Source organism: Streptomyces sp. SM10 (assembly GCF_002910915.1).
Classification (GTDB): Bacteria; Actinomycetota; Actinomycetes; order Streptomycetales; family Streptomycetaceae; genus Streptomyces.
Window position 1 is genome coordinate 57,672 of the sequence record NZ_NEUF01000160.1, and the last position, 56,886, is coordinate 114,557.

Sequence of the window (56,886 nt, forward strand, 5' to 3'; positions counted from 1 at the left end):
ACCAGCCGATCACCACCAGCGAATGGCTCGACCGGCTGGTGCCCAAGGCCACCGCGGTGGTCGCCGTGGGGACCTGTGCCACCTACGGCGGCATCCACGCCATGGCGGGCAACCCGACCGGCGCCATGGGTGTACCGGACTACCTGGGCTGGGACTGGAAGTCGAAGGCCGGGATCCCGATCGTCTGCGTCCCGGGTTGTCCGATCCAGCCGGACAACCTCTCCGAGACCCTCACCTACCTGCTCTACATGGCGACGGACCAGGCCCCGATGATCCCGCTGGACGACGCGCTGCGGCCGACCTGGCTGTTCGGCCAGACGGTGCACGAGGGCTGCGACCGCGCCGGCTACTACGAGCAGGCGGACTTCGCGACGGAGTACGGCTCACCGAAGTGCATCGTGAAGCTGGGCTGCTGGGGTCCGACGGTGAAGTGCAACGTGCCCAAGCGTGGCTGGATGAACGGCATCGGCGGTTGCCCGAACGTCGGCGGCATCTGCATCGGCTGCACGATGCCGGGCTTCCCCGACAAGTTCATGCCCTTCATGGACGAGCCGCCCGGCGGAAAGCTCTCCACGAACGCGGTCGGGCCCTACGGCTCGACGATGCGCCGTCTGCGCCGGCTCACCACGCACACCCTCGACCGGGAGCCCAAGTGGCGCAAGCCCGGGCCGGAGCTGACCACGGGAGCCACCCGCACCTGGTGACGCACCGTGCCCCCACCACCGATCGCGACGAACAGAAGGACGAGACGGCGCTATGACGGCGACGCAGCACAAGGGCGGAAGCGGTAGGTCAGGCAAGGACGAACTCGTGGAGATGGCATGGGACCCCATCACCCGCATCGTCGGCAGTCTGGGCATCTACACGAAGATCGACTTCAAGCAGCGGGTGGTGGCCGAGTGCCACAGCACGAGTTCGATCTTCCGCGGCTATTCGGTCTTCATGAAGGGCAAGGACCCGCGGGACGCACATTTCATCACCAGCCGCATCTGCGGAATCTGCGGAGACAACCACGCCACGTGTTCCTGCTACGCACAGAACATGGCCTACGGCGTCAAGCCGCCGCACATCGGTGAATGGATCGTGAATCTCGGCGAGGCAGCCGAGTACATGTTCGACCACAATATCTTCCAGGAGAATCTGGTCGGGGTCGACTACTGCGAGAAAATGGTCGCGGAGACCAATCCCGGTGTGCTGGAACAGGCGAACAGGACTCCGTCCCCGCACGGCGAGGATCACGGGTACAAGACCATCGGCGACATCATGCGGTCGCTCAATCCGTTCACCGGCGAGTTCTACCGCGAGGCACTCCAGGTGAGCCGGATGACCCGCGAGATGTTCTGTCTCATGGAGGGCCGCCACGTCCATCCCTCCACGCTCTACCCCGGCGGCGTGGGCACGGTGGCGACCATCCAGCTGATGACGGACTACATCACACGTCTGCAGCGGTACGTCGAGTTCATGAAGAAGGTCGTGCCGATGCACGACGATCTCTTCGACTTCTTCTACGAGGCGCTGCCCGGCTACGAACAGGTCGGCAACCGCCGCATTCTCCTGGGCTGCTGGGGTTCCTTCCAGGACCCCGAGCACTGCAACTTCAAGTACCAGGACATGACCGAGTGGGGCCGGAAGATGTACGTCACCCCGGGTGTCGTCGTCGACGGGAAGCTGGTCACCACCGACCTGGTCAAGATCAATCTGGGCATCCGCATCCTGCTCGGCTCGTCGTACTACGGCGACTGGGAGGACCAGGAGATGTTCGTGACCCACGACCCGCTGGGCAACCCGGTCGACCGCCGCCACCCGTGGAACCAGCACACCAACCCGCAGCCGCAGAAGCGGGACCTGGACGACAAGTACAGCTGGGTGATGTCGCCGCGCTGGTTCGACGGCAAGGACTACCTCGCCCTCGACACGGGCGGCGGCCCCCTGGCACGGCTGTGGACCACGGCGCTGGCCGGGCTGGTCGACATCGGCTACGTCCAGGCCACCGGCAGGAGCGTGAAGATCAACCTGCCGAAGACCGCGCTCAAGGGCCCGGTGGAGCTGGAGTGGCACGTCCCCCGGTGGAGCAACACCATCGAGCGCAACCGGGCGCGCACCTACTTCCAGGCGTACGCGGCAGCCTGTGCCCTGCACTTCGCGGAGAAGGCCCTCGTGGAGATCAGGGCCGGGCGGACCAAGACCTGGGAGAAGTTCGAGGTTCCGGAGGAGGGCATCGGCTGCGGCTTCACCGAGGCCGTGCGCGGGGTGCTCTCGCACCACATGGTGATCAAGGACGGCAAGATCGCCAACTACCACCCCTATCCGCCGACGCCGTGGAACGCGAGCCCTCGCGACACGTACGGCACACCGGGCCCCTACGAGGACGCGGTGCAGGGCCAGCCGATCTTCGAGGAGAACGACCGGGAGAACTTCAAGGGCATCGACATCATGCGCACGGTGCGCAGCTTCGACCCGTGTCTCCCCTGCGGGGTCCACATGTACCTCGGTGAGGGCAAGAAGCTGGAAGTGCTGCACTCTCCGACCCAGTCCGCGGGGGCCTGACGTGGCCGACCACGCCGGACAGGGACCGAACGACACGGCGGCACCGCAGTGGCGCGCCACCGGTGAACGCATCGACACCCTGATCGCCGCCAGTTCGTCGGGCGGGGCCGTCGCCCGCGAGCGCAGTGAGGAACTGGTCCGCCTGGTGACGGACTTCTACGGGGCCGGGCTGGAGCGGCTGCTGGAGGTCCTGCACGAGCGCGACCGGCTGGACGACGGCGTGCTGGCCGCGCTGGCCGCGGACGACCTGGTGGCCAGTGTCCTGCTGGTGCACGGTCTCCACCCGTACAGCGTGGAGACCAGGACCGAGCGGGCTCTGGAGAGCGTACGGCCGTACCTGGGCTCGCACGGAGGGGACGTGGAACTGCTCGGCGTGTCCGGCGAGGGTGTCGTCCGGCTCCGGCTGCTGGGCTCCTGCGACGGCTGTCCGTCGTCGTCGGCCACCCTCAGGCTGGCCGTCCAAGGCGCCGTCGAGGCGGCGGCACCCGAGATCACCTCGATCGAGGTCGAGACGGAGGACCGGGCCGAGGGCTCCGGGCCGGTGGTCCCCGTCGACGCTCTCTTCGCGCGGCTGCACGAAGGGGCGCCGGGCGAAGGCGACTCCGGGCAGTCCGACGGGTCGGGTGCCTCCTGGCATGCGGTGCCGGAGCTGGCCGCCCTGGAGTCGGGCACCGTGCTGTGCCGCGACGTCGCGGGGGTTCCGGTGCTGGCCTGCCGGGTCGGGGCCGACCTCTTCGCCTTCCTCGACCGCTGCGCCCGGTGCGACAGGACGATGACGGACTCGGTCCTCGCCCGTCGCCTGGGCGGCGGTTCCGGCGACGCGGTGCTCCGGTGTCACAACTGCCGTACGCATTACGACGTGCGGCGGGCGGGCGCCTGCGTCGACGCCGAGGAGGACCTGCACCTGGACCCGCTGCCACTGCTGGCGGACGGCACGGGTGTCTCGGTGGCGGTGCCCACGGCGGTGGCGACGTGATCCTCCAGGGACGGCCCTCCTCCCCCGCAGCCTCACTGCTGCGCATCAGCCGGCGGCGGCCGGCGCCGGTCGCGGGAGAGCGCTGCGAGATGTGCGCCGAGCCCGTCGGACACGAGCACGCGCACGTGGTGAACCTGGACGGCAGGGCCTTGATGTGCACCTGTCGGCCTTGCTACCTGTTGTTCGGCGAGGAGGGGGCTCGGCAGAACTACCGCGCCGTTCCCGAGCGTTATCTCTCCTTCGAGGGCACCGCCCTGGACGAGCGCACCTGGGACGAGCTCCAGATCCCGGTCGGCCTCGCCTTCCTCTTCCGCAACTCCGTCCAGGACCGCACCATCGCCTTCTACCCGGGACCCGCGGGTGCCACCGAGTCCGAACTCCCGCTGGACGCCTGGGACACCATCGTCGGGTCCCACCCCGGGCTGGCCGTGCTGCGCCCGGACGTGGAGGCGCTGCTCGTGCGGCGTACACAGGACGGGCAGGACTGCCACCTGGTGCCCATCGACGCCTGCTACCACCTGGTCGGCCGACTGCGCACGGTATGGCGCGGTTTCGACGGCGGACGGGAAGCACACGAGGCGATGAACGCCTTCTTCTCGGACGTACAGCGGCGCAGCCGGCCCGCCGACATGGCGGGTGCGCCATGAACGGGCTGGGATTCTCCGTGCTCGACGTGGTGGCGGAGCCCTACACCGTCGTACCTCAGCTGACGGCGCGGCTGCGGATCACCGACGGATCCGGCGATCCGGTCCACGCGGTCGTGCTGCACTGCCAGGTCCGGATCGAACCGCAGCGCAGGCACTACGACGAGGCGGAACGCGAAGGGCTGCGCGGTCTGTTCGGTGAGCAGGACCGGTGGAGCGACACCCTGCGGCCCTTCAAGTGGATGCAGTGCGACACCACCGTGCAGGGATTCACCGGCACGACCGACGTCGACCTCGCGCTGCCGTGCACCTACGACTTCGACGTCGTCGGGTCCCGCTATCTGCACGCGCTCGCCGACGGGACGGTCCCGCTGAGCCTGCTGTTCTCCGGGACGGTCTTCTCCAAGGGCCGTTCGGGCTTCGGCGTGCGCCAGGTGCCGTGGGACTGCGAGGCCAGGTACGCGATGCCGGTCTCCGTGTGGCGGCGCATGATCGCGTCGCACTACCCCAACTCCGGCTGGATCCGACTGGGTCAGGACTCGCTCGACGCTCTGGCCGGCTTCCGTGCCCGGCGCGGGCTGATCAGCTGGGACGAGACGCTGAGCACGCTGCTGGCCGGGACCGACGAGGTGGTGGCATGACATCGGCACACGCCTCGGCGTCCTTCGGGCCGGTGGATCTCGATCAGGTCCGCACGGTGGCGGACGCGGTGCTCTACGAGGGCTATCTGCTCTACCCGTACCGTGCCAGCTCGCACAAGAACCGGTCACGCTGGCAGTTCGGGGTCCTCGGACCTCCTTCGGCCGCGCCGGCCAGCTTCGGCGAGGATCCGGGCCTGGCCGTGCAGTGCCTGCTCACCGCGCCCGGGACCGCGCCCGCGACGGTCGTGGTCCATCTGCGCTTCCTCCAGTTGCAGGTCCGGGAGGTGCAGCGGTACGCCGACGACGGCAGCCCCGCACCCGTCGCCTCCTTCCGCGTGGGCGGCGAGTCGGTGCTGACCTGGGACGAGGCGGTCGAGCGCGAGATCACGCTTCCCGTGGGCGCGTTGACGCAGTCCTACGACGAGCGGCACACCGTCCCCGGCGGCGAGGACATCGAGGAGCTCAGGGACGCCGAAGGCACGCGAATCGGCCGTATCGTGCGGCGTCGTGAAGAGTTGACGGTGCGCATCCGGACCTTCGCGGAGGCCGACGACGGCTTCGTCCGGCTGTCGGTGGCGGTCGGCAACGAGCATCCGCACACGGCTGCCGACAAGGACGCCGCGATCCGGGCCTCGCTGATCGGCACGCATGTCATCGTCCAGGCACGGGGCTCCACGTTCGTCTCGCTGCTCGACCCGCCCGCCGACGCGGCCGCCGCTGCCGCCCGCTGCCGGCAGAGGCGCTGCTGGCCGGTGCTGGCAGGCGCGAAGGGGAGCGCCGACACCGTGCTCGGCGCTCCGATCATCCTGTACGACCACCCGGAGATCGCCGAGCAGAGTCCCGGGGCCCTCTTCGACGCCACGGAGATCGACGAGATTCTCACACTGCGGGTCATGACCATGACTGATCAGGAGAAGGCCGAGGCCCGGGCCACCGATCCGCGGGCCAGGGAGATCGTCGACCGCTGCGACGCGATGTCGGCCGCGGACCTCCAGCGACTGCACGGCCTGCTGCGCGACCCGCACGCGCCGGGCGGCGTCCCCTGCCCCGTACCCCCGCCGCCCGGACCCGACGTCCGGGACGCGGAGCCCGCGGCCTTCGACACCGGCGGCGCGCCGTGGTGGGACCCCGCCGCGGACGCGTCGGTCAGCCCGGACGAGGACACGGTGGTCATCGGCTCGGTGTCCGTCGGCAAGGGCAGCCTCGTGCGGGTGCATCCCTCGCGGCGGGCCGACGCCCAGGACATCTTCTTCGCGGACCAGGTGGCGCGGGTCACCGCGGTCCTCTCGGACGTCGACGGCGGGACCCATGTCGCGGTGGTGCTGGTCGACGACCCGGCGGCGGACATGCACGACTGGTACGGCCGTTACTTCTACTTCGCCCCCGACGAACTCGAACCACTGCCGGCGGACAGCGCCGCGCACCACCGAGAGGAGAGCCCCTCATGAGGACCCTGGGCAGGATCACCGCAGGGCTGGCAGCCGCCACCGCGGTGGCGGGACTCGTCGTCGGAGTCCTGTCGATCCCCGACGTCCGCCGCTACCTGCGCATGCGCGCGATGTGACCGGCGTGTCCGGGGGCGTGCTCGTGGCGGGCATCGGCAATCTCTTTCTCGGCGACGACGGCTTCGGGCCCGAGGTGGTGAGGCGGTTCGCCGGGTGCGGCACCGTGCCGCCGCACGTACGCGCGGTCGACTACGGCATTCGCGGCATGCATCTGGCCTACGACCTCCTCGACGGCTACGACACGCTGATCCTGGTCGACGCCTGCGCCGCACAGGAACCGCCCGGCACGGTGACCGTGCTGGAGGTCGGTGCCGACGACCTCGGCACCGGCGAGTTCGACGCGCACGGGATGGATCCGGTGGCGGTGCTGGGCAACCTGGACGCACTGGGCGGCACGCTGCCCCTCACCTACGTCGTCGGCTGTGTGCCGGCCGACCTGAACGAGGGCATCGGGCTCTCCGGACCGGTGGCGGCCGCAGTGCCGGAGGCCATCGCCGCCGTGCACGCGCTGCTCGGCTCCGCGGTACCCGAGACCATGAAGACCCGGAGGGCGTGACATGTGTCTGGGCATTCCCGGACAGGTCGTCGAGATCGTGGACGGCTACGCCGGTCAGCTGGCGCTGGTCGATGTCGAGGGGGCACGTCGGCGGGTCAACATCGGCATGCTGGAGACGGCTCCGGACAGCGGCGACTGGGTGCTGCTGCACATGGGCTTCGCTCTGGAGGTCATCGACCGGACCGAGGCCAGGAAGGCCCTGTCCGGCCTGGAGATGATGGGGCGCGGCGGCGGGCCGGTCCGGCGGCGCTTCGAAGTGCGGGGTGTCGTCCAGGGCGTCGGATTCCGGCCCTTCGTCTACGCGACCGCGGCCGAGCTGTCGCTCTCCGGTTCCGTCGCGAACGACGCGGTCGGGGTGATCGCCGAGGTCGAGGGGGACGCCGAGGCGGTGGAGGAGTTCGGGCGGCGGCTGCGGTCGGAGCCGCCACCACTGGCGCTGGTGGAGTCCGTGACGGCCTCCGAGCAGGACCCGCAGGGCGGCACCGGGTTCACCATCGACCGGTCCGGCGGCCACGCGGCCGGAGGGGCACGCACGCTGGTCTCCCCCGATGTCGCCACATGCCGGGCGTGTCTGGACGAGATGACCGACCCCGCGGACCGGCGCTACCGCCACCCCTTCATCACCTGCACCCACTGCGGGCCACGCTTCACCATCGTCACCGGCACGCCGTACGACCGGGCCGCGACGACGATGGCGGACTTCCCGCTGTGCGAGGAGTGCCGGGCGGAGTACGAGGACCCGGGCGACCGCCGCTTCCACGCACAGCCCATCGCCTGCCGCGTGTGCGGGCCCCGGCTCGAACTGGCCACCAAGGGCGGCCCGGCGCACCTCACGGACGAGGACGCGCTGCGCGCCGCGCGCGTGCTGCTCGCCGACGGACGCATCCTGGCGGTCAAGGGGCTCGGCGGCTACCACCTCGTGTGTGACGCGGGTGACGCGGACGCGGTCGCCGAACTGCGCCAGCGCAAGGGGCGCGGCAGCAAGCCGTTCGCGGTGATGGCGCGCGATCTCGATGTGGCCCGGCGCATGGCCGCGGTCTCCGAGGACGAGGAAGACCTGCTCACCGGCGTCCGCCGCCCGATCGTCCTCCTCGCGCGCCGGGCGGCGCAGGGGGAATCGGAGGTGTGCGACGCCGTCGCACCCGGCAGCCCCGACCTCGGCGTCATGCTGCCGTACACCCCGCTGCACGTCCTGCTGTTCGGGATCGGCGACGACACGCCGGGGCCCGATGTGCTGGTCATGACGTCGGGCAATCGGTCCGGCGAGCCGATCGTCACGGACGACGCCCGCGCCGTGAAGGAGCTGGCTCCGCTGGTCGACGGGTGGCTGCGGCACGACCGGCGTATCCATGTGCCGTGCGACGACTCGGTCAGCCGCTTCGTGGCGGGTGCCGAGCTGCCGCTGCGCCGGTCGCGGGGTTACGCGCCACTGCCGTTGGCACTGCCCTTCGACGTGCCGCCGGTGCTCGCGGCCGGCGCCGACCTCAAGAACACCTGTGCACTGGCGCAGGGGCGCTACGCCTGGGTCAGCCAGCATGTGGGAGACATGGACGACCTGGCCACCGTGGACGCGCTGAGCGGGACCGTGGCCCATCTGGAGGCGCTCACCGGTGTGGAGCCGGGTCTGCTCGCTGCCGACCGGCACCCCGGCTACCGGTCGGGCGACTGGGCGCGCGCCCGAGCGGCGGGCCGCCCGGTGCGAACGGTCCAGCACCACCACGCCCATGTGGCTTCGGTGATGGGGGAACACGGAGTCGGCCCGGCCGAGGAGGTGATCGGGGTCGCCTTCGACGGTACGGGGTACGGGACCGACGGCGCGGCGTGGGGCGGCGAGATGCTGCTCGCCGGGTACGCCTCGTTCCGCCGGGCCGCGCACCTGGCGTACGTGCCGCTGGCCGGCGGTGACGCGAGCGTGCTGCGGCCCTACCGGATGGCGCTCGCCCATCTGCATGCCGCCGGTGTCGCCCTCGACGAGGACCTGCCCCCCGTGCGGGCCTGCCGCGAGGGTGAACAGGCCGTCCTTCAGCACCAGTTCACGACCGGCTTCGGCTGCGTGCCCACCTCCAGCATGGGCCGGCTCTTCGACGCGGTCGCCTCGTTGGTCGGAGTCCGCCAGGAGGTCGACTACGAGGCCGAGGCCGCCGTCGGTCTCGAAGGCCTGGCCAGAGCCGCCGGACCGCCGCCCGCCGGACTTCCCGACCGCTACGCCTTCGCCGTCCGGCCCGCCGCGGGCCCGTCCGGAACGGAGCCCGCCGTCGCCGACGCGGCGCCGGTGATCCGTGCGGTGGTGGCCGATCTGCGGGCGCACGTACCACCGGAGGAGATCGCCGCACACTTCCATGCCTGCGTGGCCACGCTCGTCGCCGACCTCGCGGACCTCTGCCGGCAGCGGTCCGGACTGGAGAGAGTCGCGCTGGGGGGCGGGGTGTTCCAGAACGCCGTGCTGCTCGAAGCGGTCCAGCACGTCCTCACCGAACGGCGGTTCACCGTACTGCGGCCCCGGCTGCTGCCGCCCAACGACGGGGGTATCGCCCTCGGCCAGCTCCTGATCGCCGCGTCGGACTGAACGGGCGCGTCGGCGGAACCACGCAGGATCAGCACCACAAGAGGAAGAAGAGCAGCATGTGTCTGGCAGTTCCCGGGCGCGTCCTCGGCACCACCGAGGTGGACGGCACGGTCATGGCCGACGTCGACTTCGGCGGGGTGCGCAAAGAGGTGTGCCTTCAGTACATCCCCGACGCCGCAGTGGGTGAATACGTGGTCGTCCACGTCGGATTCGCCATTCAGCGTCTCGACGAGGAGTCGGCCCTGCGGACGCTGGCCGATTTCGACAGGCTCGGAATCCTGGCCGAGGAGTTCGGCGACGGACTCGCACGCGCCGCCGAGGACGCCGACGCGCAGCACACACCCGGGCCCGCCCGGGAAGGAGCAGGATCATGAAGTACCTCGAGGAGTTCAGCGACCCCGCACTGGCCGGGAAGCTGCTCGACCAGATCCACGCCACGGCCACCAGGCCCTGGGCGATGATGGAGGTCTGTGGCGGTCAGACGCACTCGATCATCCGGCACGGCATCGACCAACTCCTGCCCGACGGGATCGAGATGATCCACGGGCCTGGATGCCCCGTGTGCGTGACGCCGCTGGAGATCATCGACCGCGCGCTGGCGATCGCGGCGCGCCCCGGAGTCGTCTTCTGCTCCTTCGGGGACATGCTGCGGGTGCCGGGCAGCAGCCAGGACCTGTTCTCCGTGAAGAGCGCGGGGGGCGACGTGCGCGTGGTCTACTCGCCGCTCGACGCCCTGAACCTGGCCCGGGAGAATCCGGACAGGGAGGTCGTGTTCTTCGGCATCGGATTCGAAACCACCGCCCCGGCCAATGCCATGACGGTGTATCAGGCGAAACGCCTGGGGGTGCGGAACTTCTCGCTGCTGATCTCGCACGTCCTCGTGCCGCCCGCGATCGCAGCGATCATGGAGTCTCCCACCTGTCGGGTCCAGGCGTTCCTCGCCGCCGGTCACGTGTGCAGCGTGATGGGTACCTCCGAGTACCCGCCCCTGGCCGAGAAGTACCGGGTCCCCGTCGTGGTGACCGGCTTCGAGCCGCTGGACATCCTGGAGGGGATCCGCCGGACCGTCCTTCAGCTCGAGCAGGGAAGACACGAGTTGGAGAACGCCTATCCGCGCGCCGTACGCGACGAGGGCAACCTCCCCGCGATGGAGATGTTGCGGGACGTCTTCGAGGTGACCGACCGGACGTGGCGTGGGATCGGGATGATCCCGCGCAGTGGCTGGCGGCTGAGCGAGGCGTACGCCGACTTCGACGCCGAGCGGCGCTTCGAGGTCACCGGCATCCGGACCGCGGAGTCGTCGCTGTGCCGGTCCGGCGAGGTGCTCCAGGGGCTGATCAAGCCGCACGAGTGCGCCGCCTTCGGCAAGGAGTGCACCCCGCGCAGTCCGCTCGGCGCCACGATGGTGTCCTCCGAGGGTGCCTGCGCCGCCTATCACGCGTACCGCCGACTTGAACTGGTCGATGCGAAGTGACTGACGCGATGCAGTACGAAGTGGCACGCCGCACGGCGGAACCGGGCTTCGCGGAACTCGACTTCGAGGGCTGGACATGTCCCGTGCCGCTGCGGGAGACGCCGAGCATCGTCATGGGCCACGGCGGTGGCGGGGCGATGTCGGGCGAGCTGGTCGAGCACCTCTTCCTGCCCGCCTACGCCGACGCGGCGACGCCGGACCTCGGTGACTCGGCCGTGCTCGCGGTCGGCGGGGCGCGGCTGGCCTTCTCCACCGATTCCTACGTGGTGAAGCCGATGTTCTTCCCCGGCGGCTCGATCGGTGACCTCGCGGTGAACGGCACGGTCAACGACCTGGCGATGTCCGGGGCGACCCCGCTGTTCCTGTCGACCGCCTTCATCCTCCAGGAGGGCACCTCGCTGAGCGGCCTGGGTCGGATCGCGCGGGCGATGGGAGCGGCGGCCCGTGCGGCGGGCGTGAAGCTGGTGACCGGTGACACCAAGGTCGTCGAGCGGGCGAGCGGGGACGGCGTCTACATCAACACCTCCGGCATCGGAGTGATCCCGGACGGGGTCGACATCGGGCCGCGCCGCGCCCGGCCCGGCGACGCTGTCATCGTCAGCGGTGACATCGGGGTGCACGGGATCGCCGTGATGAGCTGCCGGGAGGGCCTGGAGTTCGGCACCGCCGTCGAGAGTGACAGCGCGCCGCTGCACGGCCTCGTCGCCGACATGATCGCGACGGGCGCCGATCTGCATGTGCTGCGCGACCCGACCCGGGGCGGCGTCGCGGCGTCGCTGAACGAGATCGCGCAGGCGTCGTCGGTCGGGATCGACCTGATGGAGCGGGAGTTGCCGATCCCGGGGAACGTGGCCGACGCGTGCAGTCTGCTCGGCCTCGACCCCCTCCAGGTCGCCAACGAGGGCAAGCTGCTGGCGATCGTGCCCGCCGATTCCGCCGATCAGGTCCTGGCGGCCGTACGCGCCCATCCGCTGGGCAGGGGTGCCCGCAGGATCGGCACCTGTGTGCCGGAGCATCCGGGGATGGTGGTGGCCAGAACCGGTCTGGGCGCCAACCGTGTGGTGGGGCTCCCGGTCGGCGAGCAGCTTCCGAGGATCTGCTGAATGAGCACGGAGGGCGCGCGTCTCTTCGCGCGGTACGCCTATCCGCCCAACGCGCTGGGCTACTGCGGCCCCGAGGATGCCTCGGCCCTGCTGCGGACCGAGGTGGCCGGCGGTATCGAGCGGCGGGCCCGGGAGTTCGAGGGTGCCTGGTGCTACCTGGAGTTCCTGGCCGAGTCCGCGGGCATCGCCGATCCGCTCGACGAGAAGGTGGTCGAGGCGTACTGGATCGGCAACGACCTGCTGGAGCGCGCGAGTCCGGCGGCGCTGCTCGACCGGATGCGCGACCGCTTCCGCACCCAGGCGGGCGGCACCTGGCGGGACGCGGGGGACGGGGCACTGGCCCACCACAGTTTCCAGGTGTTCGACGTCTACCCCTGGGCCGGGCTGTTGCGGACCACGGGCAACCCGACCGCGCTCGACGTGCTCGACCGGTGCAGGATCAGGACCGGTGTGGTGCGGGACGTCGACGGCGAGCGGGTGGTGGTGGAATCCGCGCCGCTGCTCTGGGACGGAGCCTCGATCGTGACGGGGACGCCGCACCCGGAGTCCGTCCGCTGGTCCACCGGTGGACGGGCCCTCATCGACCGTCCCTCCCCGGGCGACGTCGTGGCCCTGCACTGGGACTGGGTATGTGACGTGGTCACCGAGGAACAGGCTGCCCGCATCCGGTTCCTCGAAGCGCGAAGGCGGCACGCACACACCGGGGCGGGCCTGCCCTGACGTTCCGTTCGCGGGACGAGGACGGCTCGTCGGCGGGGCAGGCGCGGGCGGGTGACCCGCACGTCGCCGGGTGCGGCGGGCACGGAGCCCGCCGCACCCGGCGGCCCTCAGTCCTTGTAGTCGGGGGCGATCCTCTCGACGAGGCGCAGCAGGGCCCCCCAGGCCAGGTCGTAGGCGATGTCGTCCTGGAAGTCGGCCGTGGCCTCGCCCGCGAGCTGCCGGGCGGTGTACTCGCGGACCTGCTCCGGCGGGAGCACCAGCGGGGCGCCGGCCGCCTGGGCGGTGACCTGGATCTCGCAGGCCTTCTCCAGGTAGAACATGCGCAGGAACGCCTGGGCGGCGCTGTCGCCGACCGTGAGCAGGCCGTGGTTGCGCAGGATGAGCGCCGGATGGCCCCCGAGGTCGGCGACCAGGCGCTCCTGCTCGTCGAGGTTGAGGGCCACGCCCTCGTAGTCGTGGTAGCCGACGCGGTTGTGGAACTCCATCGACATCTGGTTGACGGGGAGCAGCCCGCCCTCCTGGGCGGCGACGGCGCAGCCCGCCCTGGTGTGCGTGTGCAGCACGCAGTGGGCGTCGGTGCGGGCCTTGTGGATCGCGCTGTGGATCACGAAGCCGGCCGGGTTGACGGGGTGCGGGGTCGGCTCGACCGGATTGCCGTCCAGGTCGATCCTGACGAGGTTCGAGGCGGTGATCTCCTCGAACATCAGCCCGTACGGGTTGATCAGGAAGTGGTGGTCCGGGCCGGGCAGCCGCTGCGAGATGTGGGTGAAGATCAGGTCCGTCATACGGAAGTGCGCGACCAGGCGGTAGACGGCGGCCAGTTCGCGCCGCAGGCGCAGTTCCCCGGCGGCCAGGTCCTCGGCGGTGGCGGGGGTGGTGAGTGTCTCGGTCACGCTGCTGCTCCTTGCCGGAGGGGGGCGGGCTGGGGGCCGGCGGCCTGCGCGGACGGGTCGACGAGGGGGGTGTTCGGGCGTCCGGTGGCCCACCAGGCCAGGACGTTCCGGGCGGGTTCGAGGATGTAGGCGCGCAGGGACAGGTCGCTCAGGAACGCGCTGTGCGGGGACAGTTGCAGCCTGGGGTGGGTGCGCAGCCGGTCGTCCGGGGCAGGAGGCTCCACCGGGAAGACGTCGAGGGCCGCGCCTGCCAGGTGACCGCTGTCGAGCGCGGCGAGGAGCGCCTCCGGGTCGACCAGATCGCCGCGGGAGACGTTGACCAGCAGGCTGCCGGGGCGCATGCGGGCGAGCAGCGCCGCGTCGACCATGCCGCGGGTCGCCGGGGTGGACGGGGTGTGCAGCGACAGGATGTCGGCGCGCGCGACGAGGTCGTCCAGAGCGAGCCGTTCGACGCCGTCGGGCCAGTCGGAGTCGGCCGCGTGCGGGTCGTACGCCGCGATCCGGCCGAAGACGGGGGCGGCGAGGCGGGCGAGGGCGCGTGCGATGCGGCCGAAGCCGACCAGGCCGAGCGTCGTATCGCTCGCGCGGCGCGGCACCTCGGTGAAGTCCTCGTTCCAGCCACCGGCCCTGACGACGGCGTCGGCCTGCGGCAGCCGGCGGGTCAGGGAGAGCGCCGAGGCGAGGGCGTGCACGGCGACGTCCTCGGTGGCCGCGTGCGGCAGGTTCGCGACCCAGAGTCCGCGGCGGGCCGCCTCGGCGGTGTCGACCATGTCGTGGCCGGCGGACATGGTGGCGACGATCCGCACCCGGGGCAGGCGGTCCAGGAGGGCCGCGTCGACCCGCGCGTAGCCGACGATCAGCGCGTCGGCGTCATGAGCGGCGGCGGCGATCGTCTCCGGATCACGGCTGCCCACCACGCGGACCTCGAAGCCGCCCTCGGTGAGCAGCTGGACACCGGGTCCGGGATCCAGTTCCTCCGTGTCGGTGATGACGGCGACAGGTCGCGCCACATCCGCCTCCCTAGATGATTCGATCGTGAGTTCACGTTGAAACTTACGTTTCCGCCGTACTGTTTGTCTACGTCAAACGAGATGATTGACCTCACGACCGCCGGCCGTCGGGTACTCCGCCGCCGGGGCGACCGGACGGCTGACCGACAATGAGCGGGCGCCCGGCCGCGGTACGGCGGGCGGAACCGACCGCGGAGGGGATCACCACATGGAGCTCGACGAGACGGACCTGTCGATCGTGCGGGAGCTGCAGACGGACGGGCGGCTCACGTACGAGACGCTGGCCCAGCGGGTGGGCCTCTCACGCCCGGCGACCCGCATGCGTGTCCAGCGCCTGCAGGAGTCGGGCGCCGTACGGGTGGTGGCGATCGTGCACCCGGCGGTGCGCGGCCTGTCCGCCTCCGCGCACCTCTCCATCAGCACCGAGGGCGCCGCGGCCGAGGTGGCGCGGGCGATCGCCGCGCTCCCCCAGGCACCGTTCGTGACGCTGACGAGCGGCCGCTGGGCGATCATGACCGAGCTGCGGACCGCGGGGTTCGGCGAGCTGGAGCGTGCCGTCGAGCGCATCCGCGCGACTCCGGGCGTGCGGACCGTGGACCCCCTGGTGGCGACCCGGCACGTCAAGGACCCGTACCTCCTGACGGAGGAGCCGACCGTCACGGTCCAGGACACCCTCGACGAGCGGATCCTCGCCGCCCTGGAGGACGACGGCCGGCTCCCCTTCGCCGAGCTCGCCCAGCGCGTGGGGCTTTCCGCCGGCGCCACCCGGTCGCGGACGCTCCGCCTCCTCGACGGCGGCGTCGCCAAGGTGGTCGCCCTGGTACGCCCGGACGTCCTGGGGATGGGGTTCCTGTGCGGCTTCAGCCTGCGGGTGGCCGGGGAGGCGTCCGCGGTGGCGGAACAGGTCGAGCGCCTCACCCGGGTGACCTTCCTGTCGACATGCCTGGGCAGGGCCGAACTGGTCGGCACGATCACGGCGGAGTCGATCGGCGCGGTCCGCACGACCCTCGAGGAGATGCGGGCCCTGCCCGCGGTGCGCGAGGTGGAGAGCTGGTTCCACCTGGAGCTGGTCAAGGAGCGCTACGACATCGGCCCACGGCCCGCCTGACACCGAGGCGACCGTCACACCGAGCCCCCCGAGCGCACCCCGCTCGTCACGGGTGCCGCCGTCGCCGTCGCGGGCACCTCGGTCCGCGCCGAAGCCCTGGCGGTACGCGGCGACCGCGACGACGCAGCCTGCGCCTGCGCGTCTCGGCGTACCTGACGTCCGCGCGAGCGCATCACCTCCGGGACCGGCCGGGTTCGGGCGGGCGGGGCCAACCGTGGCCGACGCGCCGCCGAAGTCAGGCGGCGGGGCGGGCGTGCACGCTGACGGCGTAGCCGCCTCCGTCGTGGTAGGGGTCGCCGCTCCAGGTGGCGTACCGGTGTCGCAGCGTCAGCCCGGCCCGCCCGCACCAGTGGTCCATCTCCGTCAGGGTCACCGTCGCTTCCGGCAGCGGCAGGTGCGCCGCGTCCAGCCCCATGCCCGTGACCAGCAGGCCGCCGGGGCGCAGTGCGGCGGCGAGGTGCCGGATGACGTCGGGCTCGGTGCCGGGGGCCAGCAGGGGGATGACGTTCCCGGCGGCGAGCACCAGGTCGTAGCCCGGCTCCAGGCCGAGCGCGTCCAGCCGGGCCAGGTCGCCGAGGAGCCACTGCTGCGCGGGGGCCTCGCGGCGGGCGACGTCCAGCATGGAGGGGTCGACGTCCACGCCGGTGCAGTGGTGGCCCAGTTCGGCGAGGCGGATCGCGATCCGGCCGGTGCCGCAGCCGGCGTCCAGGACCCGGGCGGCGGGCCTCAGCAGTGCGGCGCAGAAGGACGCCTCGCCGTGGATGTCGTGGCCCGACTCGGCAAGCCGCGCGAAGCGCTGGGCGTACTCCTCTCCGGCCTGCCCGCCGGTCAGTTCCGCCCAACGGTCCTGGTGCCCAGTCATGTACAGCGCGCCTTCCGGTCGGCCCCGCCCCCGCAGGGACGAGGACAGTGTCTTCGCACTCCTGCGGGGGACCGGCCGATCCCGTGCTCCACGGTGAAGGGCGCGGGGCCGCCGGCGAGCCGGAGCAGGTCCACTGTCGCACTGTCCGGACGTCGCCCCGGTCACCGCACCCCCGCCCCTGTGGGGCGGAAGGTGATGGCGCGACGGTGGGGTGGCGACGACGCTGGAGGCATGTCGTCCGATCTTGGAATACCGTCTCGGCCCGTGGCCGGTCCCGAGGGCCCTGCGCCGAGCCACCCCTCCGGCACCGACCCCCGCCCCGAACCCGGGCTGTGCTCCCGTTTCACCGATCCGCAGGAGGATCTGCGCCGGGCCGAGGCCTCCCTGACCCGGCTGCTCGGCGCGTGGGCGTCCGGCCCCGGCGAGGCTATGAACTCCCTGCGGGCTACTGCATGTTCGACGGCGCCTCGATGGCCTCACCGCAGGCCGCCGGAGCCGTCGCGCTGCTGCTGTCCGCGGCGTCGCAGTCCGGCGTGAAGGCCTCTCCGGCCGCGCTGCGCACGGCCCTGACCAGCTCGGCCGGATTCCTCGACGATCAGCCGGCCTACGCACAGGGCGCCGGTCTGATCTCCGTCCCGGCGGCCTGGAAGCTGCTGAGGAAGAACGCCGAGCCGACCACGTACGCCGTGAAGGCCCCGGTCTGCGGGGGCTCGCCGGTCTCCTGGCCACCGAGAAGTCCGGCGCCGGTGTCTACAACCGCTGTGCACCGGGCGAGGGCGGGCAGGAGACGAACCGCTCCAGGACCTACCCGCTGGAGCTCACCCGCACCGGTTCCGGCAGTCGTACGGCCGAGCTGTCGTGGCTGGGCAACGACGGGACGTTCAGCGCCCCGCGCACGGTGAAGCCCTCCTACGCGGTGTCCGGCACGGGCGCGCTCGCCCACCTGACGGACGACCGCTCCCTGACCGGACCGCTCGCCCTCAACAGCACCGGGGTGGTCGTCGGCCACTCGTCCAAGGACGGCAGGCGGCCCTTCCCCCGAGGCCGAAGCGGGCCGGGACGTTTTCATCGCGTGAAATTCTTCGCCCGGTACGGAGCCATCACCGCAGCTCGTCGATCGCACCACTGGTCTGGACCATAGAGGGAACCTGAAAACCCTTTACTTCACAGGTCCGTTCATGGGTCACTCATGACGCGTCCACATCAACGTCACACGACGGTGACGCACACGCACCAGCCTGAACACCCGCCTGTCCTCACCCTTGCCACCTCGACCGCCCCGTCGTCCCGAAGCGCCGGGCACCGGTCCACGACAGCCCACCGGCTACGCGGGTAGACCCGCGGCCGGCGGGCACACCCCCGCACTGGTCTTCCGCACCCCCCGACGCGCCTGGAGGCATCCGTGTTGTTCCGAGTCCGCACCCCCCGGTCCGCCCGCCGGACCGTCCTGGCCGCCGTGGCGATCGCCATGAGCGTGGCCGTCGCCCCGGCGGTGTCGGCAGGCCCGGCCGCCGCGCAGCCCGCACCCTCGAGCAGCACGATCCCCCTCGGCGCCGGGTACATGGGCATCGGTTACACCGAGGACGGCACGGCCTTCGTGCCGGACACCAGACAGCTCAGGCCGGAGGCGGAAGGCGCCTCGGCAGCACTGGCCACGCAGTTGCCCGGGATCGACGTCTCCCATTACCAGGGGACGATCAACTGGGCATCGGTCAAGTCCGCGGGCATCAAGTTCGCCTACATCAAGGCGACCGAGTCGACCACCTACACGGACCCCCGGTTCGGCGCCAACTACGGGAACGCCCACGCCCGGAACGTGATCCGGGGCGCCTACCACTTCGCCCGCCCGAACCTCTCGGGCGGCGCGGCCCAGGCCAACTACTTCGTCGCCCACGGCGGAGCATGGTCCAGGGACAACCTGACGCTCCCGGGGATGCTGGACCTCGAAGGAGGCTGCTACAGCAAGTCGACGTCCGCGATGCGGACCTGGATCCTCGACTTCTACAACACCTACAAGGCGAAGACGGGCCGCGACGTCGTCATCTACACCAGCCCGAGCTGGTGGAACACCTGCACCGGCAGCTGGGGAGGCATGTCCGCCAAGAGCCCTCTCTTCGTGGCCCATTGGACCAGCGCGGCCAGCCCCTCGATCCCGGCGGGCTTCCCCTACTGGACCTTCTGGCAGTACAGCTCCACCGGCTCGGTGAGCGGCATCAGCGGCGCCGTGGACCGCGACCGCTTCAGCGGCACGGAGGCGCGGCTGCTGGCCCTGGCCAACAACACCGCCTGACGGACATCGGACGGCCGGGCACGGCAGGCCGCCGGCCGACCGGACGCGAGGCGCTCCCACCGGGGTTCCCGGCGGGAGCGCCTCGCGCACCTCTCATGCCAGGTCGGTCAGTTCGTCCGCGAACACCTGCGAGAGCGGCTGCGGGCCGACGTACTGACGGCAGTTGCACTGCGCGGCCTCGTACCGCAGGGGCTTCTTGTTCTCGTCCCAGGCGGTGGGTACCTCGACCCGCTCATGGCACCGGCCGCGCTTCTCGTGCTTGGCGAGGTGGTGCGTGCATCCGCACACCGGCTCCGGCATCCTGTTCGCCGCCTCGACGGCCAGACGCTCCTGCTTCGCCTCCCGCATCAGCTCCAGCCTGCGCTCGTGCCGGTTGCGCAGCGCGGTGCGGACGTTGTCCGCCACCCATGCGAACCCCCCGGTCCAGAACAGGATGAGAAGCACCCAGAACCAGTTCATCACTCGCCCTCCCCCGGCATCGTGCTGTACCGACAGGATAGGCCGTCCCCCCGGGTTCCGGTCGGACGGAGACGGCACCGGTGGTCCCGGGCGGGCACCGGTGGCGGTCAGGGGGCGCCCAGGGAGACGGCGTCGACGGTCCAGTACCAGTTGTTCCCACCGGTGTAGCGGAAGCGGATCTGCGCGGTGGAGACGCCCGCGGGCACCTGGAGCGTGATCGCCTCGGCCCTCGACGCGACGTCGCCGGTGTACGTCCTCACGGTGACCGGAGCCCCGCCGTCGTACGAGACGAGGACCTCACCCTTCTGCGGAGCCTCCTGGCGGTAGTACGTGGTGTAGCGCAGGACAGCGGTGGAACCGCCCCGGACCTGCCATGCGGGGCTGATCAGAGTGGAGTCGAAGGTGCCGCTGCGGCCCTTGTCGACCCATTCGTCGCCGTCGGCGACCGCGAAGACGTTGCGGGCGCGGATGTTGTTCTCCCGCCCCTGCCCCCGCTCCGACGCCGTCCAGAACTCGTCGGTGGTGAAGGCCCAGCCGCGCCACTCGGTGACGCCCCCGGTACCCATGGCGCTGTTGTCGACGGTCCAGCCCGTGGGGGGCGTGTGGGTGAATCCGACGACCGAGGCTCCGGTTCCGGTCTCGTCGACGCGGGTCCCGAGCTTCGGGCGCAGGGCGTCGAAGGCGTCCGGCGCGGGCTGCTGGAGGGGCCGCCCGTCGAGGCCCCAGGAGGGGTCGACAGGAATGCCGAGGTGCACGAGGGCGGAGACGGCGACGTCGGGCATCTTGATGTCGTGGCGGATGGAGCCCGGGGTGATGCCACCGCCGGCGGCGATGAGGAAGGTCTGCCGCTCCGACGCGCTCGCGCCTCCGTGACCGCCCGCGTCGGTGTGGCCGTGGTCGGCGGTGATCATGATCAGCCAGTCCTCCGAGGCGTACGAGGGCCTGGCCCTGACCGCCGCGACCATCCGGCCGACCTGCGCGTCGGCGTCGTGCACCGCGGTGAGGTACTGACTGCTCGCCGCGCCGTGGCTGTGGCCCGCGTGGTCGATGTTGTCCAGGTGGACGAGGACGGCGTCCCGGTCGCCGTCACGCAGTTCGGCCACCGCGCGGGTGGTGGTGCCGGTGTCGTACTCGGCGGACGGCGTGGAGATCCGGGTGTCGACCTTCGGGGAGAGGATCGTGGTGGTGACGGGTGCCCAGGAGGCGACCGCGTCCGTTATCCTTCCGCTACGAAACACCGGCGGTCCAGGACGCTCCGGTGAACCGCCAGGCAACGGTCAGCTTCCGGTGGCCGACTTCCATGCGTCCACGTAGCTGTCCAGGTTGGTGCCGATGTCGGACCAGTCGGGCTCGAAGACCTCCACGCCCTTCATCAGAGCGGCCAGTTCGGTGGCGTTGGCGTCGGTGGCCTTCACGTCCTGGCGGGCCGCGAAGCCGCCTCCGACCGCGCTGACGTCCTTCTGGGCATCGGCGGACAGCATGAAGTCCAGGAGCTTCTTGCCGTTCGCCGAGTGGGGTGCCCGGTCGACCAGGCCCGCCGCGTACGGGAGGGCGAAGGTGGTGGACGCGCCGCCCTTCTTCGCGGGGAACCAGATGCCGAGGTTGGGCATGTCCTTGGACTGGGCGAAGTTCATCTGGACGTCACCGTTGGCGACGAGGAGTTCGCCCTTGTCCACCTTGGGTGCGAGCTTTCCGGTGGACGCGGACGGCCCCACGTTGTTGGCCTGGAGCTTCTTGAGGTACTCCATCGCCGGCTCCTTGCCGCCGAAGTCGTGCATCGCCTTGATGAGCACCGCGGTCCCGTCGCCCGCGACGCCCGGGGTGGAGTACTGGACCTTCTCCTTGAACGAGCCGTCGAGCAGGTCCTCCCAGTTCCTGGGCGCGGTGGCCAGCTCCTTCTTGTTGTGGACGAAGCCGAAGTAGTTGTTGACGACCGAGGTCCAGGTGGAGTCGGGCGCCTTGTCCGCGGCGTCGACCTGGTCGGAGCCGGCCGGGGCGTAGGCGCTCAGCAGCTTCTCGGAGGCAGCCCGCTGGATGAAGGGAGGGAGGGTGACGAGGACGTCCGCCTGCGTGTTGGACTTCTCGCGCAGCGTCCGCTGCACCACCTCCCCCGAACCTCCCTCCACGTACTTGACCTTGATGCCGGTCCTCTTCTCGAAGTCCTCGAAGACCCTGTCGTACCAGCCGTCGCCGTTCTCGCCCTTGAGGCCGTCGGCGCTGTAGACGGTGACGACCTTCTCGTCGGAGGCGGCGGAGGAGCCGCCGCAGGCGGAGAGGGGACCGGCGAGGGCCAGGCAGCCGGTCACGGCGGCCAAGGGCTTGAGGAGGTTCGTGCGCATGGGTGTCGTATCTCCAGGATGTCGTTCGGTTACGGGGATGCCGGCGGATCAGCGGTAGGAGGCCCTGGTCCGGATGCGGGAGACGCCCAGCAGGACGAGGAGCGTCGTCGCCATGAGGACCACGGCGACCGCCGCACCGGTGAAGAGCGAACCGCGGTCGGTGGCGGCGAAGATCTGCACCGGCAGCGGGGTCCAGTCGGGCGGGTAGAGCATCATCGTGGCGCTCAGCTCGCCCATGGACAGGGCGAAGCAGAGCCCTGCCGCCGCGGTGAGCGACGGCAGCAGCAGCGGCAGCCTGATCCGCCACAGGACATACGCGGGGCGGGCGCCGAGCCCGGCCGCCGCCTGTTCGTACACGGGGTCCAGTCGTACGATCGCGGCCGAGACCGACTGGTAGGCGAACGCGGTGACGAGAACGGTGTGCGCGAGGATGACGATCCAGCGCGTCCCGTTCAGCAGGACCGGCGGCCGGCTGAAGGCGACCAGCACCGACAGACCGACGACGACGGACGGCACGGCGACCGGGAGCACGAAGAGGGCGTCCATGAACCGCCTCCCGCGCCTCCGTAGGGAAGCGGCGGCGAGGGCGGCCCAGCTCCCTGCCGTGAGGGCGATCAGGCTGGCCGCCAGAGCGGTCATCAGGCTGGTTCCCAGTGCCTGGAGGGAGTCGGCGTCGGTGGCCGCGGCGTAGTGCGCGCCGGTGGGACCCGACGGGAAGGCGCCGGACCAGTTCGTGGCGAAGGACGCGGCGCCGACGACCGCCAGCGGCACCGCGAAGAGTGGGACGAAGAGCACGAGGAAGAGGGCGCCCACGGCCCACCTCCCGGCACGGCTATGCACCAGCACGACGGCTCACCACCCGGTAGAGGCCGTAGAGGCCGACGGAGATGACGATGTTGACGACGGCGACGACGCAGGCCGCCGGGTAGTCCGACTCCAGGATCGCCTTGCTGTAGACGAGCATCGGCAGCGTGGTGACGCCCTTCGCGCCGGTGAACAGCACGATCCCGAACTCGTTCAGGCACATCACCAGGACCAGGCTGCCGCCCGCCGCGAGCGCCGGCAGCGCCTCGGGCAGGATCACCCGGCGCACGATGCGGGCCGGCCGGGCGCCGAGCGAGGACGCCACCTCCAGCTGCGCGGTGTCGAGCTGGGAGAAGGCGGCGAGCAGGGGGCGCATGACGAACGGGGTGAAGTAGGTGATCTCGGCGAGCAGGACGCCCCAGGGCGTGGTGAGGAAGTGGAAGGGGCCGTCGGACGCTCCGGTGACGCCCGTCCAGACGCCGTTGGCCATGCCGACGGTGCCGTAGACGAACAGCAGGGCGAGCGTGATCAGGAAGGACGGGAAGGAGAGGAAGACGTCGATGAACCGGGCCACCGCCCGGGCGCCCGGAAAGGGCACGAAGGCGATGACCAGGGCCAGGACGAATCCGAGGACGAGACAGCCCGTGGTGGAGCCCAGCGCGAGCCAGACGGTCGTGGTGAGCGCCGACCGGAAGGACTCGGAGGCGAAGACCTCGGTGTACGGGGCGAGGGAGGTGCCGCCCTCGTCCGGGGTGAAGGACTGCTGGACGACGAGGGCCAGCGGGTAGAGGAAGGCCAGCGCCAGGGCGGCGACGGGCGGCACGGCCCAGAGGGACACCGGGACGCGCCGGGGGCCCCGCGGGGCGGGGCCCTGCGGTGGTGTCCCCGCGCATCCGGGGACGGCTATCGCGGGCGGACCGGGCTGGCTGCGTATCGCGGAGGCTTTAGGCACCGGAGCCCACCGAGGAGGGGGCGGAGGCGGCGCGGACGGGCGGCGCCCAGCCTGCCCCCGCCGGGATGAGGACGGCGTCCTCCGCCGCGAAGTGCAGGGTGACCTCGCCACCGAGGGCCGGCACCTCGCGCAGTTCCGGCACGTCCGCCTTGACGCGGTGGCCGCCCGTGTCGACGTGCAGCCGGTGGGTCGAGCCACGCCACTGGACCTCGGCGAGGGTGCCGGTGACCGCGTTGGGCCCGGGGCCGAGTCCGACCAGGTGCGGCCGGACGCAGAGGGTCGCCGCGGCGCCGGCAGCCGCCTCACCGGGGGTGACGGAGAGCGGGTGCCCGGCGAAGTCGGCGCTGCCGGGCAGGGCTCCGACCGTGACCGGCAGCAGGTTGGCGTTGCCCACGAAGGAGGCTGTGAGTTCCGTGCGCGGGCGGCGGTACAACTCCTGCGGGGTGTCGCAGTCCTGGAGCCGCGCGCGGTCCATGACGGCGATCCGGTCGGCCAGGGTCAGGGCCTCGACCTGGTCGTGGGTGACGTAGAGGATGGAGACGTCCGGCAGTTCGCGGTGCAGGCGGGCGAGTTCGGCGAGCATCCCGGAGCGCAGCTGGGCATCCAGCGCGGAGAGCGGCTCGTCGAGCAGCAGCACCCCGGGGCGGATGGCGAGCGCGCGGGCGATGGCGACGCGCTGCTGCTGGCCTCCGGAGAGCTCGCGGGGGTGGCGGTCGGCGTAGGCGGCCATGCCGACGAGTTCGAGGGCCTCGGCGACCCGGTCCGCGATCTCGGCCCTGGCGGCCTTGCGTGCCTTGAGACCGAAGGCGACGTTCTCCCGGACCCGCATGTGTGGGAAGAGCGCGTACTGCTGGACGACCATGCCGATGCCCCGGCGGTGCGGGGGCAGAGCGGTCACGTCGCGGTCGCCGAGGAACACCCGCCCGGAGTCGGGCGTCACGAATCCGGCGACGGCGCGCAGGGCGGTGGTCTTCCCGGAGCCCGAGGGGCCGAGGAGTGCCATGACCTCGCCGGGCTCGACGGTCAGGTCGAGCCCGTCCAGGACGACGGTGCGGCCGTAGGCGACCGTGACCTGGTCGAAGCGGATGCCGGAGGCCGTCGCGCCGCTCACGCTTCGGCCCGGGCGACGAGATCCGCAAGTTCCGCGACCGAACCGAGGAGGTGCGTGGCCCCGTTCCGGGCCAGCTGGTCCTTGTCGTGCGCTCCGGTGAGGACGCCCGCGACGATTCCGGCCCCGGAGCGTACGCCGCTGACCATGTCGTAGGAGGTGTCCCCCGCCACGACGATCCGCCGGACGTCGTCCACGGCGCCCGTACGCAGGAACGCCGCGAGGACCATGTCCGGGTACGGTCGGCCCCTGCCGCCCGCGTCGGCCGGGCAGAGCGTCAGCGGGACGAGGTCCTGCCAGCCCAGGGCGGCCAGGATGGCGTCCTGGGTGGTGCGGGCGAAGCCGGTGGTCAGGACGACGGTGCGGCCCTCGGCCGTGAGCCGCTCCACGGTCTCGCGCGCCCCGGGCAGCGGAGCGATACGGCCGCCGTCGACCAGGGCCCCGTACGCCTCCTCGAAGGCGGTGTTGGCACGGCGGGCCGTCTCCTCGTCTCCGAACAGGTGCCGGAAGACGGATATCTTGGACTCGCCCATGGTGGCGCGTACGTGGTCGAGCTGGGCCGCGTGCTCCGTCGATCCGGGGCGTACGCCGAGGTGTTCGGCGGCGGCGGAGAAGGCTTCCTCCACGAGTCCGCCGTCGGCGACCGTCGTGCCGGCCATGTCCAGGACGACGAGGTCCAGCCTGTTGTTCTGCGTCGTTGTCATGCGTGTCACCAGCCCAGTTCGTCTGCGGTCGCTTCGGCGATGGCGGGCGAGCACGTCATACCGCGCCCGCCGGGCCCGGTGACCAGCCAGACGCCGTCGCGCACCTGCCGGCGGTGGACGACGCGGCTGGTGTCGGTGCACTGGGCGTAGACCCCGGCCCACCGGCGGCGGATGCGCGGCAGGGGGCGGCCGAGGTAGGACTCGACGACACCGGTGAGGTGCTCGTACGGCTCCTCCAGGGTGTCGAAGGCGAAGGGGTGCTCGTACTCGTGCGTGTCCCCGATGGTCAGACCTTCTCTGGGGGAGCGACTGTGGCGTGGGGCCAGCCAATGGGGCTTCATGCAGCTCAGCGTCGGTTTCATTGACGCTAGCAGGTGCAACAGGTGTGGTGGTATCGCCAGTTCAGGTGAAGCCCCGCGACGGTCAGACCGCAGCCGCCGAGGCGTCCGCTCGGTCAGCCACATAGCTCGGGTGATTACAGCACCCGGCGGAAGCCGGGAAGTCGGCGCAGTCCGGCTGCCAGCGGGAAGGTCAGTGCCAGGGCGAGCACGCTGGTCGTCACCCAGGCGCCGGCCGCGGTCAATCCGTGGTCCGTCAGGCAGTACTGCGTGGCCACCACCAGGGGTACGTGAAGGATGTACACACCGTAGGAGTCCGCTGCGAGTTCCGCGGACAGTCGGCTTCTGGGGGTGACTGCCTCCCGGAACACCGTCAGCAGCCCGACGCACAGCGAAACACACAGCGCGCTGTCGTACGCCGCCCACGCCAGGGCGGGCCCGTTGAAACCGCCAGGCGCGAAACAGGCCGCGTCCGCTCCGATGACGAACAGCACGGCGGTTCCGGCCAGGCCACCGCCCAACCACACCCAGCCGACACGGGCGTCGAACCCCTCCAGCCAGGCGCAGCGATACGCCAGCACACCGAGGATGAAGAAGGTCGCGTACTGCGGCACCCGGGCGGGCTCAACCTGCAGGAAATCCAGCACTGGGACCCACTCGTCCAGCGGGTACCACAGCCGGACGAGGAAGGTGGCGGCCGCAATCGCAGCGGTCAGCCCAGCCAATGCCCGGTGCCCGGGCGCCGACCGCGCACCACGCACGCGTCCGCCACGGTTGTAGCGCTGTAGCAGGCGGCCAACACGGCTGCAGACCATGTACAACACGGTGTAGGCCAGCAGGTTCTGGATGAACCACAGGTGCCCGAACTGCAGGTCCGGCCAGGACGGTCCCGTCCAGTCCGTGGGTTTCTCCCCCAGCCCGAGGTAGACATCGAGGAAGTATCGAGGGAAGGAGATCGGAGGGTAGCCGCGATAGTGAACGTAGTACGCGTACATCAGACCGGGAACGATCGTCAGTGCACCGACCACCACGGGGATACCCAGCCGGACCAGACGGCCTTTCAGGAACCGCCAGAAGCCCCGCCGCCGGCAGGAGCTGGGCACGAAGACCGCGGAGACGAAGAAGAACAGGCTCATGAAGAACGAGCCGTCGACTGCGGACAGCGTGGCCAGGGCCGGCGTGCGCGGCTGTCCCTCCGCGTACCACCAGTCCTCTGGCCCGTAGGGCTGAGCTGCGTGGTGAATGACGACGAGGACCGTCAGGGCGATCCGTAAGTTGTCCAGCCAGTTCAGACGGCGGACCTGACGCGGTACCGGAGCAGGTGTACCGGAATCGGGTGTGTTCATGTGTTCAGCATGCTCAACACTTGTACACACCCGCATTGGGGCTATCCCCCTGTTCCGTCCCCCAGCGAGCCGTAAAAGCCCTGCAAGAGCAGGTGTTGGTTGGCCGCACTGCGGCGCGCCAGCGCCTGTGGAGCGAACAGCGGCCCGTCGTGATGGGGCTGCATCACCCGCTCCAGCAGCAGGGGCCCCAGGATCAGGCACAGAACCTGAAACGGGGCCCATTCATCGTCCGGTGCCTGCTGGTCATACGCCGATGACAACCGCTCCACCTCCATCCGGGCGCCGCTCAGAAGCCGCCCGAACAAGTCGGCGCTCGCCACACTGTCTTCCAACAGCACATGCCGCAGGTAGCCGCGCAGCACTGGATCCGCCCCGAACAGCCGGGCGGACACCTTGCCGAGCGAGTCCATCAGACCGGCATTCGGGCCCACCTCCGCCAACTCCCTGCCGATTCGGTCCAGTACGTACTCGTCGACAGCGGCTCTCAGCCCCTCCTTCGATCCGAAGTGCCGGGTCACAAGCGCCGGCGACAGCCCCGCAGCCGCTGCGACCGATCGCGTCGAAGTTGCCTCGAACCCTCGCTCCGCGAACAGCTCCAGCGCTGCCTCCCGCAACCGCGCCCGCCCGGTCAGATCACTTTTCTCCACCGCCGTCATGCCCCGCAGCGTAATCACCAGCCCAGAAAACTCGAAGCCGCCGGAGTAGGCGCAGACCCCGCTGACGTGCAAAGGCCGCCGCGGTGGACGACGGCCTGCCGCTGCTGCCCATCGACCTGAGCTACCCCTCCGCGGCTCCCTTCTGGTTCAGGGCCCGGGTGAGCTCGCGGTTGGCTGCGCGGGCAGCCTCCAACTCCGCGTCCCTCTCCTCCAGCCGCGCCGACAGTTCGGTGTTCGCCTGCTCCAGGTGGGAGACCTGACGTTGCAGCACCTCTTGGTCGGCGGGGGCACCGAGTCCTGATTCCCGCCACGCCTGCTCGCCCATGAGCTCCGAGAGCCGACGTTCCAGACGCCGGGTCTGGGTGACGAGCCGGGTGTTGCGCGCGTGCGCGTTGGCGAGGTCGGCCTGGAGCGAGGCCAGGCCGACCGGGGGCCCGGCCGAGGGGTCCGTCTCGGGCGGCTGGAGCTCGGCGGCGTGGATGAGGGCGAGCAGGTCGCGGTGACGGTAGAGGAAGGTACGGTCGACGCCGGCTTGGCGGGCGATGCCACTCACACTGATCGCAGTGCCGTCCTGTGCGGCGTGCTGGATGGCGCTCTTCACGCGCTGGCGACGGCGTTCACCATCCGCGCGGCGGCCGTCTGCCATGGCTGTGCTCATGCGGTCCTCGTGGTGTGGACGTCGGGCAAGGGCTGGCCGATGCGGGGCATGCCGAGCATCACGCTCCGACTGCGGCGTACGACGGCGACGGCCTCGCCGATCTGGGCCTGCTCCTCGGCAGTGAGATCATCGAGATCGGCTTTGACCCGCTCGATCAGCCGGCGTACCCGGCGGATCTCCTCCTGGGAGGGCATCGCCTCGCTGCGGGCCCAGTCGTCGGCGGCGAACGCCGACATCAGCCGCTCCCGGCTGCGCAGCAGGTCAGACAGGTACGCCTGGAGGTCGGGCAGGTAGGACACGTCAGTGCGGAAGTGGTCACAGCCCACACAGCGGAACCGGACGGGGCAGCTCTGTCCGCCGGCCGCGACGTTCGACGGCTCCTGGCAGACACCGTAGGGAACGCTGACTTCTCCGATCGCCCGCCGCACGTGTTCGGAGTCCAGAAGCGACTGGGCCTTGCGCCACACGCGGGTGCCGTTACGGTCGAACTGCAGGGCCACCACCCGGTCCACGGCGTCGCGCCGCCGATCCTGGCTGACCCGTAATGGTGGAGTCGGGTATCGGAACCCCCGGAATGCCTCGGTCTGAAGGGGCATGGGCCCCAAAGGGCAGGGGTGGATCGGGCGCCTCGCGGCCTACGATGCGGCCCATGACGATCACGTATGAGTGGCGCGGTGATGTCGATAATGCCGCCGTCAACGCGCTCCACGCGGAGGCGTTCGGTCACGTTCAGGGGAACATCGATTGGCAGACACGAGTGCAGCGTCACAGCCTCGGCTGGGTCTGTGCCCGAAACGACGGCAGGCTCGTAGGGTTTGTCAACGTCGCCTGGGACGGTGGCGTCCATGCCTTCGTTCTCGACACGATGGTCGCCCAGGACATGCGCAAGACCGGTGTCGGGACCGGACTCGTGACGGCCGCGGCCCAAGGCGCCCGTGCAGCGGACTGCGAATGGCTCCACGTTGACTTTGAAGGGCATCTGCGTCCTTTCTACTTCGACGCGTGCGGCTTCAGACCGACCGAAGCAGGGCTCCTCGCTCTGCGCTAGATCACGTTTGCTCGGCAGTCGTCCGGCGGCTGACTTCGGCCGCGTAGGCGCCCCAGTCTCCGGCGGCGGCTCGCTGCCATTTGACGGCGACGGTGATGTCGATGCCGAGGGTTCTGGCGAGGACTGCGGCGGGCAGTTCGGTGGCGAGCTGGAACAGCGCGGTCGAGCGGCTCTCCGCGAGCCGGATGCCGAGTTTGCGGAGCCGTTCGCCCATGGCCCAGGCACTGATCGGGCGGCCGGGCTGGCCTCCGGGGAAGAGCCAGGGCGAGTCTGTCCGGCCGAGGACGGCATGGCTGCGGCGAAACTCGACCTGCTGGAGGGCCAGTTCAGCAACGGGCGCGGGCAGGTCCACCGGAACGGCGCCGAGGCGGATGCGGACCACTCCGTCCGTCTCCTCGATATGGTCGACGGTGAGCCGGGAGATCGCCGCGGGCCACTGCGCATAGAGGAGCAACAGCAGGCCGGCGAGGCGGTCTTCGGACTTGAGGGTGTCGTCGTCCAGCAGGCGACGAGCGGTGTCCCAGCGAGCCTCGACGTCCATCGCCTGGGATGGGCCGTTCCATCTCACGGCCGGAATGCTGAGATCGCGGGCGATCTTCTGGGAAAGCGCCCAGCGCACGAAGTGGCCCGCCTCCAGGCGAAGACGGACGTCGTCGCTGGTCATCCAGCGCTCAAGGTCGGTCTGGCGACAGGTGGCAAGGGTCAGGTTCCGGCCCGCGAGCCAGTTCAGGAGATAGACGGCCGCCCGCAGATGTTGCCGTGCGACCTGGAGCTGGTAGTGCGTGATCTCCTTGCCACGGCTGCGACGGCGAAGCCGGCGCAGAAGGTGCCAAGTCGCGTACCGGTGCAGGATTTTCCGTCCCTCGACGGTCGCATGGGAGGCAACGAGGTCCTTCACGTGCCGTTCGAGACGGACCATCTGCTCATCCCGCTTGGGCAGGGCCCCGGTGGCGACGAGAACGCTGCGGATGTGCTCGACGACCTTGCCTTCGGGGAGTTCGTCCAGGGCCTCGTGGCTGAGGGGCCGGCGACCGGAGCCGAGGTCGGACAGAACGGTAGCGACGATGCCCTTGGAGAGCCAGCTCATCGCGGTGCCGGCCCGTTCGGTACTGGCCAGGTCGTCATGGAGGGGTCGCAGCTTCGGGGATACGGAGCCGGTGTCATCGGCGAGGATCTCGTGGAGCCGCTGCTTGAGGGTGCAGCGGGGGCACGGGCCAGGAGCGTGCAGCCGTTCGGCTTGTCCGCAGGTGGGGCATGGGCGCCAGAGCCCGGCATCCGGTGTGGTGCAGGGGCCGCAGACGGGGGCGTCGGCGGTGCCGGAGTGGATACCACGCAGTCGGCCGCAGACAGTGCAGTGAGCCGGGCGTCGGTCACAGCCGCCGCAGCGGGGCAGGCCGGTGAGCTTCGAGAGTGTGCAGGGACCGGTGCGGCCACAGATCGAGCAGAGCAGTATGGGCAAGGGGCGGCAGTTCGGGCAGATCGGCCCCTCGGCGGTGCGGCAGCTGACCATGCGTGACTCGCCGCAGACGGTGCACGTCTCCCGGTTGGCCGGTTCCCTGATCAGGCAGTTCGGACACAGCGGTCGCCCCTGGGCGTCACGGGTGGCCGGTTCGCGCCGAGCACCACAGCGTACGCATTCTTCGATGCGGGACTTGGCGATGCAGTTGCGGCAGACCCGCTGCCCCTCCAGCGGCTTGTCAATACGGACAACCCGGTGGCAGCGAGGGCAGGCGGGCCGGACGATCCCGGCGACGCCTGCCTCGTGCAGCAGGTCGATGAACCGCAGGATGGCGCGATGCGGCGCCAGATAGCCCTCTCCGGTCAGTAGACAGGGGTTCTCCTCCAGAGCCCAGACCACTCTTTGCCGATAGGTGGGACGCTGGGGTGCCGTCCGGCGGAGGGCTTCGGCGATCACGTCGCGGTCGGCGTCCGGGGCGATCGCGGTGATCACCTCGTGGACGACCGTGACCGGATCGCGGTTGTCGTTGTCGGGACACATCTTGCAGCGCGGCAGGCCCTTGCGGTCCCGGAAGCCGATGCGTCGGACGTTGCCGCAGGCGGTGCACTCGGTGGTTTCCTGCCCGCAGACCGAGCAGTACCAGTCCTGGCCCTGCCGCTGGAAGGTTCGCAGCTTCTTGCCGCACTCGGCGCAGACCGGCGGTGAGATCGCCGAGGCGCCGACCCTGCGGAGCCCGGTGAGCAGATCGCCGATGGCCCGGGGGGCCGGGGAACGGCCGTCGGTCAGGACGGCGGGCCGCATCGCCAGGGCCTCCGCCAGGCGCCGCGACTTCGCGCGACGGCCCGCGACCGCGGTGACCACAGCCCGGATGGCCTCGGCGTCGAGTCCCTTCTCGACGTCTGAGCTTGACTCTGTCGGGGATCTTGGAGCTGTCGAGGTCAGATGCCCAGAGTTCGCCAGGATTTCGGTCGGGGTAGCTCGCGCTGGTCAAGGTAGTTCTGGAAGGCTGTCGGTCGGCGGGGTGCCGGTGCTTCCTCAGCCGGTGACAGTCCGCTGAGGCGCTCGATGTTGACGGCGATGGCTGTCAGGACGTGCTGGATGTGAGCTTTTCCCTGGCCGCGGTAGCGGCAGCGTCGTATGCCGTGGCCGTGGGCGAACTCGTTGACCGTGCCTTCCACTCCGGAGCGGGCCGCGTAGCGGGCTTTCCACTCGGGCGTCTGCTGCTCGGTGCGGACGCGGAGTTGCAGGTCGCGGAGTTCTCGCGGGGGAAAGCCCACGGTGCGGGCGCTGTCGGCGGTGGTGGTGCACTGAGTGCGGGCCGGGCAGGGGCGGCACTGGCTCTTGGTAAACCTGGCCACGATCAGCGGGGCGGCAGTGGGCGAGGAGGTCGGGTAGGGGCCGTGCCAGCCCGCGCTGACCTGTCCCTGAGGGCAGGTGACCTGCTGGCGGTCGTAGTCGATGTTGAAGTCGTCCCGGGCGAAGCCCTCATTCTGGCGGTGCTGCCGGGTGGGGTTGCTGTTCAGCGGCCCGGAGACGGTGACCTGGTGTTCACGGGCGGCTTGTTCCAGGTGGGGCAGGGAGGTGTAGCCGCCGTCGACCAGGTGCTCGGCGGGCAGGAGTTCGCGTCGGGCCAGGCGGGTGTGGATGCCGGGCAGGACCTTACTGTCGTGGGTGGTGGCCGCGGTGGTGGCCACGTCCGTGATCACGTTGGGGCCGTCGGGAGCACAGGTCTCGGTCAGGTGAGCGGAGAACCCCTTCCAGCTGATGATGTGTCCATGCCGTGCGTAGCGGGCCGAGGTGTCGTAGGGAGAGACGACTGCACGGGACGAGGGCGGCAGCCCCGGCCCGCCTTCCTTCTCGGCGGTGCGCCAGCCCAGCTTTCCCGCGGCGTCATGGTGGTAGTTCTGCACCAAGATCTGGCGCAGGGCCTGGATACGAGGGCCCGACGTGCGGCCTGTCCCCTGCTGGTAGAGGTGCTCCAGGAGCCGGACGGCATCTTGTCCCGTGGCAAGGATCCTGGTCTTGGGCTTGGTGGGATTCTTGCCCAGGCGGACCGGCCGGCCGTAGCGGCGTCCCCAATCCTCGTCGACCAGCTCGTCCAGCAGGTGCGGGGAGCTGCCGGCGACTTCTTCCAGGGCGGCGCGGACCGCCTCGGTGATCAGCTCCAGACGGGTGAGGTCCCGCACCGCGGCCAGGACATGGGTGGAGTCGGTGCGTTGGGTGGTGCGCTCGCGTACCAGGCCGGCCTCTTTGAGACGGGCCAGTGCAAGGTCAAGGAGACGGTCGGCACGGTCGTCTTCAGCGAGACGGTCGCGGAAATCAGTCAGCACGCTGTGGTGGAAGCCGGGGTCGTCCAGCTCCATGGCCATCGCGTACTTGAAGTCGATGCGGCAGCGGACCGCCTCGGCGGCCTGCCGGTCCGAGAGGCCGAGCAGGAACTGCAGCACGCAGACGGTAGCCAGTTGAGCTGGCGAGAGACCCGGACGCCCGTCACGCGGGTACCAGTCGGCGAAGTCCTCGTCACACCACAGCCCATCGAGACGGTCACGCACCCATATCGCCGTCGTGCCAACCGGGTTGCTCGCGCGTGCGACCTGCGCAGTCAGGGGCGGGACTTGCTCACCGGAACGGGGGCGAAGGGACAACGGGCACCTCGACAGCTGCATCGGTCGGCGGAACTACCCGAGCATGCCCGTTCACCGCGCTGCCGCACCGGGAAACTCCAAGATCCCCGACAGAGTCAAGCTGAGACGAGGTCAGTGATCAGGCCGATCGGGTCCGCGACGGCGCGTTCGAGATGGTCAGCGGTGGTCATGACCGGTCAACACCCCTGATCCTGGCACGCTTGGGCCGCAGTCCACCAAGTCCCTCCGAACCGGATGCCGTGCCGCTGCCGACGGCCGCCTTCTTCGGCTTCTTCACGGCCCCAGCCGCCGCGACGGGCTCGATGAGGTCGTCCATGGTGCAGTCGAGGATGTCGAGCAGGGCCATGAGGATCTTCAGGCTCAGTCGCTCCGGCCGCTCGACGACGAGCCGGTAGACCTGGCTCGACGACAGGCTGATGCCGCGTTCGGCGAGCGGAGGGATGAGATCGGTGGTGGAGAACATCCCGCGGTCCGCCATGACCTTGCGCAGGTGCCAGTGGTAGTCGAGCTTGGCGGCCATCGCCGGATCCCTCCTGTCAGGCCCCGGCGAACGCCGGAGCCAGTGCCTTGTGCAGGGAAGTGTTCATGAAGTCATCGCTGACGTGCGTGTAGATGGCCAGGGAGCTGTCGCACTCATGACCGACCTGCTGCTGGATGAACCGGCGGTCGACCCCGTCCTCGGTCAGATGAGTGGCGTAAGAATGCAGGATTGAGTGCGGAGTCAGGTCTTTTGGGAGCCTCAGGGCGTCGCGGTATGCCTCGAACCGGTCGTTGATGGAGCCGGGCTGGAGGCGGCCTCCACGTTCCGTGATCCACAGAGCGGGGTGATCGGGGAATCCGAAGCGGAGGCGAACGTTCTCGACGTAGTCGGCGACCGCCTCGACAGCCCAGTCCATCACCGACAGCACGTTCCGCCGGCGCGGCGGCTGGCCCTTCTTCGCCTTGCCGAAGCGGACGTTGAGCGTGCCGTACCGGCCGAACTGCCGTGCCTGCGCGTTGCGTCCGAAGTCGACCACATCGAGCTTGGACGTCTCGGTCCGGCGAAGCCCCCACCCATAGATGACCTTGAACAGTGTGGCGTCCCGATAGGCGGCGAGAGCCCCCTTGCGCTTGGACTTCACGGCGCGTGCGACCTGGTCGTCGGCGAAGTCGAGGAACCGCTGCAGCTCTTCCCTTGTGAACGGCCGCGCTTCCGGGGCGCCTTCGTAATCCTGCAGGTGAGGGAGGGTATTCCACTCGTGGCAGATCGCCACCGGATAGGTGCCGAAGGCTTCCTCGCATGTCGGCCCCCAGCCGTATCGGGCGTCGATGAGGAGTTCGGTGAACAGGCGAACCGTGCCCTGGTAGCTGCGGATCGTGGACGGCGCCAGATGCTTCTCGCTGGTCAGCGAGGCCGACCATTCGTCCAGGTGGGCCGGCGTCCACTGCCACGGGTACTCGTTCGCGAATTCGAGGAACCGGCGGATCAGCCGTTCCCGCGGGTCGATCGTCTCGTCCTTCAGCCCTCGCGACTTCTGCTGAGCCCTCCAGCCCCTCAGCATCGCGTCGAACATCGCGTCCTCCGGACGCAACTGGACCACATCGGAGACAAGCTCTATGTGAGCCGAGCCCGCCAGGGCCACCTTGCGCTGATACACCACTCCAGACCGTCCCTTCTGGAGAGCAGATCATGCATCAGAAGGGATCACCTCGGCAACACCCCTGCTTAGGCTGCCAGTTCGCAGAGCCTACGGAGACCCTCCGCTTCCCGCCGTGACCACGCGACCTGCGGCTTCTCGCCCATCGGATGCAATTCCCGAGGGTTGTAGTAATTCTGGGTGGTCTTGAGATCGGAGTGGTCCATCAGCTCCTTGAGGACGTCCGGGGCCACGCCGGCATCCGCGTGCCGCTGGGCGTAGCTGTGGCGGTAGGCGTAGGGGAAGATCCGGCTCTTGTCGAAAGGGAGCATCCGGGTGACCGTTTGCCCGTTCTCCTCCACGGTCGTGGGGACCAGGAAGTCGGGCAGTGAGTCGACCCAGGTGCGGTGGCCCTCGCTGATCGAGTTGATCGCCTTGGTGCCGTGCGGGTTGGTGCGTGTGCTGGGCAGGAGCTTCAGCTCGTCGGCGGGAGTGTCCGGGAACATCTCGCGCGGGAGGTCACGTAGTCCCGCAGCCGGTAGCAGACCGCCACCTCGCACTCCCCCGTTCTCTCGCGCGGGACGACTGCGGGGTGGCGGAGGAAGTCCTCGATGCTCAGTTTCAGGGTGTCCACCCGCTGGCGGCGGTGGGAATCGCACAGCGCCGCCCGGGCCGACTTGGCCGGCCGGCCGCAGCGCGGCACCCGGCACATCTCCTGCCTCATGCCCAGCATGCGCGGCTTGGCGATCTGGGCGAAGTCGTCCACGGACAGGCCGGAGTCCTTCCAGCCCCGCTCGCACCCCATGCACATCGGACGGCCGAACCTCACGCCCTTGGTACAGCCCTTCACACAGCAGTCCGGCATGCCCAGCACCGGATGGTCTTTGGGGAAAAAGATCACCCGCAGGTCCCAGTCCCAGCGCACGAGCCGCAGGAACTCTGGATCCAGAGCGTCCACGATCTGCCGGGTCCGCAGATCCTCAACCGCGGTCGGCTCCGCGGCAAACAGCACCGGCGTAGTCACCGTTCACCCCGCCCGGACAGCTCGCGCGGCGAGGGAACCCGCTCGACGGCTTCCCGCACCCGGCTGCGGTCCGGGATCACATAGGGCGCAACCGAGCCGGGGTGCTCCTGCCCCAGCAGCATCTGCACCTCGTCCCAGCTGCCGCCGGCATCTACGACGTTGCTGCCGAACGCCCGACGGGCCATGTGCGGCCCGACGATCCGCCCCAGCTTCGCCCGCTTCGACAGGCGGCCGAACAGCTCGCCCATCGCCGCCGGAGACATCGGCGCCCCAAGCGGCTCGCGGAACAGGTTCACCAGCAGGAAGTCGCTGCCCCCGGCCCCCAGCTTCTCCAAGCGCTCGTCGACGTACTGGTCGAAGCCCTGCACCACCAGGAAGTCCAGCGGCTGCACCCATGCCCGCTTCGACTTCGACCATGCCCGGTTCGCGTTGGCCCGGCGCCGCACATGCACGTGCGCGCCCTCCACGTCACAGCCCAGCGTGCGCGAGTCCGGCAGCAGATGGCAGTCGCTGCGGCGCAGCCCCGCCACCTGCCCCCGCCGCAACCCCACCCGGGAGTGCAGGAGAACCACCAGCCTGTCCCGGGCACTGCGGCACGCCAGGAACATCCCCACCAGCTCCTCGTCCAGAGCCCGGTCGACCTCCGCCTGGGGCTCCTGCAACCGGTGCCTGGCCCGCAACCGGTAGTACAGGCCCGTCTCCTCGCCCTTTGCCTCCTCCGGCAGTTCCCGGCTGTCCGCCAGCTCGTACAACTGCCCCAGCACCGACCGCGGCACCTCACCCACCGACACCGCGTACGGCAGCCAGCACTCCGTTCACCCGCCGCTCGCCCCGTACCGGCTTTGTCCCCGGCCCCCACACCACCGTCGGGTTCTCGGCTCCCAGTCGACTCGGCGAGTAGCGAAGCCACACCATGAACAGCCCCATGTCCGCGGCTGCCTCCTCCCACCGCCGCCCCGTCGCCCGGCACCAACGGAGGTAGAAGGCCACCCCGCCGGCGTACGACCGTGTCGTCAGCTCCGTCCGGCTCCGTCCGAACCGCAGGAAGCGGAGCCACTGATCGGCCACAGGCACGACACACAACTCGTCATCGACCACGGTCCAATACCGGGCTCCAGACGGCAGATCCACGGGAAATGCCCGCACGCGCAACTCCTTCGAAGCGACAGTCCATGCAACAACCCGCCACAGAGCAACACCCCCCGAGAACGAGCCTCGGAAGACCAACGAAGCCATCCCGTGCCACGTCACACCACAGCCTCACCCACCCCAGAAAACAGTCCGCCGTCGCGGCGCTGCACCATGAGCAGCTGCATCCGGTGGGCGGCGGCGGTCGGCGCCTGCGGCTGTCCGGAGTTGAGGGCGTCGAGCGCGCCCCCGGCGTAGGCCGGGTAGTAGCGGAAGCTGTCGGGGTCGGCCACGGAGGTGGTGAGCGGCTCCCCGAGCGGGTCGGTCTGCATCATCTGCAGCCGGACCCGGCTCACCGGCAGGTCCGGGCCGGCCAGCTCACGGACGAGGCCGCCGAGCCAGGCGCCCGTGGCGAGGACGACCGCGTCACCCGTGTGGATGTCACCGTGGTCGTCGCGCACGGAGGCGGCGGCGACCACCTCGCGCACCTCCCGGCCGCCGAGGTAGGTGTACGCCCCCGATGCCAGCAGGGCCTGCTTCAGGGCCAGCTGGGCGACGCGCGGCTCGACGGCCGCGTCCCGCTCGCACCACAGGGCCGCCTCGAAGGCGCCGCGCAGAGCGGGGTTCTTGGCCCGCGCCTCGCCGGCGGTGAGCACCTTGTAGCCGCGGGCGGCCGCATCGGGCCCGGCCACGGCCGCCTCCGCCACGGCGGTCTCCAGTCCGGTGCGGAGCGGGGTGAGCGACCCACAGGGCCGGAAGCCGAGGTCCGGCACCAGCTCCCCGATGGACTCCCACAGCTCCCGGGCGCGCAGGGCGGTCTCCAGCTCCTCGCCGGCTGCCCGTCCGCTGACCCAGATCTGTCCGAAATTGCGGAGGGATGCTCCGCGCGCCTCACTCTCACGCTCGATCTGTACGACCTCGTGGCCGCGGTTCACTGCGTGCCAGGCGTGCATGGTTCCCACCACGCCGGCTCCTACGACGATGACTCTCACGGCGGCAACGCTCCTCGGGCCGGGTGGCCCGCACGGGTCCGGGAGGCAACGGAGAAGTGAACCGGGCCGCAAGCTTGGACCAGACCCGTTACCCTTCCGTTACCATAAGCCGCCGGTCCGGCCGCGGCACGTCCGCGAGGGCTACCGGCCCTGACCGCCCAGGTGGGTCGTGAACGAGAACCGGTCGCCGCGGAAGAGGGTCCGCACCCGTTCCAGCGGGCACCCACCGGTGTCGCGGGAGAGGCGGTGCAGGAGAAGCATCGGCAGGGCGGGCGGCGTACCGATCAGGAGCGCCTCACGCGGCGTCGCGAGGACGGTCTCGATGCGCTCGTCCGCATCACCGAAGGAGACTCCGAGCCGTTCGCCGAGGTAGGAGTAGAAAGAGGAGTCGGGGTCGAACTCCGCGTCGAGGCGCGGGGCCCGGGCGACGGTGACGTACGTGCTCTCGAGGCCGACCCGCTCCTCGTCGGCGAGCAGGACACGCTCCATGTGCCATACGGGCTCACCTCGCGGTACCTCGATCTCGACGGCCAGGGCCTCGGGACAGGGGAACTGTTCGAGTCCGATGAGGTGGCGCCCGGGCGTGCGGCCCTGGCGCCGTACGCCTTCGGTGTAGCTGGCCAGCGAGAGCGGCTGCTCGAGTTTGGGTCCGGCAACCACCGTGCCCCGGCCCTGCCTGCGCACCCGTCCCTCCAGCAGGAGTTCACGCAGCGCCTGACGCACGGTCTCACGGGACACCTCGTACCGCAGGGCGAGGTCCCGCTCGGTGGGCAGCAGCCCGCCCTCGCCCAACTCGGCCAGCAGGAGGGCCACATGTGCCTTGACGGCGTAGTACTTCGGGATACGGCCGTGCTCCGGGATGCCGGAGCGGATCGGTGCGCCAGGTGCCTGGTCGTTCGGGTAGTCCACGGCCCGATGGTGTCAGACGCGGGCGAACGCCCACCCCCGCCAGGGTGAGCGCCCGCTGCCCCGCCGTCACTTCGGGAGACGCACCGGCCCTGCGGCGGTCGGGCTGTCCAGGGTGCAGCGGCGCTGGAGGACGAGAGCGAGGCCCCGGGGTCTCGCCGAGCAGCAGTCCGAGCGAGCCGAGGGTGAACGCGGCCTGGGACAGCAGCAGTCCGCGCTGTGACCGTCCCGAGCACCAAGGCCATCACCGTGCAGTCGCCGCGGGCGCCGGACTTGACGAGGGTGGGGGCGACACCCCAGCTCCACGCGCGGACGCGCTCAGCCGTTCAGTGCCTCGTCGAACCGGGCGTACGCCTCCTGGTCGAAGAGCACGAGACGCACCTCGGCCACCGGGGGAAGCGCCGCCTCCCGCACCGTGCGGACGGCGATCCGGGCCCCGTCGTCGAGCGGCCAGCCGTAGACGCCCGTCGAGATCGCGGGGAAGGCGACGGTGCGGGCGCCCAGCTCCGAGGCGACCCGCAGGGACTCCCGGTAGCAGGAGGCCAGCAGGGCGGAGCGGTCCTCCTCGCGCGACCAGACCGGTCCCACCGTGTGGATGACGTGCTCCGCGTGCAGCCGTCCGGCGGTGGTCGCCACCGCCTGCCCGGTGGCCAGCCCCTTGCCGTGGTGCGAGGCCCGCAGATCGCGGCAGGCCGCAAGGATCTCGGGCCCACCGCGCCGATGGATCGCGCCGTCCACCCCACCACCCCCGAGGAGCGAGGAGTTGGCGGCGTTGACCAGGGCGTCGGCGTGCTGCTCCGTGATGTCTCCGCGCACGAGGACGATGTGCGGCTGTGTCGTCATGCGGTCATCCTGTCGCAACAGCCGAGGCGGCATCCCGCTGTCGGGGCGACGCCCGGTCGACGTCCCCGCGGGGCGACCGCCGGCCACTTCACCGTCCGGCCCGCGCCGGGGCTCCGGCTGCCGACGGAATCGGGGGGCCGGCGCACGCGGGCCGGGAGACGGCCGGCCCGCTGCCCGGCTCCGCGTCGGGGGCGTCCGCCGTACGGGGCCGGTCGCGCAAGGTGTCGTGGATCCGCTCGACGGTGCCGTTGTCGTGCCACCAGGTGAAGTACCAGTACACGGTGGGCCAGGGCGGGAAGGTCTTGGGCAGCTGGCGCCAGGCGCACCCCGTCCGCACCACGTAGAGCAGCGCGTTCACGATCCGCCGACGCGGGTGCTTCTCCCGGCGGCCGCCCTTCGGGCCGACTCTCGCGGCCGGCAGCAGCGGTTCGACCAGGTCCCACTGCTCATCCGTCAGATCCGACGGGTACCCACTCCCAGAGCCACTCACACCAGGCTCAACGACCCCTTCTGCCCCGGGACACGACAGACCTCGTACGCGGCTCATCCGCCCCGCGCCGGCGTGCGGGGCCTGCCCCGCTCCTGAGCGTCGAGGTGCGATCGCGTCCACGCCGACCGGCCCTGCCGGGGGAAGCGCCGCCGCTTCCCCCGGGTCGTCAGACCCCCGCCAGCAGCGCCTCCAGCGCCGCCGCGGTCTCGGGGTGGCGGCCGGCGAGCACCGCGCCCGAGGGCTCGGGGGTCTCCTCCTCCCAGGTGCCCTCGCAGCCCAGCAGCTCGGCCAGGCTGTCGCACGTCTGCGGGTGGGCGGCCAGGAGGACCGCGCGTCGCGCGGTACCGGCTCCGGGCGCTGCCGGGGCCCCCGGTGCTTCCGGGACGGCCTCCCACGGCGGGACCCACGCGTCCAGCGCCGCGAGCCGGCCCGGGAAGACGCGTCCGGCCTCGCGGATCAGCAGCGGGGTCAGGTCGGCGCCCTCCGAGCGCAGGGTGGTGATCAGCGTCGGCAGCCAGGGCAGCAGCACCGGGTCCGGCAGCCGTGCGAACGCCTTCGACACCGCCTCGACGACGAAGTCGGCCAGGTGCGGCACCGGTTCCAGAGCGTGCAGGAAGCCGCTGAGGTAGCGCGGGTAGGCCGGCACCACCAAGGGGTTGTCCAGCAGCGCGTCGCACCGCTCCCTCAGCTCCGCGCGGGAGAGCTGCCCGAGGTGCACCCGGGCCGCCCACAGCAGAGCGGTCCTGGACGGCTCCTCGGGGTGCGACTGCGCGAAGGCCAGATCCAGCTGGGCCCGGTCGCAGCCGAGCGACAGGGCCAGGCTCTCCATGCTGAAGAGGAATCCCAGCATCGCCGCGACCTGCCGGACCGTCGCGTCCTCGTCGGTGAACGCCGTGGGCAGGAGCGTGCAGTAGTGCGCGTACCCCGTCTTGGCGAAGGACTCGATCCACGACGGCAGCACCGGCCGGGTGATCCGGTAGTACGCCAGGAGCCTGCGCACCCTGCGCAGCACCTCCGGCGCACCGTCGACGCTGCGTTCGGTGGCCAGCACCTCCAGCGCGCGGGTGCCCAGCTCGTCGGCGAGGCGGCCGCTGCGCAGGTGCAGCACGGCGTCCTCGACGGCCGCGAGGACGTCGGCCGTGGTGGCGTTCGGCGCGTACGCGGCGCGGCGCAGACGCTGCTCCAGTACCTGCTCGATACTGACGCCTTCGTAGCCGAGCTCGATGAGCGCCCGCTGATGCGTGCCCAGCGCGAGGTCCCACGACTCCTGCACCGACTGCTTGCCGAGCTCCCTCTCGCCCATGATCGGCCGCGCGGCCCCGTGGGGCATGAGGTGGCGCAGCATCCACAGCACGTCGGAGCACTGCCGCAGTTCGGGCTGGGAGGTCATGTCCAGCAGCGCTCGCTGCACACCGCGCTGCTGGAGCTTGAGGTTCAGCGGGGCGAGCCGGTCGTGCACGTCGCGGGCCAGGGGCGGCAGCGCGTCGTAGCCGACCTGGCCGATCCGGTCGCCGCCCATCAGGATCTCCACCAGGCGGCGTACGTCGCGCCTGCCCGGCACGGTCTCCTTCTCGATGCAGGTGACCGCAGCGTCCTGGAAGTCGTACGGGGTGGGCCTGGCCCGGTCCCGCATACCGGCCAGCAGGATCGACGTCTCGAAGACGGCGATGGCGTCGGCGGTGGAGGCGAGGTAGCCGTTGCGCCGGGCGGAGCGCACGATCTCCACCGACCAGCCGCGGAGTTCCGCCTCGTCCAGCCGGTCGAGGGCGGGTGGACTCTGCAGGAAGCCGGAGAGCTTGTCGGCAGGGGCCTCCGGCGCCACGGGCACGGCACTCCTCCCGGGCTTCGCCGCCTTCTTGGCGCCCGTCTGGCCGGCGAGACGGTACGGCTGCACCCGGGTGCGCCTGAGGTTCTTCGCCCACTGCGTGGCGGCGATCGACACGGACCCGGCCGCGAGGCCGAACTGCGCCTCGATCGACGCGTGGCTGGAGGGGATCAGACCGTGCTGCCAGGTGCTCCCGCCCGGAGGGCTGATCTCGAAGGTGTCGCTGCCGTGGACGCCGAACTCCTCGACCCGGCTGGACGCGTGGAAGGCGCCGCATACGTAGAGGCAGTCCTCGGGGTCGGTGCCCGTCGCGGAGAGGTGCTCGCGCATCCGGGTCCACATGTAGCGCTCGCGGTCCTCGTCCACCCGCACCCGGTCCGTGTCCCCGGGCGCCAGCCGGCGGAACAGGCTGCCGATCAGGAGCATGACCTGACGGTAGGTGTCGTGGTCGCTGTCCCCGAGCGGCAGCTCGACGTACTGGTGCCACCACTCCGACCAGTGCCGCACACGGCCGTGGTGCAGGAGGTGCTCCTCCAGCTCGGCGAACCGGGGTCTCAGATCGCCGATCTCCACCCCTACGGCGTCACCGTGCAGCGCCGCCTCCTCCTCGGCGGGAGGAGCGTCCGGTCCCGAGGGCTCCGCCGCTCCGGCCTGCCACTGGAAGACGTGGTCCGAGGAACGGTCGACGAGGACCAGCTCGACGCCCGGGGTGTCCAGGGCGTAGGCGATGGCCTGGTACTCGGCGGACGCCTCGGTGATCGGGGCGACCACCGAGAGCGGCGCCCACTCCGCGGGGAAGCCCCTGACCTCGCTCGCGAACGCCTGCACGGCCACCGGGAGACGGCAGTTCCTCAGCTCGGACAGGAGTGGCGCCATGTCCTCGCACAGCTCCAGGTACACGACCTTGGGCTGCTTCTCCCGCAGTCTGCGGGCCATCGCGAGAGCCGAGGCGGGCGAGTGGTGGCAGACGGGGAAGATCTCCAGCGGCTCGCGCACCGCCCGGTCGACGTCGTCGACGATGCCGAGGAGGATGCCCTGCAGCGCGTCCGGCCCGTCCGCGAACTCCGTGGCAGCCTGCTGGAGTTGTCCTCGAAGCGCCTCGAAGGGCGTCCCCTCGTCCGGGGTGCTCATGACAGGGTGGCGATCGCGTCGCGGCCGCCCTCCAGGAACTCCGGCCAGGAGCCGCCCTCCGCCTTGCTGCGCGGTTCGACGACGCCGTGCAGGTACTTGTTGAGGATGGCCAGGTCCTCGGGTTCGCGCCGCGCCAGCGATCCGACGAGCGAGGAGGCGAGGGTACGGGCGGTCAGCGCGCGCTCGCCGAAGAAGTTGCTGTGCAGGATGGCGTCCTCCAGGACGCCGATCTGCTCGGCGCTCGACAGCGCGGACTCCAGCTTCTCGTCGTCGCTGCCGGCGGCCGCCGAGGAGGCCCGCAGGTCTGCGAAGCTCTGCAGCAGCACGTCGAGCAGGGTCGGCGGCACGTCCAGCTCGATCTGATGGCGGCGCAGCAGTTCCTCGGTGCGGAAGCGGACGATCTCCGCCTCGCTCTTCTTGTTCGTCACCACCGGGATGCGGACGAAGTTGAAGCGGCGCTTGAGGGCGGAGGAGAGGTCGTTGACGCCTCGGTCACGGCTGTTGGCCGTGGCGATGACGGAGAAGCCCGGCTTGGCGAAGACGATGTTGTCGCTGTCCATCTCCGGGACCGAGATGTACTTCTCGGAGAGGATCGAGATCAGGGCGTCCTGGACGTCGCTGGTGGAGCGGGTGAGCTCCTCGAAGCGGCCGATCGCGCCGGTCTCCATCGCGGTCATGATCGGCGAGGGGATCATCGACTCCCGGGACTGCCCCTTGGAGATGACCATCGACACGTTCCACGAGTACTTGATGTGGTCCTCGGTGGTGCCGGCCGTGCCCTGCACCACGAGTGTGGAGTTGCGGGAGACGGCGGCCGACAGGAGTTCGGCCAGCCAGCTCTTGCCCGTCCCCGGGTCACCGATGAGCAGCAGACCCCGGTCGGAGGCCAGGGTGACGATCGAGCGCTCGACGAAGCTGCGGTCGCCGTACCACTTCTGGGAGATCTCCCGGTCCAGGCCGTCGGAGCGCTCGGATCCCAGGATGAACAGGCGGACCATCTTGGGCGAGAGCCGCCAGGAGAAGGGCTTGGGGCCGTCGTCGACCGACTCGAGCCAGTCGAGCTCCTCGGCGTACTTGATCTCGGCGGGGGCGCGCAACAGGTCGGACATGGGTGTGCCTTTCGACGTGTGTGGGAGTGCGGTCACGGGACTCGCGTGGCGGGCGCAGGCCCGGGGGGCTCCGGCCGGCCCGCGCGTCACGTGAGGAAGGTCTTGAGCTCGTGGACGAGCTTGCGGATGTGCCCCGAGAGGACCGGTGTCCCCTGGTCCTTGAAGCGCTCCCTGAACCAGGGGTTGACGCTGGCGCGGCCCGAGCTGGTCACCGAACCGACCGGGATGAACTTCGCCCCGGAGCGGTGGATGGCGGCCATGCTCTCGAACAGCGGCTCGGTCTGCCATTCGTAGAAGTCGGAGATCCAGACCACGACGGTGTTGCGGGGCTCGGCGATCTTCGGCTGGGCCAGTGCCATGGCGACCGTGCCGTCTGTGCCGCCGCCGAGGTTGGTCCGCAGCAGGGTCTCGAAGGGGTCGTGCACCCAGGGGGTGAGGTCGAGCGCCTGCGTGTCGTACGCGATGAGGTGGACGTCCACCTTGGGCAGGCCCGCGAAGATCGAGGCCAGGATGGTGCAGTTGACCATGGAGTCCACCATCGAGCCCGACTGGTCGACGACCACGATCAGCCGCTGGGGCGTGGTCTTGCGCGCCGTGTGGCGGTAGAAGAGGCGGTCGACGTAGAGCCGTTCCTCCTCAGGGCTCCAGTTGGTGAGGTTCTTCCAGATCGTGCGGTCCAGGTCCAGGTTGCGGAACACCCGCTTGGGCGGGACCGAGCGGTCCAGGGCGCCGACGGTCGACTTCTCCACCTGTGTCCGCAGCACCTCGGCGACCTCGTCGACGAATCGCCTGATCAGGGCCTTGGCGTTGGCCAGGGCGACGCCGGAGAGGTTGTCCTTGTCGCGCAGCAGCTGCTCGATCAGGGACATGCTCGGCGTCAGCTGACCGGCGAGGTGCGGGTCGGCGAGGACCTCGCGCAGCCGCATCCGCTTGACGAGCCCGGCCTCGATGGAGCCCAGCGCAGGACCGATCTCCGGGATGAGACGGCTGAGATCGGGGGTCCTGCCACTGCCGCCGGTGCCGGTCGGGCTGACGCCCGCGCCTCCGGCGCGTCCGCCGCGCAGCTCGCCCGGCCTGCAGCCGAGGGCGCGCTCCAGCCAGCCCGCGTCGGACTGCCACCGGGAGAGCTGCCCCGCGGAGACGGTGCCGGGGGGCGAGTGGAAGACGTTCAGCAGGACCTTCGACACGAGTGCGGCGCGCCGCACCTCGGCGGCCCTGTCGCGGTCGTCGTCGGCGCCGTCCGTGTCCGGCTCCGCGTCGGGCGCCATCAGGTTGTCGAACTCGGCGGCGAGCCCGGGATGGCGCTGCACCACGGAGTCCACGGAGGCTCCCGGGTCCAGCAGCGCGGGCGGGAGCCCGATGTCCTGGACGACGGCGAGGCTCGCCGACTCCAGGGCCGGCTGCTCCTCGGGGTCGAAGAGCTGGGCGAGCAGGCGCCAGTACATGACCTGCCGGCGGTTGTCGTGGGCGCTCTCCCCGGTCACCCCGGGGTTCGGCTGTCCGGTCATTTCCGCAGCAGCCTTCCCGCGCGCTCGCTCAGCACCTTGGCGGCGTCGGTGGCGGCCTTCTCCGCCCTGGCCCCTGCCTTGTCGGTCGTCCCTCCGGCCCACGCCCCCGCGTGCACCGCGGTCACCTTCTTGCGGACAGCGGTCTCGACCGCGAGCGGCTGTACGGCGAACTCGCCGTCGTCCCAGCGGATCAGCGCGAGGCAGGCGCCGGACCTGGCGACGGACTCGGGGGTGAGCGGCCCGGCCGCCGGGATGCGGTCGGTGTCGACGGCGAGCTCGACCCCGGCGACGGTGAAGGTCACCGCGCCCTCGTCGTCCGCCCGGGCGGTGTAGCCCTCCAGGAAGACGGGCACGGCGATGTGTGCGGGATGCCGGTCCAGGGGAGCCGTCACCGGGGCGGTCGCGGTGGGCAGGGCCACGCGGGCGGTCGCGAACGCCTCGGCCGGCTCCCCGGGCCGGGCGTGGGCGTCGTCCCAGACCAGGTCGCCCTCGGCGGTGACCGGCATACCGGTGAGGTCCATCGACCGGCCCTCGCCGGCGGCCGCGAGGAGCGACATGTGCGGACGCATCAGCTGCCAGATCCCGGCTCCGACGACGGTGTCGGGCTTCGGCACGGACACGCCGGCACGCACGAGGCGGGGCGCGGAGCCGTCCGCGGGCTCGTACACGGCGTGGACCTGTGCCTGTGCGGCGGTCGCGTGTTCCTGTACGTCGATGCCGAGGGGCAGCAGCCGGCCGTCGGCGGTCCCGACGACGGGCGTCGCGGCGGCGCCCGGCACCGTGAGCAGCATCCCGCGCGACCAGAGGTCGGCCCAGCGGCGTACCGGGAAGCGCTCCATGGACGAACCGGGGCAGGACGCGGCGAGTTCGGCGGCGAAGCCGTCGAGGAGAGACGCGAGCCGGCGGAGAGAGGGGTCGGGCAGCATCGCGGAGACGACTTCACCGGCCCCGGACACCACCTCGTGGTCGAGACCCTGCCAACCGCAGCGCGCCAGGTCGCAGAGCCAGGCGCGGGCGGCCGTCAGCAGATTGGCCGCCGGTTGCGCGTCGGCCGACGGCACGGACCGGTCTCCGTGCGAACGGCCCGTGGCCTCCTCGACACGTGCCAGCAGCGCGTCATGGACGGAGCCGAGCAGCGCGGTCCGTGCGGCGGCCAGGGCCACGAAGTGGTCCTCGCCCGCGCCTCCGGCCGCCGCTTTCCCGGCCGCCTCGGCGACCCGGGCGGCCAGCGGCGTCCCGAGGACGGCGTCGGCGAGCCGCGCCGGGCCGTCGGCTTCGGCGGGCCGGGGGCGGAGCAGGCCGGCGACGAGAGCCCGGTCGAAGGCGTCGACGGCCTCCAGGGCTTCGTCCAACCCGTCGACGGGCTCGGTGAGCAGGTCGGCGCGCATCAGGCCACCGCCCTGGTCGGCGGGAAGAACTGCATCTCGGGCAACGGCAGGGTGGCCGGGGCGTGTTCGAGATAGGCCAGGTGGCGGAGGAACCGACTGAAGACGGAGGCGGCTGCCTTCGTCGCGTCCGCCTGCGGACGGGTGCTCCGCATGGCCGTGGCCAGCACGGGCCCGTCGATGTCACCCGCCGGGACCTCGATCCTCAGGTAGCGGACGACGCGCTCGGCGCCGTACTGGAGGACCGCCTCGTTGGCGAGGGCACCGATGTGGTTGCAGAACGAGCCGCGCGCGCCGCCGCACGGGCGGTTGTTGTTGGTGCTGCAGGCGAACGCGAAGGTTCCCGTCGCGACGGACGAGACGTAGACCCGCCCTATGTCCGAGCCGCTGGACACCACACCTTGCAGGCGTCCGTCCGCCAGCTCGACGAACGGAACCTTGGCGAGCTTGCGCGGCCGCGCGGGCGGTATCACCCGTGCCGTGCTCGACCTCTCCCAATCCGACAACGCGCCATCTCCAATGCACAGCTGAGGGGGTGTTTCCGCCGGACCGGCGGAACACGACTGAACCTACTGGGAGGCACTGACATCGGTGCTGACGCGTGGGTCCGGCGCCCTCGTCACGGCCGGGAGACGGCGGGGGTGTCGGTGAGCCCCGTGACCCGCATGGTGATGTTCAGCCGGCCCGAGCTCAGCCCGGTGGCCGGGTCGCCGGTGCCCTCGTGGACCCTCGGCACCCCGTGGTGGGCGAAGCGCGAGGGGCCGCCGAGGACGAACAGGTCGCCCGAGGCGAGCTCGATGTCGGTGTAGGGCCTGGTGCGGGTCTCGGTGTTGCCGACGCGGAAGACGCAGGTGTCGCCGATGGACAGGGAGACGACCGGGGCGGAGGACCTCTCGTCCTTGTCCTGGTGCATGCCCATCCGGGCCTGCCCGTCGTAGAAGTTGATCAGCGCGGTGTCCGGGGTGTAGTCCTCCGCCGCCGCCTCGTCGCCGCACGCCGTCAGGAGGGCGCGGCGGCCCAGCCGGACCATCCACTCCGGGAACTCGGCGACCCGCCGGCCGTTCACGTCGTCCGCCGTGCGGGTGTACCGGTAGGGGGTCCAGTGCCAGCCGACACACACGGTCTGTACGGACATGACGCCGCCGCGCGGCAGCCGGGTGTGGCGGATGGGAACGGGCCCGGTGGCCCAGGCCCGGCACGCGGTCACCAGTTCGCGCTGCTGGGCGGGGGTGAGCCAGTCCGGTACGTGCCAGGCCCCCGGGGCGACCTCCCTGGAGGGGCGTGGGATCAGGGCGTTCACGGCGCCTCCCCCTGCGGCGGCCGGGCGGTGAGCCGGCGGTGGTTCACGTCCCGGGTGCCGCCCTCGGCGGTGGCGCCGCGCAGACCGTGCACCGTCCCCGGGCCCGCGAGCTCCGGGAGGCGGTGTCGCGGCAACAGGGCGACCAGCGAGAGGGGTTCCTGCTCGGTGTACGCAGCAGGGTTCGGCGGCGGACCGCACGCGGCGATGTCCCGGACGCTGATCAGCGGGGACTTCCTGTCGGTCGTCCTGTCCGTCATCGATGCACCTTCCTCTTCCTCGCAGGTCCGGGGCGTTACGCACCCCGGTGGGCGGCCTTCAGCCCGCCTGGTGGTGGCTCTCCAGGTCCAGGAGCTGCCGCTTCCGGTCGAGGCCGCCCGCATAGCCGGTGAGGGCGCCGCTCGCGCCGATCACACGGTGGCAGGGGCGGACCACCAGCAGCGGGTTGGCGCCGATGGCGGTGCCGACCGCGCGCACCGCGGCGCGTGAGGCACCGATCCGCCTGGCGATCTCGCCGTAGCTCAGGGTGGTGCCGTACGGGATCGCCTCCAGGGCCGCCCAAACGCGCCGCTGGAAGTCGGTGCCCCGGCCGACGGCGCACTCGATGCCGAAGCCGGTCCGGCTGCCCCCGAAGTACGCGCGCAGTTCGCCGGTGATCGCGGTGAACGCCCCGGGGTCCTGCCTCCAGTCGTCCTGGACCGTCGCGCCGCCCTTCTGGCCGGGCACCGAGAGAGAGGCGAGGGCGGTGCCGCCCTGTGCGGTGGCCGACTCCTCGCCCACCAGCAGCAGCTCGCCGAGCGGGCTGTCGATCGCGGTGTAGAGCGTCATGGTCACGGTCCTTCCGGGTTCGTCGTGTGCCGGTGTCGGCTGTGCGGGGTGTCCGAGTGGCGACCGGCGGGATTCGGACGTCATGCCACCGGACCACGGCGCCGCTCCGCTGCCGCGTTACAGAAGTGGTGCGTGGCGTACGTGCGCCACGGTCGCCATGCACCGGCGTCCACCGGCTCGGCGCCGGCGTGGCGCATTCCGGCCAGGACGGCCGCGTCACCGGTCAGCAGCACGTCGGGGTCGCCGAGCGCGCGCATACGGATGCAGGCAGCCGCCCGGGGGCCGACGCCGGGCAGGCTCAGGAGCTCCTTCTCGGCCTGGTCACGGTCGGCCCCCGGGTCGAGCCGGACCCGCCCGTCGGCCAGGGCGGCGGCGACGGAGCGCAGGGTGCCGCGCAGCGCGTCGGGGATCGCCAGCTCCTCCAGGCCGGCCCCGGCCAGGTCGCCGGGGCCGGGGAACGTGCGGGTGAGGGTGGAGCTGGGCACCTGGAGGGCCGCGCCGTAGGCCTGCACCAGCGCGCTGCCGAGCCGGCGTCCGGCGGCCACGGGGACCTGCTGCCCGAGGACCGCCCGGACGGCCAGTTCGTGGACGTCCGCGGCACCGGGCGCGCGGAGTCCGGGCGTCCGGGCGACGAGCGGGGCCAGCGCGGGGTCCGCGCCGAGGCGCTCGGCGACCGCGTGGGGGTCGGCGTCCAGGTCGAAGAGGCGGCGCATCCGCTGGGTGGCGGTCGTCAGGTCCCGCAGGTCGCCCAGGTGCAGCCGGCACTCCAGCCAGCCGTCGCCGGTGCGCTCGCCGACCTCCGCGATGCCGGTGCCGTGCGGCAGCCGAAGGGTGCGCCGGTAGGTCCGGCTGCCTCGTGCGCCGGCCATCTCCTCGATGCCCGCGAGGGCACGGGCCCCGAGGTGGTCGAAGATCTCGGCCGCGGCGTAGGGCCCCCGGTGGGCGAGCCTCAGGGGCACTCCCCCGGCTCCCTCGGCGGTGGCGACGGAGCCGAAGCGGGAGGACCCGCCGGGCGGGGCGGCGCGCAGCTGGCCGGGGGTGAGCGCGTAGATCTTCCGGACGGTGTCGTTGAACTGCCGCACGCTGGCGAATCCCGCGGCGAAGGCGATCTCGGCGGCCTGCAGGGTGGTGGTCTGCAGCAGGACCCGCGCCGTGTGGGCCCGCTGGGCACGGGCGAGCGCGATGGGCCCGGCGCCGACCTCGGCGTTCAGCTGGCGCTGCACCTGACGGGCGCTGTAGCCGAGGCGTGCCGCCAGCCCGGCCACGCCTTCCCGGTCGACGACTCCGTCGCCGATGAGCCGCATCGCGCGGCCCACCAGGTCGGCACGCGCGTTCCAGTCCGCGGAGCCGGGGACGGCGTCCGGGCGGCAGCGCCGGCACGCACGGAACCCGCCGCCCTGGGCGGCGGCAGCGGTGGCGAAGAAGGTCACGTTGTGCCGCTTGGGGGTGGTGGCCGGACAGCTCGGGCGGCAGTAGATCCCGGTCGTGGACACGGCGAAGAAGAACTCGCCGTCGAACCGGGCGTCGCGGCTGCCCACCGCCTCGTACCTGCTGTCGTCACTGGCCATGGCTCAAGGGTGCGGTATCGCGGACGGTCCCGCTGGCGGGAATCGGACATGACGTCCGGCAGCGCGACACCCACCAGCTCTCCCACCGGTCCACAATGAGAACCGTTCCAGAGAAGTGGTCGACTCGAAGAGCTCCAGGAGCTCCTCCGTACGTCCCTGCCGGGCCAGATCCGTCACGATCCGGACGAGTCGGCCGGTCTGTTCCTCGGAAAGCGGTTCCACACCTCTACTTTGGGCGGGACCCCTTGGAGACGGCCGGAGAGGGCGACGCGGATCACATCGCCCGCCGTGTCTGAACTTCACGAGAACTCCAGCGAAATGGCACGTGTGTGGATATCGTGCACGAGCGAGGGCGCATCCGTCAGTCCATGGGATCGGCGGATGCGCCCCGTTTGTGGGGATGCAACTGTGGCTGGGGGGTTCATGGGGCATGTCGAAATACCTGAATCGGATATATCCGGGCCCGTCGGGCTCGCGGGAGCACCACGACCGCGTACCGCCGGGTCCGGGAACCACACGGTGGCTCCGCAGCAGTTGTGGCGAGCCCCGACCACTGTCGAGCGCGATCACGCGGAGAGACCGCGGGCGAGGAAATCGCCCGTTCCGCGTGTGCCCTTCCTCGTCCTGACCGATCTGCTGGGCCTGGGGGTTCCGGCCTGGCTCGTCCTGCGCGCCGGTGACCAGCCGGGCCCGCTGACCGCCGCGGCAGCGGCGGCCCTGGTGTGGACCGGAGTGCGCGCGGTGCGCGGCCGGTACGCGCACCGGCTGCCGGGGGAGGCTGCCGGGGCGTCCCACGCACCCGTCGGCGACTGGCTGGCGCTCACCGGGGTGCTGGCCGTGCTCGTGGCCGTGACGGGCGGGGGCCTCGACCCGGCGACCGCCGTCGCGGCGCTGGTGCCCGGTCTGGCCCTGGCGGTCCTCGCCGGGGCCGTGGCCCGGTGGCGTGCGGGCGGGGGGCCCCGAGGGGGACGCCGGGTCCTGGTCGTCGGCGGCGCGGCCGGCCTGGACCGTGCGGTGAATCTGCTCAACTCCCGCACGGATCACCCGTACAGGGCGGTGGCCGCGGTCCCGGTGGGGCCGGAGGCTCCGGACTGCGGGACACCGGTTCCGGGGCGGCTGGCCCCCGAACCGGCCGACGACGACGTGTCCACGGTGCTCGGCGGGGCCTTCGCCCATGACGCGGACCTGGTCCTCGTCGCTCCCGGTCCGCAGCTCGACGAGGACCGCCTGCGCCGGCTGGCCTGGGGCCTGCACGACGGCGGACTGGCACTCTGTGTGCTCTCCGACCTCTCGGGCATCGCCGCGACCCGGGTGCGGCCCGCCTCCGCCGCCGGGCTGACGCTGCTGCATGTCGCGCCGCCGCTGCGGCACGGCCCGCAGGCCGCGCTCAAAGCGGTGGTGGACCGGGCCGGTGCGGCGCTGGGACTGCTGGTGCTCGCACCGCTGTTCTTCGGGGTGGCCCTGGCCGTACGGCTCTCCTCACCCGGTCCGGTGTTCCACCGCCAGACCCGTCACGGGCGGCACAACAGGCCCTTCACCATGTGGAAGTTCCGCACGATGGTGGCCGACGCGGAGGCCCGCAGGGAGCAGCTCTCGGCGGCGAACGAGAGCGAGGGTCCGATGTTCAAGATGCGCCGCGACCCGCGGGTGACCCGGATCGGCCACGCTCTGCGCCGGACGTCCGTGGACGAGCTCCCGCAGCTCCTCAACGTGTTGCGGGGTGACATGTCCCTGGTAGGTCCACGTCCACCGCTGCCGGAGGAGGTGTCGAGCTACGACGAGCGGGAGCTGCGACGGCTGGCGGTCCGGCCGGGCCTGACCGGTCTGTGGCAGGTCAGCGGGCGGTCGGACCTGTCCTGGCAGGAGACGGTGTCGCTGGACCTCTGGTACGTCGACAACTGGTCGGTGGCCACGGACATGGGGCTCCTCGCCCGTACGGTGCGCGCCGTCACCGACGGCCGCGGGGCGTACTGAGACGCGGTGGGGGGACACGAGGGGGGTCGCGTGCACGGATTCAGGGCGCACCGCGGCCGCCCGGCCGGCCGGTCAGTCCCGGGGGGCCTGCCGGCCGAGCCACCAGGCGTAGGTGCGGGCGATGCCGTCCCGCAGGGGGATCTGCGGCTTGAAGCCGAGGGAGGAGAGCCGGGACACGTCCAGGAGCTTGCGCGGGGTGCCGTCGGGCTTCGAGGTGTCCCAGACGATGCGCCCTTGATACTCCGTCACCTCACTTACCGTCTCGGCGAGTTCGCGGATCGTGAGGTCCTCGCCGCAGCCCACGTTGACGGGTGCGTCGCCGTCGTAGGCCTCCAGCAGCCGCACACAGGCCGCGGCGAGGTCGTCGACGTGGAGGAATTCGCGGCGGGGACTGCCGGAACCCCACAGGGTGACCTCGTCCGCGCCGTCCCGCTTCGCCTCGTGGAAGCGGCGGATCAGGGCGGGCAGTACGTGCGAGGTCTCCAGGTCGAAGTTGTCCCCGGGGCCGTAGAGGTTGGTGGGCATGGCACTGATGTACGAGGCGCCGTACTGCCGGCGGTAGGACTGGACCTGCACGATGCCGGCGATCTTGGCGAGCGCATAGGCCTCGTTGGTCGGCTCGAGCGGGCCGGTGAGCAGCGCCTCCTCGGGGATGGGCTGGGGGGCGTGCTTGGGATAGATGCACGACGAGCCGAGGAAGAGCAGCCGCTGGACCCCGGCCGCGTGGGCGCCCGCGATCACGGCGAGCTGGATGCGGAGGTTGTCCTCCAGGAACTGCACGGGACTGGTGCTGTTGGCCATGATCCCGCCCACCTTGGCGGCGGCCAGTACGACCGCGTCCGGGCGGGCGTCACGCAGGAACGCCTCGGTCGGCGAGGCCTCGCGCAGATCGAGCTCGCCACGGCCGCGGGTGATCACCTCGTGGCCGTCGGCGGTGAGACGGCGCGCGAGTGCCGAGCCGACGAGGCCTCGGTGGCCCGCGACGAATATCCGGGCGCCGGGGCGCAGCAGAGGGCGGGCGGATTCCCGGGGCGGGCCGGGCAGTTCAGTCGTCATGGCTCGGATTCTGCCAGCAGCGCACCGCCCGGGTGACCCTTTGCCGCATTCCGCTCAGATCAAGCTATTTCGGTGAACCAATCGCCCCACGGGCGACCAGAGAAGGGGGGAGTCATGGCAAAAACCGCACTCATCACCGGCGTGACCGGACAGGACGGCTCGTATCTGTCGGAGCTGCTGCTCGAGAAGGGGTACACGGTCCACGGGCTGATACGCCGTTCGTCGAGCTTCAACACCGAGCGGATCGACCACATCTACCAGGGGCCCGAGGAAGCGAATCGTTCCTTCGTGCTCCATCACGCCGACCTCTCCGACGGCGTCGCGCTGGTGAACCTGCTGCGCGACATCCAGCCCGACGAGGTCTACAACCTCGGTGCCCAGTCCCATGTCCGGGTCTCCTTCGACGCCCCGCTGTACACCGGTGACGTCACGGGGCTCGGAACCGTGCGGCTGCTGGAGGCGGTGCGGGCCAGCGGGATCGAGACCCGGGTCTACCAGGCGTCGTCGTCCGAGATGTTCGGCGCGAGCCCTCCCCCGCAGAACGAGAAGACCCCGTTCCACCCGCGCAGCCCCTACAGCGTGGCCAAGGTCTACGCGTACTGGGCGACGGTCAACTACCGTGAGGCATACGGGATGTTCGCCACGAACGGCATCCTCTTCAACCACGAGTCCCCGCGCCGCGGCGAGACCTTCGTGACCCGCAAGATCACCCGCGGGGTGGCGAGGATCAAGGCCGGCCTGCAGGACCGGCTGCATCTGGGCAACCTCGACGCCGTACGCGACTGGGGGTACGCACCGGAGTACGTGGAGGCGATGTGGCGGATGCTCCAGTGCGACACCCCAGACGACTTCGTGGTGGCCACCGGCGAGGGGGTAAGTGTCCGGCAGTTCCTGGAGTACGCCTTCGAGCACGCGGGCCTCGACTGGGCGGAGCACGTCCGCTACGACCCGAAGTACGAGCGCCCCAGCGAGGTGGACGCGCTGATCGGTGACGCGTCCAAGGCGGAGGAACTCCTCGGCTGGAAGCCGGAGGTGAAGTCGCGCGAGCTGGCCCGGATCATGGTGGACGCCGACATCCGGCTGCTGAGCGACCAGCTCACGGGGTCCGCGGTCCGGGTGGATCGATGAGAGGACCCGGACGTCTCAGACGGACCCGGGGCGGCGTGTTCGCCTCGGTCCTCGCACTCGGCGCGGGTCTGCTCAGGAGCGCGCGGCTCACCTTCCGTACCTCGTCGGACTCGACGGCGGGGTCGGCCGAGAGCCACAGCATCGTGCCGGTCACCGGCACGTGGACCGAATCGACGGTCACCTACGACACCCGGCCGACGCTCTCCACGTCCGTGCCGGGGACCATCAGCGGCGCGACCTCCGTCTCCACCGGCTATGCGGCGGAACTGAACGCGTCGCCACTGGGCGGGGCCCTCGGCTCCGCCACCTCACTCGCCCTGACCGGCAGCGGGACGGACAGTCTCCGCATCTGGTCGAGCGAGGCAACGGCGGCCTTCCGGCCGCAGCTCGTCCTCACCTTCGGAGATGAATGATGAACGCAAGCACGGGGCGGAGATCTGGAGGAAGCGGCCGTCTGCGGGCCGCATCCACCGCACTCTGCCTGTTCGCCGGAGCCCTGACCGCGACCGTTGCCGGGGCCTCCCCGGCAGCGGCGCTGACACCTCCGGTATCCCTCACGGCCGACGACCTCACCACCTGGCAGACCAACGGCATCGTCTGGTCGATGGCCGCGACGGACGGAGTCGTCTACGCGGGCGGCACCTTCTCCACCGTCCGGCCGCCTGACGCGGCGGCCGGGACCTCGGAGGAGCCCGCGGTCAACTTCGCCGCGTTCGACGCGGCGACGGGCGTGCCCACCGGGTGCGACCTCTCGTTCACGCTGTCCTCCGGGACGGCGACCGTACGGGCCCTCGCGCTCTCCCCCGACGGGGAGACCCTGTACGCGGGCGGGAGGTTCGGCGCGGTGAACGGGGTCGGCGTCAGCAACATCGTGGCCGTCGACACCGCCACCTGCACACCGCGCCAGGACTTCAAGATCTCCGTGTCGGCGACGGTGCGGGCCCTGGACGTGACCGCGGACACCGTCTACCTGGCCGGTGACTTCACCAGCGTGGGCGGCCGGACGAGGAGCAGTTTCGCCGCCGTGACCACGGGCGCGGACCTGCTGCCGTGGACGGCGAACGCCGACGAGGTGGCACGGGCGGTCCAGGTGACCCCCGACGGGCAGCACGTGGCGCTCGGCGGAGACTTCTTCACCGTCAACGGCACGACCTCGCACGCGCTGGCCGTGGTGGACGCCACCACGGGCGCGCTCACCAGGAGCTACCCGGGCTTCATCCCGAACACCTCGACGGTGCAGGACCTCACGACGGACGCGACCGGGCTCTACACCGCCAACGAGGGCACCGGCGGCGGGGTGTTCGACGGCCGGATCGCCATCGACCTGGACGACTACCAGCAGCGCTGGCGGGACACGTGCCTGGGCGCCACGCAGGCCGTCCTGGTGCACTCGGGCGTGCTGTACAGCGGCAGCCACGCACACGACTGCTCCAGCATGGGCGGCTTCGCGGACCAGCCGCGCAGGCACCTGCTGGCCCAGTCCGTCGACGACCCGACGCTCCTGCCCTGGTTCCCCGACACGAACGACGGCATCGGCGAGCCGGTCGGGCCCCGGGTGATGACGCAGACCGACAAGGGCGGCCGCCACTACCTGTGGGTCGGCGGGGAGTTCACCACCGTCAACGGCGGGGGTCAGCAGGGGCTGACCCGGTTCGCGGACGGTCCGG

The 56,886-nt window shown here is 71.1% G+C and carries 57 protein-coding genes and 1 pseudogene (2 of these 58 running past the window's edge); 21 read left to right on the top strand and 37 right to left on the bottom strand.

Translation table 11 applies throughout. The features are described from left to right. The 13 genes in view from B9S57_RS25850 to B9S57_RS25905 are tightly spaced (at most 56 nt apart) and all read left to right on the top strand, a layout consistent with a single transcriptional unit that may run on beyond the window. Positions 1–704 carry the 3' portion of a hydrogenase expression protein HypE gene (locus B9S57_RS25850; protein WP_103759622.1) on the top strand. The gene continues 352 nt to the left of window position 1, outside the view, so 704 of the gene's 1,056 nt are visible here — the last part of the coding sequence; the start codon falls outside the window, past its left edge; its stop codon occupies positions 702–704. Between the two features lie 52 nt (positions 705–756). After that, positions 757–2,547, top strand: a complete 1,791-nt coding sequence (locus tag B9S57_RS25855; protein ID WP_103759623.1) for a nickel-dependent hydrogenase large subunit — start codon at positions 757–759, stop codon at positions 2,545–2,547. 1 nt (position 2,548) lies between these two features. Beyond that, positions 2,549–3,523, top strand: a complete 975-nt coding sequence (locus B9S57_RS25860) for a NifU family protein (RefSeq protein ID WP_219818591.1) — start codon at positions 2,549–2,551, stop codon at positions 3,521–3,523. Continuing rightward, positions 3,520–4,170 carry a DUF5947 family protein gene (locus B9S57_RS25865; RefSeq protein WP_258036600.1) on the top strand — a complete coding sequence of 217 codons (651 nt, stop codon included), beginning with the start codon at positions 3,520–3,522 and terminating at the stop codon, positions 4,168–4,170. The genes B9S57_RS25860 and B9S57_RS25865 overlap by 4 nt, the downstream gene beginning before the upstream one ends. Next, positions 4,167–4,808 (top strand): DUF6084 family protein, encoded by a 642-nt coding sequence (locus B9S57_RS25870; RefSeq protein ID WP_103759624.1) that lies wholly within the window; start codon positions 4,167–4,169, stop codon positions 4,806–4,808. The genes B9S57_RS25865 and B9S57_RS25870 overlap by 4 nt, the downstream gene beginning before the upstream one ends. Beyond that, entirely contained in the window at positions 4,805–6,256 is a 1,452-nt protein-coding gene (locus B9S57_RS35825) for a hypothetical protein (RefSeq protein WP_103759625.1), read from the top strand. Before B9S57_RS25870 ends, B9S57_RS35825 begins: the two co-directional genes overlap by 4 nt. Further along, positions 6,253–6,372: a hypothetical protein gene (locus B9S57_RS36505; RefSeq protein ID WP_374935988.1), complete on the top strand. Its 120-nt coding sequence runs from the start codon at positions 6,253–6,255 to the stop codon at positions 6,370–6,372. The genes B9S57_RS35825 and B9S57_RS36505 overlap by 4 nt, the downstream gene beginning before the upstream one ends. Next, complete coding sequence (locus tag B9S57_RS25880) at positions 6,369–6,869, top strand: hydrogenase maturation protease (RefSeq protein ID WP_181011481.1); 501 nt, start codon at positions 6,369–6,371, stop codon at positions 6,867–6,869. The genes B9S57_RS36505 and B9S57_RS25880 overlap by 4 nt, the downstream gene beginning before the upstream one ends. A gap of 1 nt (position 6,870) precedes the next feature. Further along, a complete protein-coding gene (gene hypF / locus B9S57_RS25885) occupies positions 6,871–9,435 on the top strand; it encodes a carbamoyltransferase HypF (RefSeq protein WP_103759627.1) in 2,565 nt (854 codons plus the stop codon). A 56-nt stretch (positions 9,436–9,491) separates the two neighbouring features. Further along, complete coding sequence (locus tag B9S57_RS25890; protein WP_103759628.1) at positions 9,492–9,809, top strand: HypC/HybG/HupF family hydrogenase formation chaperone; 318 nt, start codon at positions 9,492–9,494, stop codon at positions 9,807–9,809. Further along, on the top strand, positions 9,806–10,909 hold the full coding sequence (gene hypD, locus B9S57_RS25895; RefSeq protein ID WP_103759629.1) for a hydrogenase formation protein HypD: 1,104 nt from the start codon (positions 9,806–9,808) through the stop codon (positions 10,907–10,909). The genes B9S57_RS25890 and hypD overlap by 4 nt, the downstream gene beginning before the upstream one ends. Positions 10,910–10,917: 8 nt before the next feature. Next, entirely contained in the window at positions 10,918–12,012 is a 1,095-nt protein-coding gene (gene hypE, locus B9S57_RS25900; protein ID WP_103759630.1) for a hydrogenase expression/formation protein HypE, read from the top strand. Then, positions 12,013–12,732, top strand: a complete 720-nt coding sequence (locus tag B9S57_RS25905; protein ID WP_103759631.1) for a DUF6390 family protein — start codon at positions 12,013–12,015, stop codon at positions 12,730–12,732. It begins immediately after the preceding gene. A 107-nt stretch (positions 12,733–12,839) separates the two neighbouring features. Here the strand turns inward: B9S57_RS25905 and B9S57_RS25910 are convergent, their stop codons facing one another. Continuing rightward, positions 12,840–13,625, bottom strand: coding sequence for a class II aldolase/adducin family protein (locus B9S57_RS25910; protein WP_103759632.1), 786 nt, complete (start codon positions 13,623–13,625; stop codon positions 12,840–12,842). Further along, positions 13,622–14,635, bottom strand: a complete 1,014-nt coding sequence (locus tag B9S57_RS25915; protein ID WP_103759633.1) for a C-terminal binding protein — start codon at positions 14,633–14,635, stop codon at positions 13,622–13,624. The genes B9S57_RS25910 and B9S57_RS25915 overlap by 4 nt, the downstream gene beginning before the upstream one ends. Before the next feature lie 208 nt (positions 14,636–14,843). Here B9S57_RS25915 and B9S57_RS25920 point away from each other — a divergent pair, with 208 nt between their 5' ends. After that, positions 14,844–15,743, top strand: a complete 900-nt coding sequence (locus B9S57_RS25920; protein ID WP_103759634.1) for an Lrp/AsnC family transcriptional regulator — start codon at positions 14,844–14,846, stop codon at positions 15,741–15,743. 235 nt (positions 15,744–15,978) lie between these two features. On the opposite strand, the gene B9S57_RS25925 is transcribed toward B9S57_RS25920, so the two are convergent. Continuing rightward, the gene (locus tag B9S57_RS25925; RefSeq protein ID WP_103759635.1) at positions 15,979–16,605 is read right to left on the bottom strand and encodes a bifunctional 2-polyprenyl-6-hydroxyphenol methylase/3-demethylubiquinol 3-O-methyltransferase UbiG; all 627 of its coding nucleotides are present in this window, start codon (positions 16,603–16,605) and stop codon (positions 15,979–15,981) included. A gap of 452 nt (positions 16,606–17,057) precedes the next feature. On the opposite strand from B9S57_RS25925, the gene B9S57_RS25930 reads away from it, so the two are divergent. Together B9S57_RS25930 and B9S57_RS25935 are read left to right on the top strand one after the other, a co-directional pair. Further along, entirely contained in the window at positions 17,058–17,507 is a 450-nt protein-coding gene (locus tag B9S57_RS25930; protein ID WP_103759636.1) for a S8 family serine peptidase, read from the top strand. A 503-nt stretch (positions 17,508–18,010) separates the two neighbouring features. Then, entirely contained in the window at positions 18,011–18,895 is an 885-nt protein-coding gene (locus B9S57_RS25935) for a GH25 family lysozyme (RefSeq protein ID WP_258036630.1), read from the top strand. A 93-nt stretch (positions 18,896–18,988) separates the two neighbouring features. On the opposite strand, the gene B9S57_RS25940 is transcribed toward B9S57_RS25935, so the two are convergent. The 12 genes from B9S57_RS25940 to B9S57_RS25995 all read right to left on the bottom strand — a co-directional run bounded on the left by B9S57_RS25940 (position 18,989) and on the right by B9S57_RS25995 (position 28,759). Further along, a complete protein-coding gene (locus B9S57_RS25940; RefSeq protein ID WP_103759637.1) occupies positions 18,989–19,354 on the bottom strand; it encodes a hypothetical protein in 366 nt (121 codons plus the stop codon). A gap of 107 nt (positions 19,355–19,461) precedes the next feature. Beyond that, the gene (locus B9S57_RS25945) at positions 19,462–20,592 is read right to left on the bottom strand and encodes an alkaline phosphatase family protein (protein WP_258036604.1); all 1,131 of its coding nucleotides are present in this window, start codon (positions 20,590–20,592) and stop codon (positions 19,462–19,464) included. A 39-nt stretch (positions 20,593–20,631) separates the two neighbouring features. Next, positions 20,632–21,693: a 2-aminoethylphosphonate ABC transporter substrate-binding protein gene (locus B9S57_RS25950; protein ID WP_103759638.1), complete on the bottom strand. Its 1,062-nt coding sequence runs from the start codon at positions 21,691–21,693 to the stop codon at positions 20,632–20,634. A gap of 48 nt (positions 21,694–21,741) precedes the next feature. Beyond that, complete coding sequence (locus tag B9S57_RS25955) at positions 21,742–22,539, bottom strand: ABC transporter permease (protein ID WP_103759639.1); 798 nt, start codon at positions 22,537–22,539, stop codon at positions 21,742–21,744. After that, complete coding sequence (locus B9S57_RS25960; protein WP_374935990.1) at positions 22,526–23,404, bottom strand: 2-aminoethylphosphonate ABC transporter permease subunit; 879 nt, start codon at positions 23,402–23,404, stop codon at positions 22,526–22,528. The genes B9S57_RS25955 and B9S57_RS25960 overlap by 14 nt, the downstream gene beginning before the upstream one ends. 37 nt (positions 23,405–23,441) lie before the next feature. Next, positions 23,442–24,560 (bottom strand): ABC transporter ATP-binding protein, encoded by a 1,119-nt coding sequence (locus B9S57_RS25965; protein WP_103759640.1) that lies wholly within the window; start codon positions 24,558–24,560, stop codon positions 23,442–23,444. Continuing rightward, complete coding sequence (locus B9S57_RS25970; RefSeq protein ID WP_103759641.1) at positions 24,557–25,261, bottom strand: phosphonatase-like hydrolase; 705 nt, start codon at positions 25,259–25,261, stop codon at positions 24,557–24,559. Before B9S57_RS25970 ends, B9S57_RS25965 begins: the two co-directional genes overlap by 4 nt. 5 nt (positions 25,262–25,266) lie before the next feature. Beyond that, positions 25,267–25,725 carry an FAD-dependent oxidoreductase gene (locus tag B9S57_RS25975; RefSeq protein WP_308457420.1) on the bottom strand — a complete coding sequence of 153 codons (459 nt, stop codon included), beginning with the start codon at positions 25,723–25,725 and terminating at the stop codon, positions 25,267–25,269. 11 nt (positions 25,726–25,736) lie between these two features. Then, the gene (locus B9S57_RS25980; RefSeq protein WP_103759642.1) at positions 25,737–26,945 is read right to left on the bottom strand and encodes an acyltransferase; all 1,209 of its coding nucleotides are present in this window, start codon (positions 26,943–26,945) and stop codon (positions 25,737–25,739) included. A 41-nt stretch (positions 26,946–26,986) separates the two neighbouring features. Next, positions 26,987–27,601 carry a TetR/AcrR family transcriptional regulator gene (locus B9S57_RS25985; RefSeq protein WP_103759782.1) on the bottom strand — a complete coding sequence of 205 codons (615 nt, stop codon included), beginning with the start codon at positions 27,599–27,601 and terminating at the stop codon, positions 26,987–26,989. A gap of 121 nt (positions 27,602–27,722) precedes the next feature. Further along, a complete protein-coding gene (locus tag B9S57_RS25990; RefSeq protein WP_181011471.1) occupies positions 27,723–28,259 on the bottom strand; it encodes a DUF6262 family protein in 537 nt (178 codons plus the stop codon). Beyond that, entirely contained in the window at positions 28,256–28,759 is a 504-nt protein-coding gene (locus B9S57_RS25995; RefSeq protein WP_258036607.1) for a hypothetical protein, read from the bottom strand. Before B9S57_RS25995 ends, B9S57_RS25990 begins: the two co-directional genes overlap by 4 nt. 149 nt (positions 28,760–28,908) lie before the next feature. Here B9S57_RS25995 and B9S57_RS26000 point away from each other — a divergent pair, with 149 nt between their 5' ends. Further along, entirely contained in the window at positions 28,909–29,307 is a 399-nt protein-coding gene (locus B9S57_RS26000; RefSeq protein WP_103759644.1) for a GNAT family N-acetyltransferase, read from the top strand. A gap of 1 nt (position 29,308) precedes the next feature. Here B9S57_RS26000 and B9S57_RS26005 read toward each other — a convergent pair whose 3' ends face one another. From B9S57_RS26005 to B9S57_RS26100, 21 genes and pseudogenes are all read right to left on the bottom strand, one after another. Beyond that, the gene (locus B9S57_RS26005) at positions 29,309–31,627 is read right to left on the bottom strand and encodes a site-specific integrase (RefSeq protein WP_219818593.1); all 2,319 of its coding nucleotides are present in this window, start codon (positions 31,625–31,627) and stop codon (positions 29,309–29,311) included. Positions 31,628–31,704: 77 nt separating this feature from the next. Then, positions 31,705–33,318: an IS1182 family transposase gene (locus B9S57_RS26010; RefSeq protein WP_258036608.1), complete on the bottom strand. Its 1,614-nt coding sequence runs from the start codon at positions 33,316–33,318 to the stop codon at positions 31,705–31,707. A 259-nt stretch (positions 33,319–33,577) separates the two neighbouring features. Further along, positions 33,578–33,931, bottom strand: a complete 354-nt coding sequence (locus B9S57_RS26015; RefSeq protein ID WP_103759646.1) for a helix-turn-helix transcriptional regulator — start codon at positions 33,929–33,931, stop codon at positions 33,578–33,580. A 16-nt stretch (positions 33,932–33,947) separates the two neighbouring features. Then, complete coding sequence (locus tag B9S57_RS26020) at positions 33,948–35,051, bottom strand: tyrosine-type recombinase/integrase (RefSeq protein WP_103759647.1); 1,104 nt, start codon at positions 35,049–35,051, stop codon at positions 33,948–33,950. Positions 35,052–35,116: 65 nt separating this feature from the next. Continuing rightward, entirely contained in the window at positions 35,117–35,533 is a 417-nt protein-coding gene (locus B9S57_RS35830) for a tyrosine-type recombinase/integrase (protein WP_258036610.1), read from the bottom strand. After that, positions 35,503–36,051, bottom strand: coding sequence for a hypothetical protein (locus B9S57_RS26030; protein WP_146057811.1), 549 nt, complete (start codon positions 36,049–36,051; stop codon positions 35,503–35,505). The genes B9S57_RS35830 and B9S57_RS26030 overlap by 31 nt, the downstream gene beginning before the upstream one ends. Beyond that, positions 36,048–36,836 (bottom strand): site-specific integrase, encoded by a 789-nt coding sequence (locus B9S57_RS26035; RefSeq protein ID WP_258036611.1) that lies wholly within the window; start codon positions 36,834–36,836, stop codon positions 36,048–36,050. Before B9S57_RS26035 ends, B9S57_RS26030 begins: the two co-directional genes overlap by 4 nt. After that, the gene (locus B9S57_RS35835) at positions 36,829–37,125 is read right to left on the bottom strand and encodes a hypothetical protein (protein ID WP_258036613.1); all 297 of its coding nucleotides are present in this window, start codon (positions 37,123–37,125) and stop codon (positions 36,829–36,831) included. Before B9S57_RS35835 ends, B9S57_RS26035 begins: the two co-directional genes overlap by 8 nt. A 194-nt stretch (positions 37,126–37,319) precedes the next feature. Next, a pseudogene (locus B9S57_RS26040) lies at positions 37,320–38,171 on the bottom strand (FAD-dependent oxidoreductase); the annotation flags it as partial. A 141-nt stretch (positions 38,172–38,312) separates the two neighbouring features. Next, positions 38,313–39,080 carry a GntR family transcriptional regulator gene (locus B9S57_RS26045; protein WP_103759649.1) on the bottom strand — a complete coding sequence of 256 codons (768 nt, stop codon included), beginning with the start codon at positions 39,078–39,080 and terminating at the stop codon, positions 38,313–38,315. A gap of 315 nt (positions 39,081–39,395) precedes the next feature. Then, positions 39,396–39,920 (bottom strand): O-acetyl-ADP-ribose deacetylase, encoded by a 525-nt coding sequence (locus tag B9S57_RS26050; RefSeq protein ID WP_103759650.1) that lies wholly within the window; start codon positions 39,918–39,920, stop codon positions 39,396–39,398. A gap of 88 nt (positions 39,921–40,008) precedes the next feature. Then, on the bottom strand, positions 40,009–40,410 hold the full coding sequence (locus tag B9S57_RS26055; protein WP_181011472.1) for a transposase: 402 nt from the start codon (positions 40,408–40,410) through the stop codon (positions 40,009–40,011). 166 nt (positions 40,411–40,576) lie between these two features. Next, positions 40,577–43,366, bottom strand: a complete 2,790-nt coding sequence (locus B9S57_RS26060; RefSeq protein ID WP_103759652.1) for a DUF5682 family protein — start codon at positions 43,364–43,366, stop codon at positions 40,577–40,579. Continuing rightward, a complete protein-coding gene (locus tag B9S57_RS26065) occupies positions 43,363–44,475 on the bottom strand; it encodes an AAA family ATPase (RefSeq protein WP_103759653.1) in 1,113 nt (370 codons plus the stop codon). The genes B9S57_RS26060 and B9S57_RS26065 overlap by 4 nt, the downstream gene beginning before the upstream one ends. Positions 44,476–44,561: 86 nt before the next feature. Further along, positions 44,562–45,983: a VWA domain-containing protein gene (locus tag B9S57_RS26070; protein ID WP_103759654.1), complete on the bottom strand. Its 1,422-nt coding sequence runs from the start codon at positions 45,981–45,983 to the stop codon at positions 44,562–44,564. Continuing rightward, positions 45,980–47,371, bottom strand: coding sequence for a hypothetical protein (locus B9S57_RS26075; protein ID WP_103759655.1), 1,392 nt, complete (start codon positions 47,369–47,371; stop codon positions 45,980–45,982). The genes B9S57_RS26070 and B9S57_RS26075 overlap by 4 nt, the downstream gene beginning before the upstream one ends. Next, positions 47,371–47,841, bottom strand: a complete 471-nt coding sequence (locus B9S57_RS26080) for a hypothetical protein (RefSeq protein WP_258036614.1) — start codon at positions 47,839–47,841, stop codon at positions 47,371–47,373. The genes B9S57_RS26075 and B9S57_RS26080 overlap by 1 nt, the downstream gene beginning before the upstream one ends. 146 nt (positions 47,842–47,987) lie before the next feature. After that, positions 47,988–48,668 carry an alpha-ketoglutarate-dependent dioxygenase AlkB gene (locus B9S57_RS26085; protein ID WP_103759657.1) on the bottom strand — a complete coding sequence of 227 codons (681 nt, stop codon included), beginning with the start codon at positions 48,666–48,668 and terminating at the stop codon, positions 47,988–47,990. Then, positions 48,665–48,925: a hypothetical protein gene (locus tag B9S57_RS26090; RefSeq protein WP_103759658.1), complete on the bottom strand. Its 261-nt coding sequence runs from the start codon at positions 48,923–48,925 to the stop codon at positions 48,665–48,667. The genes B9S57_RS26085 and B9S57_RS26090 overlap by 4 nt, the downstream gene beginning before the upstream one ends. A gap of 58 nt (positions 48,926–48,983) precedes the next feature. Continuing rightward, positions 48,984–49,493 (bottom strand): methylated-DNA--[protein]-cysteine S-methyltransferase, encoded by a 510-nt coding sequence (locus B9S57_RS26095; protein ID WP_103759659.1) that lies wholly within the window; start codon positions 49,491–49,493, stop codon positions 48,984–48,986. A gap of 80 nt (positions 49,494–49,573) precedes the next feature. Next, positions 49,574–51,061, bottom strand: a complete 1,488-nt coding sequence (locus B9S57_RS26100) for an AlkA N-terminal domain-containing protein (RefSeq protein ID WP_103759660.1) — start codon at positions 51,059–51,061, stop codon at positions 49,574–49,576. Positions 51,062–51,484: 423 nt separating this feature from the next. Between B9S57_RS26100 and B9S57_RS26110 the strand changes: the two genes are divergently transcribed. After that, positions 51,485–53,035: a sugar transferase gene (locus B9S57_RS26110; protein WP_181011473.1), complete on the top strand. Its 1,551-nt coding sequence runs from the start codon at positions 51,485–51,487 to the stop codon at positions 53,033–53,035. Positions 53,036–53,107: 72 nt separating this feature from the next. On the opposite strand, the gene B9S57_RS26115 is transcribed toward B9S57_RS26110, so the two are convergent. Beyond that, entirely contained in the window at positions 53,108–54,091 is a 984-nt protein-coding gene (locus B9S57_RS26115) for a GDP-L-fucose synthase (RefSeq protein WP_103759663.1), read from the bottom strand. 114 nt (positions 54,092–54,205) lie between these two features. Between B9S57_RS26115 and gmd the strand changes: the two genes are divergently transcribed. The 3 genes in view from gmd to B9S57_RS26130 are tightly spaced (at most 35 nt apart) and all read left to right on the top strand, a layout consistent with a single transcriptional unit that may run on beyond the window. Further along, the gene (gene gmd / locus B9S57_RS26120; protein WP_103759664.1) at positions 54,206–55,219 is read left to right on the top strand and encodes a GDP-mannose 4,6-dehydratase; all 1,014 of its coding nucleotides are present in this window, start codon (positions 54,206–54,208) and stop codon (positions 55,217–55,219) included. 35 nt (positions 55,220–55,254) lie between these two features. Next, positions 55,255–55,632 (top strand): DNRLRE domain-containing protein, encoded by a 378-nt coding sequence (locus tag B9S57_RS26125; RefSeq protein ID WP_258036615.1) that lies wholly within the window; start codon positions 55,255–55,257, stop codon positions 55,630–55,632. Then, on the top strand, positions 55,629–56,886 hold the 5' portion of the coding sequence (locus tag B9S57_RS26130; protein WP_103759665.1) for a LamG domain-containing protein. 998 nt of this gene lie beyond the right edge of the window; 1,258 of the gene's 2,256 nt are visible here — the first part of the coding sequence; the start codon lies at positions 55,629–55,631; its stop codon lies beyond the right edge, outside the window. Before B9S57_RS26125 ends, B9S57_RS26130 begins: the two co-directional genes overlap by 4 nt.

Coding starts and splice junctions, on each gene's coding strand:
- B9S57_RS26060 (WP_103759652.1), bottom strand. CDS start 43,366: ATGAGCACCCCGGACGAGGGGACGCCCTTCGAGGCGCTTCGAGGACAA.
- B9S57_RS26050 (WP_103759650.1), bottom strand. CDS start 39,920: ATGACGACACAGCCGCACATCGTCCTCGTGCGCGGAGACATCACGGAG.
- hypE (WP_103759630.1), top strand. CDS start 10,918: ATGCAGTACGAAGTGGCACGCCGCACGGCGGAACCGGGCTTCGCGGAA.
- B9S57_RS25980 (WP_103759642.1), bottom strand. CDS start 26,945: ATGAACACACCCGATTCCGGTACACCTGCTCCGGTACCGCGTCAGGTC.
- B9S57_RS25920 (WP_103759634.1), top strand. CDS start 14,844: ATGGAGCTCGACGAGACGGACCTGTCGATCGTGCGGGAGCTGCAGACG.
- hypF (WP_103759627.1), top strand. CDS start 6,871: ATGTGTCTGGGCATTCCCGGACAGGTCGTCGAGATCGTGGACGGCTAC.
- B9S57_RS25950 (WP_103759638.1), bottom strand. CDS start 21,693: ATGCGCACGAACCTCCTCAAGCCCTTGGCCGCCGTGACCGGCTGCCTG.
- B9S57_RS26070 (WP_103759654.1), bottom strand. CDS start 45,983: ATGACCGGACAGCCGAACCCCGGGGTGACCGGGGAGAGCGCCCACGAC.
- B9S57_RS26115 (WP_103759663.1), bottom strand. CDS start 54,091: ATGACGACTGAACTGCCCGGCCCGCCCCGGGAATCCGCCCGCCCTCTG.
- B9S57_RS35825 (WP_103759625.1), top strand. CDS start 4,805: ATGACATCGGCACACGCCTCGGCGTCCTTCGGGCCGGTGGATCTCGAT.
- B9S57_RS25925 (WP_103759635.1), bottom strand. CDS start 16,605: ATGACTGGGCACCAGGACCGTTGGGCGGAACTGACCGGCGGGCAGGCC.
- B9S57_RS25940 (WP_103759637.1), bottom strand. CDS start 19,354: ATGAACTGGTTCTGGGTGCTTCTCATCCTGTTCTGGACCGGGGGGTTC.
- hypD (WP_103759629.1), top strand. CDS start 9,806: ATGAAGTACCTCGAGGAGTTCAGCGACCCCGCACTGGCCGGGAAGCTG.
- B9S57_RS26015 (WP_103759646.1), bottom strand. CDS start 33,931: ATGGCCGCCAAGCTCGACTACCACTGGCACCTGCGCAAGGTCATGGCG.
- B9S57_RS26000 (WP_103759644.1), top strand. CDS start 28,909: ATGACGATCACGTATGAGTGGCGCGGTGATGTCGATAATGCCGCCGTC.
- B9S57_RS26090 (WP_103759658.1), bottom strand. CDS start 48,925: ATGACGGACAGGACGACCGACAGGAAGTCCCCGCTGATCAGCGTCCGG.
- B9S57_RS25930 (WP_103759636.1), top strand. CDS start 17,058: ATGTTCGACGGCGCCTCGATGGCCTCACCGCAGGCCGCCGGAGCCGTC.
- B9S57_RS25975 (WP_308457420.1), bottom strand. CDS start 25,725: ATGTGGCTGACCGAGCGGACGCCTCGGCGGCTGCGGTCTGACCGTCGC.
- B9S57_RS25890 (WP_103759628.1), top strand. CDS start 9,492: ATGTGTCTGGCAGTTCCCGGGCGCGTCCTCGGCACCACCGAGGTGGAC.
- B9S57_RS25870 (WP_103759624.1), top strand. CDS start 4,167: ATGAACGGGCTGGGATTCTCCGTGCTCGACGTGGTGGCGGAGCCCTAC.
- B9S57_RS26075 (WP_103759655.1), bottom strand. CDS start 47,371: ATGCGCGCCGACCTGCTCACCGAGCCCGTCGACGGGTTGGACGAAGCC.
- B9S57_RS36505 (WP_374935988.1), top strand. CDS start 6,253: ATGAGGACCCTGGGCAGGATCACCGCAGGGCTGGCAGCCGCCACCGCG.
- B9S57_RS26065 (WP_103759653.1), bottom strand. CDS start 44,475: ATGTCCGACCTGTTGCGCGCCCCCGCCGAGATCAAGTACGCCGAGGAG.
- B9S57_RS25855 (WP_103759623.1), top strand. CDS start 757: ATGACGGCGACGCAGCACAAGGGCGGAAGCGGTAGGTCAGGCAAGGAC.
- B9S57_RS25990 (WP_181011471.1), bottom strand. CDS start 28,259: ATGAGCACAGCCATGGCAGACGGCCGCCGCGCGGATGGTGAACGCCGT.
- B9S57_RS26095 (WP_103759659.1), bottom strand. CDS start 49,493: ATGACGCTCTACACCGCGATCGACAGCCCGCTCGGCGAGCTGCTGCTG.
- B9S57_RS35830 (WP_258036610.1), bottom strand. CDS start 35,533: ATGTTCCCGGACACTCCCGCCGACGAGCTGAAGCTCCTGCCCAGCACA.
- B9S57_RS26110 (WP_181011473.1), top strand. CDS start 51,485: ATGGGGCATGTCGAAATACCTGAATCGGATATATCCGGGCCCGTCGGG.
- B9S57_RS25905 (WP_103759631.1), top strand. CDS start 12,013: ATGAGCACGGAGGGCGCGCGTCTCTTCGCGCGGTACGCCTATCCGCCC.
- gmd (WP_103759664.1), top strand. CDS start 54,206: ATGGCAAAAACCGCACTCATCACCGGCGTGACCGGACAGGACGGCTCG.
- B9S57_RS25970 (WP_103759641.1), bottom strand. CDS start 25,261: ATGACAACGACGCAGAACAACAGGCTGGACCTCGTCGTCCTGGACATG.
- B9S57_RS25985 (WP_103759782.1), bottom strand. CDS start 27,601: ATGACGGCGGTGGAGAAAAGTGATCTGACCGGGCGGGCGCGGTTGCGG.
- B9S57_RS26100 (WP_103759660.1), bottom strand. CDS start 51,061: ATGGCCAGTGACGACAGCAGGTACGAGGCGGTGGGCAGCCGCGACGCC.